Here is a 41,152-nt window from a genome sequence, read left to right on the forward strand (position 1 = left end):
GTGAAGGCACTGATCGACGTGGTGACCATGAAGCCACTGGTACACGTCTCCGGCATGTTCTCCCCGTGGCAGGGATGCGCAAGTTGGGTCTCGCCGCTCGCCTGGCACCCCACCAACCAGAACGCGGTGATCATGGTAGATCTGACCCGCGACCCCACCCCGCTCATCGAACTCACCAGCGAAGAGATCCGCGAGCGCCTCTACACCAAGAAAGAGGAGCTGGGAGATCTGGCCGGCATTCCGGTCAAACTGGTGCACATCAACAAGTGCCCGGTGCTGGCGCCGGCCGCCACCCTGAAGGCAGAGCGCGCCGACCAGCTTGGCATCGACCGGGAGCAGTGCCGCAAGAGCCTGGATCTGCTGCGCGCCCACCCCGAAGTGCGGGAAAAACTGGTGGAAGTATTCAATCAGGAGTTTGCTGGCAGCAGTGACGGCGATCCCGATACCCAGCTCTACGCCGGCTTCTTCGGTCACGGCGACAAGTCCACCATGGATCTGGTGCGCGCCACCCCGGCAGATCTGCTGGGCGAGCGGGAGTTCGCCTTTACCGATTCACGGCTGCCGGAGATGCTGTTTCGCTATCGCGCCCGCAACTGGCCGCACACGCTGAGCGAAGCGGAGCAGAAACGTTGGCGCCTGCACTGCAGCGACTACTTCAGCAACCGTCTACCTGACTATGTGCCGCGCCTCGAAGCGCTGGCCGAGCAGAATCAGGGTAACGAACGAAACTTTGCGATTCTTAAGAGTCTCTACCACTATCTGGAAGATTTATGAGTTGTGAGTGATTTCACACTAAATCCTCCTCGCCAATCCCCTTCTTCAAGTCATAATGACGAAGGGGATCTTCTCAAAAACCAATGTGTTGCATCCCTCTGTCTTGCCTCTATCAAACGGAAGCCATTTGCTGATGCCTCGTCACCACGCTCTGCTGGGATTACTGGCCCTGCTGCCGCTGGCAGCCAACGCCGCATACCGGTTCGATATGCCAGACTACCTTGCGCTGTTGCCAGAGCAGACCTATCACATCGTTGAGCACAGCTTCAGCACCCTGTACCAGCAGACCGACTTCACGCCTCAGGTCACCAACAGCTACTTCAATAACTCCAACCTCTACAAGTTTGTCGGGGTTCCGCTGGTCATCTCCGCCCAGTCCGGCTTTCAGCTGGAGGTGTTTGGTCAAGCCTATAACCGCGCGTCTCAGGCCTATATGCACCTGAGCGAAGATATGTCGCTTTACCGGGTGATGCGGGTCGATGTGATGGGTAACCCCAACGATCGGCTGGCTATCGGTTTTGGCTTTGGTATGCCAATCACCCCTAATCTCACCCTCAAGGCCATCACCTCGGGCAGCGATATCCCGGGCTATGGTTCAGCCAAATACGCGGCTGGCGTCGAGTGGCGTTACTGACACAGCCCCCTAAATAGCAAACAATTCAGGCTCCCGAAGGAGCCTGAATTGTTTGAGAGACGAGCCTTATCAAATGTAACGGATCACCCGCCCTTCGCCCCCTTGCAGGGTCACAGCCGTACCGACTGCCTGCCCATGCCAAAAATCGGTTCCCCCTTCCGGCAGCAGAAACTCCTGTGGTTGCCCCTCCCAGTTGAAGAGGCAGAGCAGAGTGCCGCCCTCGGGCAGGCTTACTTCGCCACAGGCAAAGTCCATCGATTCGAAACGGGCAGAGGGCGCCCGGGCAGCGCAAAGCGCCAGCAGCTTGCGCAGTTGCGCTGCCTGCTCCTCATCGAGATCTTGCAGTCGATCACCCGCCAGCATCATGCCGCCGCTCGCCACCAGCGCTGCCAGATGGAAGCTGTAATCCGCCTTGCTTGCCTGCTGGCTCGGTAGATCACGCAGACAGATGCAGTCGGGGTCGAGGGCCCAGAGCTTGTCATTCTGCCAGGCACGGCAGAAGGCCTCGCGGGCGATCTGGCGATAGCGGTAGCCATTGCGCTCCACATCATCACTCACCCGCATGCCGTGCACCAGCCCAATGCTCGGCCAGATGGGGGCGTTGCAACCAAGCAGGAAAGCGCCTTCACCAGCACCACGCAGGATGGCGGCCATACCACGCCGATAGGCTTCAACCCGGGTGGCAGCCGGATCGTGGAAACGGCCACCGTGGATGGCGCCCCAGAAGTTGGCATCGAGCTTGAAGTAGTGGATGCCCCACTGTTCGCGCAGGGTGCGGAACACCTGCTCAAGGTGCGCCTGCACCTCGGGGTGGGTGCCGTCCAGCACATACCAGGGAGTACAACGCCAGCCGCCATAGGTAACACGCTCGGAGGGGAGCGGCAGGCCGTCATCCCCCTTCACAAACCAGTCGGGATGATCCTGAAACACCTGCGAGCTTGGTTCGGCAATAAAGGCAGCGACCCAGAGAGCGGGCTCGCAGCCAGCCTGTTTGATCTCCGCAGCCAATGAAGCAACACCTTGCTCGAACTTGGCCGATGGAGTGAGCCAGTCGCCCATTTTGGCCTGATAGCCGTCGTCGATCTGCACATAGCGCAGGGCCGGGAAACGCTCGGCACGCACCTGCAGGTTCTCGCGAATATCGGCAGCGCTCACCTCGGCGTAGTAGTGATACCAGGAGCACCAACCGCTCGGGCGCTCACTCACCTTGCCGATCAGCGAGCCATGTTCGGCCTCGATCAGCTGTGCCAACTCGGCCAGCAGATCATCGCGCTCCGCTCCCTCGAGGCAGATCAGCGCCTCGCTCTGCCAGTGCTCAGCGGCCGCAAGTTTTCGCCCTTCGCAGTTCATCAGGATCTGCAAGCGACCATCAGGGTAGAGACGAAACTCCCCGCCAAAACGGTGACAGCTGGCAAAGGCGAGCAGCAGCCACCCCTTGTTATGCTCCACCAGCAACAGGTTGTGAATGGTGTGATAACCATTGTCATCGGTGATGCGATAGACGCTAGCATCGGGGCAACGGCCGACATGTTGCGGTGATTGCCAGCTACCCATGGTCTGGGCCAGCATCTGGAATCCTTCGCCATAGATGGCGCTATCTACCGGCAAGCCAAGCTTGCCGTCAAACAGCACCCAGCGGTCAACCGGAGTGACATCAGCGCCGGTGTTGTCGAGTCGCACCCGGCACAGAGGCCCTTCCCACTGACGGGTTTGCAGCAGATGGGGTGGCAACGCAGTATCGTTCGCCAGCTGGCGAACTCGGGACAAGAGGGATGTCATCACTACTCCTTGTAGTTCGAAAAGGGTTCTATCAGGCACTTTTCAAAAAATGCCAATCAAATCAGCTTCAAATGAACTGATTTCAGTTGTTATTGTTTTAATGCCGCGACCCGGCCTCTCTGGTAAACTGCGATTTTTCTTCCCAGTCGATGAGGTTCACGTGATCGCGCAACGCGCCTTGCTGTACTTTCGTGACTTTATGGTCATCGTCGCCTGCCTGCTGGCAGGCAAATCCGTGGCAGCCATCCTGCCATTTGCCTTTCCCGGCAGCATCATCGGCATGCTGCTGCTGTTCGTCCTGCTCTCCCTGCAACTGATCAAGCTGCACTGGGTCGAGCTGGGGGCAGGCTTGCTGCTGCGCCACATGGGCGTACTGTTCGTGCCGGTTGCGGTCGGACTGGTGGCCTGGCTTGAGCCCCTGCGCCAATCCTTCGGCGTCATCATGCTCTGCATCGTGCTCGGGATCGTGCTGATCCTCGCCACCGTCGGTCGGCTCTACCAGAGGATGAACAAATGATCTTCTGGCTCGCAATTCCCCTGACCCTGGCGCTCTATTTCGCCACCCGCGCCCTCTATCGACGCCTGCCCTGGCCCATCATCAATCCGGTGCTGGTGCCGACCGCGGTGATCATCGGCCTGCTGCTCTGGTTTGATCTACCCCTTGAGCAGTACGAGCGCGGCAGCAGCCCCATTACCATGCTGCTGGAACCCGCCGTGGTGGCGCTGGCGCTGCCGCTCTATCAGCAGGCGCGCCAGATCCAGGCCAAGCTCAAGCCCATCCTAATCTGTACCCTCGCCTCCGTCTTGATCTCGGTGTGCACAACCCTGCTGATCGGTCATTTTATGGGCACAGATCCGGCGCTGCTCGCCTCATTGGCGACCAAATCGATCACCACCCCGCTCGCCATGAGCGTCAGCCAGTCCATCGGCGGCATTCCCGCCATCGCGGCCGCCGTTGTTGTTGTTGTGGGAATTGTCGGCGCCCTGATCGGCTACCCGCTGCTCAAACTGTTCAAAGTGACCGACCCGGAAGCGCAAGGGCTCGCCATGGGGGCCTGTGCCCACGCCATCGGCACCGCCACCTCCGCCGAGAAGGGGATCACCCAGGGGGCCTTTGCATCGCTCGCCATGGTGGTGTGCGGGATCCTCACCGCGGCCGTCGCTCCCCTCCTCTTTGCCATCTATCACTGGCTCACCTGACCGATGATTAGCCACCCCGATAGCTCTGCAGCGCTGTCGGGGTGCGACCTGCCGCACAATTTGCACAAGACAAACGTTTCCATTACCATCCCCCTCCGTTTGCCCGTCAGGGCGTGAGCCTGCTCACACATTTACCCGAGCTTGCTCCCTACAATGGCCGCCCAATTGGCCTTTGAGGACACACTATGCATCCCCGTTTTGCCAAGCCATTCGATACCCTCTCTGCCCCGCTCAAAGCAGCCGTGCAGCCCATGCTGGATAGTGCCGACTTCAACGCCCGCTTCACACCGGAGCAAGTCGCCACCCTGAAAGCCGCCACAGGTCTCGATGATCGCGCCCTGCGCCTCGCCCTGTTGCCGCTGGCCGCCGCCTGCTCGGTCGCGCCCATCTCCAAATTTTATGTCGGTGCCATCGCCTATGGCCTGAGCGGCACCTGGTACTTCGGTGCCAACATGGAGTTTGCAGGGCAAGGTCTGTTCCACTCGGTCCACGCCGAGCAGTCCGCCATCTCCAACGCCTGGCTGGGTGGCGAGACCGGGATCTCTGAAATCACCGTCAACTACACCCCCTGCGGCCACTGCCGTCAGTTCATGAACGAGCTGAGCACCGCCAAGATCCTGAAAGTCTCTCTGCCCGATGACCTGAGCGCCCTGCAATCATTCCTGCCCCACTCGTTTGGCCCGGCAGATCTCGACATCACGGATGCGCTGATGAGCCCGCAGGATCACGCAGAGCTTGAGCTTCAAAGCGAAGACCCGCTGTGGCAAGCCGCGCTGGCCGCCGCCCGTCAAAGCTACGCCCCCTACAGTCAGGGCTATGCTGCAGTGGCGCTGCAATTTGCCGATGGCCGCATCTTCTCTGGCCGCTACGCCGAGAACGCCGCCTTCAACCCCAGCCTGCCACCGATGCAGATGGCCTGCGCCCATGCGGTGCTTAACGGCGAAGATCTCGCCACCATCCGCCGCGCCGTGCTGCTGGAGAACAAAAACGGCCAGATCAGCCAGCGTGACTCCGCCCAGTCCACCCTCAAGGCGCTGGGCTCGGTCGAGCTGGAGTATCAGGCGGTCTGATCCCGGCTTTGTGTCGATAAACGAAAGCCCCCGCACCTTGGTGCGGGGGCTTTTTACTTGGCCGTTTAACCGGGAGCTGCCCTTGATCTCACGGCTTGGCGCGGTTGATCACCCCGTCTAACCGGTTGCTGATCAGACCGGTTTTAGCCGCGCAGTGAAGTGGCGCAGCAGCGGCGGCTCGTAGTCGAAGGTGAGCCCGCGAATGTCGCTGGCCCGCGCTTTCACCGCGATCAGGCAGTCGGCCACATAGTCCATGTGATCCCGGGTGTAGACCCGGCGCGGAATGGTCAGACGCAGCAGCTCGAAGTCCGCCGCCTCCTGCTTGCCGGTGGCGGGATCGCGCCCGAGCAACAGGGAGCCAATCTCCACCCCGCGCACACCCCCTTCCAGATAGAGCTCGCAAGCGAGCGCATGGGCCGGGAACTGCTCGGCCGGAATATGGGGCAGCAGCTTTTTGGCATCGACAAACACCGCATGGCCGCCGGTGGGGGTCTGGATCGGGATACCCGCCTCGGCCAGCCGCTCGCCGAGATAAGCCACCTGACTAATGCGATAGGTGAGATACTCCTCATCCATCCCCTCGCGCAGGCCGATGGCGAGCGCCGCCATATCCCGTCCGGCGAGGCCGCCATAGGTGACAAACCCCTCCATTGCCACGCAGCGCACCTGCACCGCGCGAAACAGCTCGAGATCTTCCTTGAAACAGCAAAGCCCGCCGATATTGACCAGCCCGTCCTTCTTGGCCGACATGGTGAAGATGTCCCCCAGCGCAAACATCTGGCGCACTATCTCCTTGATGCTGCACTTGGCATAGGCCGGATCCCGCTCCTTGATAAACCAGGCGTTCTCGGCGAAGCGGGCGGCGTCGATCACCACCGGAATATGGTGACGACGGGCCAGCTCGGAGACTGCTTCCATATTGGCCATGGAGACCGGCTGACCGCCGGCGCTGTTGCAAGTGACCGTGATGATGATGCCGGCCACGTTGTCGGCCCCCATAGTCTCGATGGTGTCGCTCAGGCGAGGAAGATCAAAATCCCCCTTCCAGGCGTAGGGGGCCGTGGTATCGAGGGCTTTCGGGGTGAGCAGGTTGATGGCCCGCGCGCCAGCCAACTCCACATGGGCCTTGGTCGTGTCGAAGTGATAGTTGGAGATAAACACCGGCGCCTTGCCCTTGCAACGCTTGACCAGCTCGGGGAAGAGGATCTGCTCGGCCCCGCGCCCCTGGTGGGTGGGCATCACATGCTGATAGCCAAAGATCTCGCGCACCGTGCGCTCCAGCTCGACGAAGTTGCGGCTGCCCGCATAGGCCTCATCCCCCATCATGATGCCGGCCCACTGACGATCGGACATGGCACCGGTACCGCTGTCAGTCAGCAGATCGATATAGACATCCTCGGCCAGCAGCAGGAAGGGGTTCCAGCCAGCGGCCTCGAGGGCAGCACGACGCTCGGCACCAGTGGTCTGTTTGATGGGTTCGACCATCTTGATACGAAACGGCTCGGGTATACGACGCATAAAAGACTCCTCACCGGCGCTAGGCCAGTGTGTATGAAAGCGGGATTGGCAAAGAGGCCGGGGCGATCAGGGTCGTCCGGCTGACAAATTCAAACGGCGGGTGCCGCCAATCAGCGGTGAGGAAAGTCGAAGGTGAGAATGGGATCCCGAGTATACCAGTGGGCGAGCAGGCAAGCTGCCCGGGGCGTAGCTGTCATGATTGGCATCACTCCCCTCCATATCGGTTGTAGACAGTCGATGGCCAACAAGATCCGTTGATGGATGCTGCCAACGGGCAGCCTCGCCACGTTAACGGCTGGTTAATTTGCAAACAAGGAGTGCACTGACGGGCTGTGCGCCCGCTCACAAAGTAGGCATCTGCGCGACAAACCGGCAGTGAGGTTGATCCGTCCACGCCCCCGGTTCGTTATTCTCCCTACCCACACGCCACATCCCCCAACAGCCAGGGCCGGAAGCCATCATGCATCGCAAACTCCATCTGCCCGAAAAGATCTGCCCCGTCTGCCAGCGCCCCTTCAGCTGGCGGCGCAAGTGGGCACGCAGCTGGGAGGAGGTTCGCTACTGCAGCGAGCGCTGTCGCCACGCTCGTCATAGCAGCCAGCAACCTGAGGGGAATCGAGTGTGATGGAGCTACGCCTTCTTCTCGGCGATCAGCTGAACGCCGCTCACAGCTGGTTTCGTACCCCGGATCCGGCAATCTGCTATCTGATGGCGGAGCTGCGTCAGGAGACCGACTACTGCCGCCACCATCGCCAGAAGGTGCTGGCCTTCTTTGCCGCCATGCGCGCCTTCGCGGCAGCCCTCACCCAAGCGGGCCACTGCGTCTGTTACCTGACCCTCGATGAGAGCGCCCGCTGGCCCGACTTGCCCGGCTTGCTGGAGGCTCAGCTCGAAGCACATCAGGCCGACAGCTTCGCCTGGCAGAGCCCGGACGAGTGGCGCCTCGCCAACCAGTTGAAAAGCTGGGCCGCTGGCCTTGCCATCCCTGCTACCGAGGTAGATAGCGAACATTTTCTCACCCCCCGTGATGGCTGGCAGCGCTACCCCCACAGCCGGATGGAGTTCTTCTACCGCGCCCTGCGAAAGCAATATCAAGTGCTGCTCGATGAGCGCGGCCAACCTCTTGGCGGGCGCTGGAATTTTGATGACGAGAACCGAGCCAAACTGCCGGCGAGCCAGCCAATCCCGACTCCCCTCACCTTTGCCAACGAGGTGAGCGAGATTGACGCCATGCTGACCCGCCACGGGGTCAGCACCATCGGTAAGGCGGATGCCAGCAAGCTGCCGTGGCCCATCACAAGGCGCCAGAGTCGCGAGCTGCTGGCCCATTTTCTGGCCCACTGCCTACCCCACTTTGGCCGCTATCAGGATGCCCTGAGCGAGCGCGGCTGGAGCCTGTTTCACAGCCGACTGTCGTTTTCCCTCAACAGCAAGATGCTTCATCCGCTTGAGGTGATCCGCGCCGCCGAAGCCCACTGGCAGGCCAATCAGGCCACCATCACGTTGGCGCAGGTGGAGGGGTTTATTCGCCAGATCCTCGGCTGGCGCGAGTTTGTCCGTGCCCTCTACTGGGAGAAGATGCCCGACTATCAGCGCACCAATTTTCTCGGTGCCAACCGGCCGCTGCCCGGTTTCTTCTGGAATGGAGAAACCAGGATGGCCTGCGTGCGCCACGCCATCAACCAATCCCTTGAGCACGGTTACGCCCACCATATCCAGCGGCTGATGGTGACCGGCAACTTTGCCCTGCTGGCGGGGATCGATCCTGACGAGGTGGATCAGTGGTATCTCGGTATCTATGTGGATGCCATCGAATGGGTCGAGCTGCCCAACACCCGCGGCATGAGCCAGTTTGCCGATGGCGGCCTGATGGGCAGCAAGCCCTACGCCAGCAGCGGCGCCTATCTCGAGCGGATGGGCCACTACTGCAAGGGGTGCCACTATCAGGTGAAAGCCCGCCACGGCGAAGGGAGCTGCCCCTTCAACAGCCTCTACTGGCACTTTCTCTGGCGCAATCGGGACAAACTGGGCAGCAACCCTCGCCTCGCCCTCCCCTATGCCAACTGGGATGGCCAAGCCGCCGAACAGCAGCAGGCCATTCTGGCGACGGCGGAGCAGTACCTAATCCAGCTGGAGCAGCTGTAAGCGGGCCATGCCCCCTGACACATACCCCTGACAACAGCGCAGCGATTTACGCTGGCAATCAGGCGTGCCATCGCACCAAACACCAGCCTGTGACTGGCAGGCAGACGGAGATCCCAATCCTGCGCAGAGCGGTTGAATATCCTGTGGCGGCTGATTATGGTGGTGGCCACATCAAGGTTTCCATCAACCAAGCATCAGAAAAACGAGTCTAAGGAAAGACGATATGGAGATAGTGGTTCTCGGTGGCGGCGTAATTGGGGTAACCAGCGCCTGGTATCTGGCCAAAGCGGGTCACAAGGTGACCCTGCTGGAGCGACAAGGGGGCGTCGCCCTTGAAACCAGCCATGCCAACGCCGGCCAGATATCCCCGGGCTATGCAGCCCCCTGGGCGGCTCCCGGTATCCCGCTCAAGGCGGCCAAGTGGATGTTGCAAAAGCATGCTCCCTTCACCGTGCGCCCCACTGCCGACCCCTTCCAGCTGCGCTGGATGCTGAAGATGCTCGCCAACTGCACCCCGACCGCCTATGCCACCAACAAGGGGCGCATGGTGCGCTTGGCCGAATACAGCCGGGACTGTATGAAGGCACTGCGCGACGAGCTGAGCATCGATTACGAAGGGCGCCAGCTCGGCACCCTGCAGCTGTTTCGCAGCCAATCCCAGCTCGATGCCAGTCAGCGCGATATCGAGGTGCTGGAGGAATACGGCGTCCCCTACCAGTCGCTGGATGCCAGCGGCTGCGAAGCGGCAGAGCCTGCGCTGGCGCGGGTGCGCGGCAAAATCGTCGGCGGCCTGCGTCTGCCCGGCGACGAGACCGGCGACTGCTTCCGCTTCACCAAGGCCCTTGCCCTTGAAGCCGAGAAGCTCGGGGTCAAGTTCGTCTTCAACTGCGATATTGACGAGATTGAGCAAGCCCGCGGCCGCGCCGTGGCGGTGCGGGCGGGCGAGCAGCGCTATCGCGCCGATGCCATCGTCTGTGCGCTGGGCAGTTATGCCACCGGTTTTCTGCGGCCGCTGCTGCGCCCGCTCGGGCTGGAGCTGCCGGTCTATCCGGTCAAGGGCTACTCCCTCACCCTGCCGATGATCAACGCCGAGGCCGCGCCGCGCAGTACCGTGCTCGACGAGACCTACAAGGTGGCCATCACCCGTTTTGACGAGCGGATCCGGGTCGGCGGCATGGCGGAGCTGTCGGGCTACAACCTTGCACTCAACCCGAGGCGCCACGACACTCTGGCGATGGTGGTCGGCGATCTCTTTCCCGAAGGGGGCGATATCAGCAAGGCTGAATTCTGGACCGGCCTACGCCCCATGACGCCGGACGGCACCCCGCTGGTGGGGCCGAGCCCCATTCCCGGCCTCTGGCTCAATACCGGCCACGGCACCCTGGGCTGGACCATGGCGGCCGGTTCGGGTCAGCTGTTGTGCGATCTAATCAGCGGCAGCGAGCCCGCCATCAGCGACGAGGGGTTGACCCTGGCCCGTTACGCCTGAGCACCCACGCGGTCGGGCAGTTTCCCCCGCTTTATTGACAGGCCACCGCCATAAGCGGTGGCCTTTTCATCGTTCCTGCGCCTCGTTTTGTCCCTCGCTCCGCCGTTGCCGCTTATTGCAGCGAACGGCACAGAATATTGCGCAATTCGACTTGCGCCCGCCGCCACAATCCGTAATGTGGATAGACGCATTTTTCGCAGCGCATATTTTTTAAATGGCTTGTAAAGACCTTGTAAATGGCCTTCGCCAGCAGGGACGCAGGCGTGCAACACCCCTTTCATTAGCAGCAATCCAGGGTAGGACATTATGAAAAAAGTAGGTTTGGTCGGTTGGCGTGGCATGGTGGGATCGGTTCTGATGAGCCGGATGCAGGAAGAGCAGGATTTCGCCCATATTCAACCCACCTTCTTCACCACCTCCCAGGCCGGTGAGGCCGCCCCCAACTTCGGCGTCGATGCCGGTACTCTGCAGGATGCCTTCGATATCGAGGCACTGGCCAGGCAGGATATCATCATCACCGCCCAAGGCGGCGACTACACCAAGGATGTCTATCCGCGCCTGAAAGCCGCTGGGTGGCAGGGTTACTGGATTGACGCCGCCTCCGCCCTGCGGATGGAGAAAGACGCCGTCATCATTCTGGATCCGGTCAACGGCGACGTGATCGAGCAGGCTCTGAACAACGGCGTCAAGACCTTCGTTGGCGGCAACTGCACCGTCAGCCTGATGCTGCTGGCCCTCGGCGGCCTGTTCAAGGCCGATCTGGTGGAGTGGGTGAGCGTGGCCACCTATCAGGCTGCCTCCGGTGGCGGTGCCCGCCATATGCGCGAGCTGGTTACCCAGATGGGGATGCTGCGTGACGAAGTGGCCGTCGAGCTGGCAGATCCCGCCTCCGCCATTCTCGACATCGAGCGCAAGATCACCGAGAAGACCCGCTCCGGCACCCTGCCGGTGGACAACTTCGGCGTGCCGCTGGCCGGTGGCCTTATCCCCTGGATTGACACCAAACTCGACAACGGCCAGAGCCGCGAAGAGTGGAAGGGTCAGGCCGAGACCAACAAGATTTTGGGTATCGAAAACGCCGTCATTCCGGTGGATGGTCTCTGTGTGCGGATCGGCGCCCTGCGCTGCCACAGCCAGGCATTCACCATCAAGCTGAAAAAAGATGTGCCGCTGGCGGAGATCGAAGCGCTGCTGGCTGCCCATAACGACTGGGTGAAAGTGATCCCCAACGATCGCGACATCACCGCCCGCGAGCTGACTCCGGCTGCCGTCACCGGCACCCTCAGCATTCCGGTAGGCCGTCTGCGCAAACTCAACATGGGCCCTGAGTATCTGGCCGCCTTTACCGTGGGTGACCAGCTGCTGTGGGGCGCCGCCGAGCCGCTGCGCCGCATGCTGCGTATCCTGCTGGCGCGCTAATTCGCCACAGAAGCAGATACAAAAAGGGCGGGGAGTCACACTCCCCGCCCTTTTTCATTGCCTGTTTTCGTTACCCGTTTAGCGGGCTCACGGCCTTGCCATTACTTGAGCAGGATACGCTGACAGCCGCTGTAGATCTCGGCCCGTCCGGGGCGGCAAAAGCCCACCAGGGTGAGCCCCGTCTGCTCGGCCCGCTCGACCGCGAGCTCGGTGGCAGCCGAGATGGCGAGCAAGATCTCCACGCCGGCGCTGGCGCACTTTTGCACCATCTCGAAGCTGGCGCGGCTGGTCACCAGAATGGCGCCGTCACGACGGCCAGCGCGGCACAGATGGCCTACCAGCTTGTCCAGCGCAATATGGCGTCCCACATCCTCGCGGATGGCGAGAATGTTGCCCTCACCGTCCAGATGCACTGCCGCATGGGTGGCGCCGGTGCGCTGGCCCAGCAGCTGGAGCGGGCGCAGCGCGCTCAGCACCTTGTCGATATGCCCTACCGCCAGACGCTGGCTGTCGGGCAAGCTTGGCTGGGTGCGGATCACCTGCTCCAGACTCTCGCTGCCGCAGATGCCGCAACCGGTGCGCCCCGCCATGGTGCGCCGCTTCTCTTTGAGGCGATGGACGCAGCGATTGGCCAACGTGATATGCAGCTCAATCCCCTGACAGCCGTCAATCTGCTCGATGTCGTGGATATCGAGCAGGCTGTCGATGATCCCCTCGGATAGCGAGAAGCCGATGGCAAAATCCTCCAGATCGGAGGCCGAGCACATCATCACGCTGTGGGCTATGCCGTTGTAGACCAGCGCCACCGGCGTCTCCGAAGGGAGCTCCATCTCGCTGTCGCAGGTCAAGGTATCGGCGCGGTAGTGCACAACCTCGCGGTGGATGGCGCAACGGGCCAGCTCGTTCTGTTCTCTCTGCTCGCCCCACGCCTCAAGCTCTATGGCCTCTCTCATGGTGCGACCCCGTCAATGATCTCGGGATCTCTGGCCGAAATGCCGAGCCGCTTCATTTTGGAGAGCAAGGTCGTGCGCTTCATGCCAAGGCGGTTGGCCGCTCCCCGCTCGCCAGCGACTATGCCGTTGCAGTCACGCAGGGCGGCGATGATCGCCTCGCGCTCATCCTCCGGCCCCTCGGCAAAGAGCGGAGTGGCGGGCTCGTCATAAACCAGGGTCTCAATCTTGTGGTAGCCCTTGAGGGGCATCAGCTCCTCCGGCGAGAGGTTGAGCACATGGCCGCGGGTCATCACCACGGCGCGCTCGATGACGTTCTCCAGCTCGCGGATATTGCCGTACCACGGCAGCGACACCAGCATCTTCATCGCATCGGCGGGGATGGCGGTGATGGTGCGGCGCATCCGCTTGGCAATCTTTCTGACGAAGAAGTTGACCAAGAGCGGAATATCCTCGCGCCGCTCGCGCAGGGGCGGCAGCTCGATGGGAAAGACGTTGAGGCGGTAATAGAGGTCACTGCGAAAGCGCTTGTTCTTGACCATGGAGAGCAGATCGCAGTTGGTGGCGGCCACCAGCCGTACATCCACCGCGATGGGGTTGCTGTTGCCGACCCGCTCCAGCTCGTGCTCCTGCAATACCCGCAACAGTTTGGGCTGCAGATCCAGCGGCATATCCCCCACTTCGTCGAGGAACAGGGTCCCCTTGTGGGCCCGCTCGAAGCGGCCGATGCGCTGGGTCAGGGCACCGGTAAAGGCCCCCTTCTCGTGGCCAAACAGATCGCTCTCGATAAGGCCGGTCGGGATGGCGGCGCAGTTCACCTTCACCATCTCGTGATCGTGGCGGGCACTCAGGGCGTGAATGGCCTGGGCGATCAGCTCCTTGCCGGTGCCGGTCTCGCCGAGGATCAGCACGGTACTGTCGCTCTCGGCCACCAGCCGCACCTTCTCCAGCACGTTCGCCATCACAGCGCTCTGGTAGATGATGTGGGGGAACTCCCCCTGCATCTGCGGCTCGTTGATGCGAATGGTCTTCTCTTTGGCACCGTTGGTGTTGGAGATCTCCTGCTGCGCCTGCACGTTGTTCATGGCAATCGCCGTGCGCGCCGCCACCTGCTCCAGCAGGGAGATATCGATATCGGCGAAGAAGTTGGCCTCTGGATGGGAGAGGATCAGCACCCCCAGCAGATTGCCCTGATAGCGCAGCGGCAAAATACAGGAGCTGTCGGCATCGGGGGGCAGGATCTGGGAGGTAAAGCGGCAGCTCGACTGGCAGCCGTGGCCCTGCTCGCGGTAAACGAAGAAGGGCTCGCTGTGGCGCAGCGCCCCCTGCAGGCAGTTCTTCTCAAAACACGAATGATCGATGATCCCCGGCTGCTCGCTCTGCTGCTGGTTGACCAGATAGCTCTTGAAGCTGTCCGAGGTAGCGTTGTACTCGGCCAGACAGAGGCTGCTGATGCCAAAGTGGTGGTGCAGGATGGCAAACAGGCTCTTGGGCAGCTCGGCGATGCGCACCAGCTTGATCACCGCATTGGTCACATCCACCAGAATTTTGCAGCTGTCGCGCTCAAGGCGCAGGGAGTTGGCCTGCTCCAGAGTGCGCTCCTTGTCCTGCACGTTCTCCAGCGCAATGGCGATGATGGCGGCCAGCTGGGTCAGCTTGGCCAAGGTCTCCATGGTAAAGCTGTCGAGGCGGGTATTGATGAACTCGACCCCGCCCAGATGGCTGCGGGCGGTGGTGATGGGGAGCTGGCAGTAGGAACGAAGCCCCTCATAAATCCCTTCGGCAGCAAGGGGGGCGCAGCGGTTGGCAAAACGGGCGGCAGGCAGGATGATCGCCTGCTCGATGCCATCAGTGGGAGCGTGCAGGTCTGCCTTGCGGCAGACAAGGTGCTTTGGGCCGCTCTCTCCCATGTAACAGAAAGTGGCCTCCTCGCCGGAGCCCCGGTTGAGGATCAGGTTGACCCGGGTTACGCCGCCAAAGCCGGCATCTATCTTGTTGAGTTTGTGGATAAAGTCATCGAGCGTCACGGCCGACAGGAGGGATTTGGAGAGCAGGAGGAAACCGTCGTCCCAGATGGGAGAGATCTCGTCCAGGGGGATGGCACTCACAGTAAGCATTGCGGCCTCACGTTATATCAATTTCAGTCACCAGTCAGGCTGTCCATGCCATCGCATCGCGACACAAGCGTTTCACCAGAATTAATAGCCGCAGCGCACTATCCACGCTGCCAAAAGGAAGGCGGTGACGACACTTGTCGCATGTTGCAATTCCACCGTTGTTATTAACGAACGATAACAAAAAATAACATTGTTATCGGGTGATTATTATTGGAATGGCGACTCATCATAGATGAGCTCAAATTTCATTACAATCCGATTTAATATATCTGGTTGCCATATTCAGGCAATAATTACATCGCGGATTGAATAATGGATTGGTGGCCGCACAAGGGGCCATTGTCAACTGTCAGATCTCTCTGTCGTCTCCCCTTTGCTGTGCAATAAAGGCATCATTTGAAACACGATTCGGTGACCACTCACGAGGTGACAAGGCGGGTGTGGCAGCACTTCAAACCGCCCAGAATAAAGAGCGCGGAGAAGCCCTGAAAGGCGAGCAGCAGCCAGCTGGCGTTGTCGGCAAGCTCAACGGATACACACTGGTGAGTGAGGTAGACCAGCAGGGTGATCACCCCCAGCAGCAGGCAGTTGATCAAGGTGGTGGAGATAAACCCGATCAGCCAGGCACTGGAAATACTCAAGGCGGAAAATACACTGCCCATGGCGAGCCTTGCTGCCATAAAACAGCCGAAAAAACCGAAGCCGAGCAGAAATATCATCTCGTCGCGCCAAATATAGCAACCTATTCCCAGCAATATCGCCGCCAGATAGGTGCCAATATAGAAAATTCCGAATAAGCGACCAATTTCATGTTGCATCATTTATCCCCTGTTTTTGGGTAATAAAAGGGTGCCCGACTCGATAAATCCGAGTCGGGTTCCCTTATTTGTGCAGAACGTCCTTTTTTAGGGCGGGTCAGCCTTTGGCTGCGCTGCGCAATTTCGCCTTGAGCGCGCTGTATTCAGTCTGGACGTACACTTCCGCCTCAGGCTGATTGTCGATACGCTCGATCTTCACCGCGCAGTACTTGTACTCCGGCGTGTGGGAGACGGGATCGACGTGCTCGATGGTGAGCTCGTTGCAGGCCCCGATCCACCACTGGTAGGTCATGTAGACCACCCCGGCGTTGACCCGGTCGTTGTAGTTAGCACGGGTGATCACCTTGCCACGGCGCGACGAGATCCAGACCAGCGCCTGATCCTTCACCCCAAGCTTTTTGGCATCGCTCGGGTGGATCTGCACATAGCCCGGCTCATCGGCCAGGGTTTGCAGCGCCGAGCAGTTGCCGGTCATGGAGCGGCAGGAGTAGTGGCCCACCTCGCGCACGGTGGAGAGCACCAGCGGGTACTCCGCACAGGGCTGCTCCAGCGGCGGCCGCCACTCGGAGGCAATCAGCTGACCCTTGCCGCTCGGGGTAGTGAACACATTCCCCTCGAACAGAGTGCTGGTGCCCGGGTGATCCTCGGTCGGGCAAGGCCACTGCACGCTCTTGAGATCGGCCATCTTGTCGTAGCTGACCCCGGCATAGAGCGGACAGAGCGCACGCATCTCGTCCCAGATCTCTTCGGTGTTGTGGTACTCCATGGGATAACCCATGGCGGTCGCCATCAGCGAGAAGATCGCCCAGTCCGGTTTCACGTTCTCGGGGGGCGTCACCGCCTTGTAGAAACGCTGGAAGCCGCGATCTGCGGAGCTGTAGACCCCTTCATGCTCGCCCCAACTGGTGGCGGGCAGAATGACGTCGGCCATCTCGGCGGTCTGGGTCATGAAGATATCCTGCACGATCACCAGCTCCATCCCCGCCAGAGTACGGCGGAACTGACCCAAGTCAGCTTCGGTCTGGGCCGGATCTTCACCGAAGATGTAGAAGGCCTTGCACTTGCCCTCCTCCACCTTGTGGCCAAGCTCGGTCAAGCGGTAGCCGGGTTTCTGGGAGAGCGACTCCACGCCCCACGCCTTGGCGAACTTGGCGCTGATGGCAGGATCGGCCACCGACTGATAACCCGGGAACTGGTGGGGCAGCATCCCCATGTCACAGGTGCCCTGCACGTTGTTCTGACCGCGAACAGGCCCGCAACCGGTGCCACGGCGACCGAAGTTGCCGGTCAGCAGCGCCAGACCCGCGAGCCCCTTGACCACGTCCACCGCCTGACCGTACTGGGTCACCCCCATGCCCCACAGGATCATGGAAGCAGGCGATTCGGCGTAGGTGCGAATGGCGGCGCGGATATCGGCGGCTTTCAGGCCAGTGATCCCCTCGACATATTCCGGGGTGTACTTGGCCACCGTCGCCTTGAAGGTCTCGAACCCTTCGGTGTAGTTGGCGACAAAGGCCTTGTTGTAGAGCCCTTCATTGATCAACACGTTGGCGAAAGCGTTAACCAGCGCCATGTTGGAACCGTTTTTGAGCGGCAGCCACTGATCGGCGATACGGGCGGTCTCCACCATACGGGGATCACACACAATCACCTTGGCCCCGTTTGCCTTCGCCTTGAGGATATGGCGGGCGACGATGGGGTGAGAGTCAGCAGCGTTGTAACCAAACACCAGCAGGCACTTGGTCTCTTGAATTTCGGGAATGGCGTTGCTCATGGCGCCGTTACCTACAGTTGTCTCCAGACCGGAGACTGAGGGTGCGTGTCACACCCTCGCGCAGTGGTCGACGTTGTTCGTCCCAATCACCGCACGGGCAAATTTCTGCATCACATAGTTGGCTTCATTGCCGGGGCCACGGGCAGAGCCGGTGGTCATGATGGCGTCCGGGCCATATTTCGCCTTGATGGCAGAGAGACGGCTGCTGGCGAACTCGATCGCCTCATCCCAGGAGACAGCCTCGAACTTGCCACCGCGCTCGCGGCGGATCATCGGGCTCTTGAGACGGGGGGTCAGCAGGTTGGTGTCGTTCAAAAAATCCCAACCGTAATAGCCCTTGAGGCAGAGCTGCCCCTCGTTGGTCCGGCCGTTGGCGCCTTCGGCCCCCACCACCTTGTCGTTTTCAACCAGCAGGTTGATTTTGCAACCGGTGCCGCAATAGGGGCACACGGTAATGACTTTTTTCATGACTCACACTCTTGTTTGTTAACGAAAAACGGCTCGGCAAGCCCGCTCACACCCGCGCCGGCATCGCCAGCAGTGCCTCGGCACTGGCCAGCTGTTTCTGCCGGTTCAGGTTTTCAAGATGCTCCGGCGTGACCAGCCGCAGCGCCTGGGTCGGACACACCTCGACACAGGCCGGGCCCGCCTCGCGGTGACGGCAGAGATCGCACTTCAGCGCCTGCGCCTTGGTCTGCGGACGCTTGAAGAGCGAATCGGCAGTCGGGGGCACCTCTTTGAGCACCACCGCCATGGCGCCGTAAGGGCAGGCCACCACGCAGGACTTGCAGCCGATGCAGCGCTCCTGCAACACCTTGACGCAACCATCCTCGCTGACGATGGCATTGTTCGGGCAGGCCATGGCGCACGGCTTGTCTTCACACTGGCGACAGAGCACCGGCGTGGTCACCTTGCTGCCCACGATCACCTTCAGGCGCGGCTGAAAATAGCTGTCCTTGGAGACCAGATGTCCATCCTCGATGGCAAGATGCAGGCCGCCCTCCCGCTCAAGGGTCCCGCTGCAAGACCCTGACTGGTGTGAAACGGCGCAGGCCACCTCACAGGTACGACACCCAATACAGAGACTGGGATCTGCAATCACGAAGCTGTTCATAGAGAGGGATCCTAAATGGTTCGTTACACCGGGCCGCCCGCCGACAGGCAAAGAGGCGGCCAGCCCCCCACAAAGCATTTATCAGACCAAAACGGGCCAAGGTTGCGATAAAAAATCACAAGCAACTGAAAATAAAGAAGTAATCAGAAATAGAAGCGCGCTAATTGCCACGCCTGACGAGGGTGACGACGGGGTGGGAAGTGTGATCGACACGACAAAAGTGACGAGCTCGACACCGGCTGACAGGCCCTATTGCACAAGGGAAATCACTCTCGATTTTTTGAGCCAACACTAATTTCTAGTTTCTTCCCCTTTTGTTTCTTCCAATAACAGTTAACATGTCTCACTTGGAGACCAACATACTTACTAATCATCCACACAAGTCATAAAATTATTTTCTTGGTTAAATTAGAGGACTTTTTAATGAGGGATTATTTTCCAGTAGAGCACGTTAAAGAAACACTCTCAGCAATAAAAGATGGTTTTCTTTTTGAAAAACTTTCTCAAGAGCTACTGACACATATAATGGGTTATAATTTTGTACCTTCAGGTGGTATACACGATAGAGGTATTGATGGATTAGACTATTGTTCAGAAGCATATCAAAACTCTCGTTCCATTTATCAAATGAGCATAGACAAGGTACCAGATCAAAAAATAAGACGTACTATCCTGACATTAAAGAAAAACAACCTTGATTATCAAACACTATATTACATTACTAACCAATCAGTTGTAGACAAGGATTTACTGATTGATAAATACTTCGAAGAAGAAAAAATTAACCTTAGAATATTCGACCTATCTTGGCTAGCTAATAATATTAATAAAAACCAAGCAACACAAGCATGTATGAAAAGCTTCACTTTACGGTATAGTTTTTCGGATGCTAGGCCACAAAACGCTTTTCATGTTACTGATTATATATCACGCCCCGACCTTTATGTATTTTTGACACAACAAATTGGTGGTACTGATGAAATAGAGAGAACCAATGAAAAGCTAATTGAAAGCCTGATTTTATATTCATTGAGAGATACTGATCCAGATAAAAAAATATTTTTATCCGCCGATGAAATCCTTAATTCCGTAAGAACTCTCATTGATTTTAACATGGAAAGAATTGAATCAAAAATAAATAAACGGCTAAAATCTTTATGTAGTAAAGAACGTCGAAGAATAAATCACCACACAACAATAAATAAGTATTGCTTACCTTACAACACTAGACTTGAAATATTATCTGATAATATAAGGGATGAAGCTCTATATTCAGCATTTATGGCTGAAGCAGAGAGTGTCGTAGAGAAAAACCTAAAAAATGGTAATTTAAGTGGCATCACTGACGTTGCAGGGCTATTAAAAACAATATTAGAAAAAATATTTTACCACCAAGGTCTAGAGTTTTCTGATTTTTTACTTAATGATGGGTTGAAGGATTCTTTTGAATTAAGCCTTTCAAGTACAGTAGAGGAAATTGTCAGAGACAAAAATTATAAAGGCATTAAGGATGATAGGTTAGTAAATGCTATTATTATCTCAATTAGAGACCTTATGTACAATGGCAGCGTTGAGAGCAAAGGATATCTCCGTGCGCTATCAAAGACATATCAAATGCTATTCCTACTTAAGTGTGAGCCAAAGGTTATCGACTTTTTCCAGTCTATGGCTGGTCACATGCACATTTTTGTATGTACTTCAATATTGGTTCCTGCTCTTTCAGAAATATTTTTAGAACCACAAAATAAACGATATTGGAGTCTATTGAAGGCTGCGACCGCACGCGGAGTAAGATTAATAGTAAATGACAGCATTATCAGTGAATTGGACTTTCATATTAAACGCTCCATTCATATTTTTAGAAATGAGTATGAAAAACAACTTCAATTCTACATTGATGATGCACCAGAGTTGATTGACCAAATATTGGTAAGAGCATATGTACACTCACTAAAAGAGGGTAGAAAAATAAGTTATTATGATTTTATTTCAAATTTTATTACAGTCGGCGGCTCTGATACTCAACAAGAAATTATTGACTTTTTACAGAATGAATTTGGTATTGAATTTGTAACTCATAGTGAAATTGATGCTCCTATTGACCATGAAGATTTTGAAGTTTTATATGAGGCTTTAAAGATAGCTAAAAAATCAGAAGATAAGGCAAGAACTGATGCATCACTAATTCTAACAATTTATGCAATGCGCGATAAATTTGGTGAAAGAAAATCATCTCTAGAGGGTTACAAGACATGGTGGCTATCCTCAGATACTGTTACACATAGAACCATATCTAAGCTATTTAAAGAAAAATATCCTGTCAGCTGTTATATGCGACCTGATTTCTTATACAACTATATTAGTTTTACACCATCAAAAGACTCGGTGAATAATATTTATCGAAATACATTCCCAAATTTACTTGGAGTTCAGATATCTCATCACATACCATCTGAAATTTCTAGTAATATAAGAAAGGCTATAAATGAGCACGAAGTGCAAAGTGGCAGCCGAAATGGAGCAAAGATAAGGAATCTAGTGGACCAATTGAAAACAAATCACAACATTAACTATAGAGATGAATTGAGTTCATTTTTTTCACAGAACTAGTCATCTGATTACCAATTTGATTTAAACATAGCGGCGGCCTACTGTGAAGGTGGTCTCCGCTATATAAAAACCATGTTTATTTTTAGTGCCGTAACACCTCTGCTCTTACGCATTTAATTAGCGGTGCTACGTTTATATCCTCTCTCATTTTACTTGATAGCGGCTGCTTTTATGGCGGCCACTTTACGTTTCCGTCATCCCTTCCCTCTTACATATCAAATAGAGGCTCTATTGCCACCTAATTCGGCCTCTTTACCCACAGTACTATTCATTTATTGGTCAGCATTTTATCATCTATTTTCCAGCCGCTTCGATAAAAATAGCGACCAAAAAAAAGATCCACAGATAAAACAATCAGTTCCCCGCTTCCCCGCCATATATTTCAATCACCGGATAATTAATTCTCTTACTCAAATTGAACTTTTGATTATTTATAACTGAGCATAGTCCCGCAGAGTGTGTGTCATTATAAGCTTAATGACAGATGAACAGACTGTGTTCCATGACAAGCAGATCACTATTCCGTTAGCGCCCTTTCCCATCGCAATCCATTAATTCTCTCCCGATTAAATATCACGACTCTCTTGGTAGGTCGGGCAGCTGTGCGTTGGCAAACGTGTAAACATCAAACTGACAAGATGAACTCATGAACTGTGATAAACAACAAGCCACTCCCGGCGTCATGCTGGCGGCGATTGGCGTAGTCTATGGCGATATCGGCACCAGCCCGCTCTATACCTTGCGCGAGTGCCTGTCAGGTCAATTCGGGTTCGGCGTCGAGCCGGCCTCCATTCTCGGCTTTCTCTCGCTGATCTTCTGGCTGCTGATCCTGGTGGTGTCGGTCAAGTACCTCTCCTTTGTGATGCGGGCCGACAACGCCGGCGAGGGTGGCATTCTCACCCTGATGTCGCTGGCGACCCGCAACGCCTCCACCCGCTGGACGCCGCTGCTGATCATCCTCGGCCTGATTGGCGGCAGCTTTTTCTATGGCGAGGTGGTGATCACCCCGGCGATGTCGGTGATGTCGGCCATCGAGGGTCTGAGCATTCTCACCCCCGCCCTCGACCCCTATATTGTCACCCTCTCGGTGCTGGTGCTGACCCTGCTGTTTGCCATCCAGAAACATGGCACCGCCATGGTGGGCAAGCTGTTTGCCCCCATCATGCTGATCTGGTTTATGACGCTGGCGGTGCTGGGGCTGCGCGGCATCATCCACAATCCCGAGGTGCTGGGTGCGCTCAACCCTATCTGGGCGGTGCGCTTTTTTGCCCAGTACCAGACCACCTCCTTCTTTGCCCTCGGCGCCGTGGTGCTGGCCATCACCGGGGTGGAGGCGCTCTACGCGGATATGGGCCACTTTGGCAAAAATCCCATTCGCCTCGCCTGGTTTATCGTGGTGCTGCCCTCGCTGGTGCTCAACTACTTCGGTCAGGGGGCGCTGCTGCTGAGTAACCCCGCCGCTATTGCCAACCCCTTCTTCCTGCTCGCGCCGAAATGGGCGCTGGTGCCGCTGCTGCTGCTGGCGACCATGGCGACGGTGATCGCCTCGCAGGCGGTGATCTCCGGGGTCTTTTCGCTGACCCGGCAGGCGGTGCGCCTCGGTTATCTCTCCCCCATTCGCATCGTTCATACCTCCGAGCAGGAGTCCGGCCAGATCTATATTCCGGTCATCAACTGGATGCTCTATATCTCGGTGGTGATCGTCATCATGAGCTTCGAGCACTCCAGCAATCTGGCGGCGGCCTACGGCATCGCGGTGACCGGCACCATGGTGCTCACCTCCATCCTCTCCTGCTCGGTGGCCAAGAACAGCTGGCACTGGAACAAGTATCTGGTGGCCATCCTGTTTGCCGCGCTGCTCTGTATCGACGTGCCGCTCTTTGCCGCCAACCTCGCCAAGATCTTCTCCGGCGGCTGGCTGCCGCTCACCCTGGGCGCGGTAATGTTCACCGTGATGACCAGCTGGAAGAGCGAGCGTCTCCAGCTTATTCGTCGCCTGAACGAGCACGGCAACTCCCTTGAGCCGATGATCGCCTCGCTGGAGAAATCCCCGCCGACCCGGGTGGCCGGTACTGCTGTCTATATGTCGCGGGTGGTCAATGTGATCCCCCATGCGCTGCTCCATAACCTCAAGCACAACAAGGTGCTGCACGAGCGGATCATCCTGCTCACCCTGCGGGTGGAGGATGTCCCCTACGTCCACAATGTGCGCCGGGTCTGCATCGAGCAGCTCTCCCCCACCTTCTGGCGGGTGGTAGCAAGCTACGGCTGGCGCGAGACCCCGAACGTGGAGGAGATCTTCCACCGCTGCAACGCCGAGGGGCTGAGCTGCCGGATGATGGAGACCTCGTTCTTTATGGCCCACGAGTCGCTCATCATGAAAGACCGCCCCTGGTATCTCTATCTGCGCGGCAAGCTCTTTATGCTGCTGCAGCGCAACGCCCTGCGCGCGCCGGATCAGTTCGAGATCCCGCCCAACCGGGTTATCGAACTTGGATCCCAGGTGGATATCTGATGGCGGGTTGATGGCCTCTTGATGGCATAAAAAACGTCAGCAAATAGAGAGGGAGGCATTGGCCTCCCTCTCTATTTGCATATTCATTTTACTTATTGAACTTGAGGGAATATAAACCCAGCGAAAATTCTATTCTTATATAAAGAACACGTTAAAGTGACATTACGATTTCGCATCTACCTCAGCCATTAGCTGAACACAAAGCACATCCCACATCACACCCTCTGATGATCCATCCTTGGCGAATAACCAACGACTAGAGCTAAAAGGAAATGGGACAACAGGCTTCCCAATCGCATATTTATTATCAAAAAAGCCACTTGGGATTTTTGTGTATTTATTTTTATTCTCGCAATCAAACACATATTTCGTTTTAATTGCAATAAATTTATGCCCCTCCACTTCATCTTCTTTTTTTAGTGCTTTAACCACCTCTAACTGACGCACATTTTTATTGCCTTTATAGAACCATGAGTCAGGTTTGACAAAATATGTATCCATCGAGTCATTTGAGCTTGCCAAGCTATACCCTTTCGGTAAAGGCTCATCTTTCTTTACACCAGCACAACCTGATAAAAATACAGCCAGCAATCCAATGAAAAATGATTTAGATGTCATTTCTGTACTCCTGCTTCATATAAATCTTGCTGACTAACACTACCTTGCAGGGAGCAGAGTATTTCTACCGTTTGATTATCTGCCTTCTCAATTATAAATACTTTTTCTGTTGTTTTCTCTGCAGGAGATATACCTGTAACAGCAGAGTTATTCTTCACCCAGTTTGAGCCTGCATTTTTTATCATTGGATTAAAAACATAATTCTCATTGTCCAACTTTTGCAAACTCAATGTCTTCGACATAAGAGCGACCACAGTTTCGATAGGTTGGGTTGATGTAAATCCCCAGTAATAAAACTGTCCTCTCACATCCATCGGCGTATATTCTTTATACGCATCAAAGTCTGTGTAGGTTACAACAAAACCGGATACCTCTATTCCTTCCGGTGTTGTGTAATGCAAGTCAAGCTTTACCTTTTTATCTTTCTTTAAATTTGATGAGTATAATCTTTCAGGAATTGTTTTTAACAGTGGGTTATTAGCCGCAGCAGTAAAAAAGGAGGCATCACAATTTGAAAAATGTGTTATTCCTGATTCTGCAGCCAGACCGTTGAAACTTATCACCGACAAAACCGTAGCTATGGAAGCTTTCATTTTTTTGATCATTTTTATCAACTTCAGTTGTTTCTTATTATGGCTGCTTTAAATAAAATCCTTTAATTATTAAAGCATCGCCCTACGTGCATCACTTATGCTCAAAAGTTACACAAAACAAAGCGATTGGCACTCATAAGAATCCTATCCAAATTATTCAGATATGAAAATATCTTTCTTGTCCATTCCAACTATCAACAATTTTGTTATTTATCCCAATGTCACAAGTCATTTTATGCATGAACCAAGTCTCGCTGTTTCAGCAATAAGGAGCCAATCAACAGCTCTAACTTCAATAAATTTCTGTGATCACTGCCAACACTCTCTGTCGATACCTTCGTCACAAGTGACGAACGTCACAGTTCGACAGCCATACCAGCCCTTTCAACCAATCCCATGAAGATTTTTATTTATTTAAAAACAGCAACTTAAAACCAATTTCGCTGCAAAAACCATTCTGGCCCGTATCTTGCCAACCTGCCCCTACTTTCTCCGTTCGCGACACGACAAGGTAGGCTATGAACCGCTTCGTTATCGCTGACCCCAAGCTTTGTATCGGCTGTGGCACCTGTATGGCGGCCTGCAGCGAGGTACACAAGGCGCAAGGTTTGCAGCAAGCCCCCCGTTTAACCGTTATGCGACACGAGCAGGCGACCATGCCGGTTCAGTGCCGTCACTGTGACGATGCCCCCTGCATCAAGGTGTGCCCGGTCGAGGCAATTCGCCAGACCGGCGATTGCGTGCAACTCAACGAGTCGCTCTGCATCGGCTGCAATCTCTGCGCCGTGGCCTGCCCCTTTGGCGCCATCCAGAGCGGCGGCAGCCGTCCGGTGGCCGTGGCCACCAGTTACGACACCTATATCCCCTGCTCCATCCGCTCCAGCAACCCCTCCACCTCTGCCGGCCTGCACTGCTTTGGCGAGGATCTGCTGAGCTGGGAGCCGGGGGTGCGCAGCATCGCGGTCAAGTGCGACCTGTGCGAGTTTCGCGCCGATGGCCCGGCCTGTGTCGGTGCCTGCCCCTCCCAGGCACTGAAGCTGGTCAATGACGGCGACACCGAACGCGCCGCCCGTATCCGTCGCCAGCAAGCGGCCGACACCAACCCGCAAGGGGCCTCCGCCTTCTCGGCGCCTGCCACAGCGCTCCCTGCATCCGATTTATCCACCACAGAGGGAGCCCGCTGATGTTGTCCCCCCTTGTTATGGCCACGCTCCTGCTCTTTTTGCTGGGCGCTGCCGCCGGTTTGCTCCTGCAAAAGTTGCCCGCACTGGCCAACCGCCTCAATAGCGGCTTTGCCCTGTTGGGCTCGCTCGCGGGTCTGGTCGCCGCCATCCAGATCTTTGCCCAAGGCACCCCCGTCGACGGCCAGCTCTGGCTGCTGGGCTCGGTGCACCTCGACATGCTGGCCGCGCTGATGCTGCTGGTGATTAGCACCGTCGGCGTCGCCGTCGCCCTCTACTCCTTTGCCTATATCCGCGAATATCAGGGCAAGGGGGATGTGGCCATCGGCGCGCTGATGAACCTCTTCCTCTTTGCCATGGTGGGCATGGTGCTGGCCGACAATGCGCTCGGTTTCTTGCTCTGCTACGAGCTGGTGACCCTCACCACCTACTGGCTGGTCAAGACCAACCCGGATGCTGCCAAACAGAGCCGGCTTTACTTGGTGATGAACCATATAGGCATGGCACTGGTGCTGATCGCCTTCTGGCTGCTCTGCCGTGAAAGCGGTTCGCTGGAGTTCGCCGCACTGCGCGAGCACCATCTGGCGGGCGCATTGGCCTCTCTGGTGTTCCTGCTCAGCTTTTGCGGTTTTGGCCTGCGCGCCGGTTTCGTGCCGCTGCACGGCTGGCTGCCGGTGGCCGAGCCCGTTGCGCCCTCCCATATCTCGGCGCTGATGTCCGGTGTGATGGTGAAGCTGGGTCTCTTTGGCATCTTGCGGGTCAGCATCGATTTTCTCGGCGCCAGCCAGCTCTGGTGGGGCTATGTGGTGCTGATCTTCGGAGCCTGTTCGGCAGTGCTCGGGGTGCTGTTTGCGCTGGCCGAGCACGATCTCAAGCGGCTGCTCGCCTACCACACGGTGGAGAACATCGGCATCATCCTGATGGGGATGGGGATCGGCATGATCGGCATCGCCAACCAGCAACCGGCACTGGTGGTGCTGGGGCTGCTGGGTGCGCTTTATCACCTGCTCAACCACGCCATCTTCAAGAGCCTGCTCTTTATGGGCACCGGCTCTGTGATGTTCCGCCTGCACACCCGGGATATGGACAAGATGGGGGGCCTGGCCAAGCTGATGCCCTGGACTGCGCTGGCGTTCCTCATCGGTGCCATGGCCATCTCGGCGCTGCCGCCGCTCAACGGCTTTGTCAGCGAGTGGTTTATCTACCAATCCCTGCTCTCCATGACCAAACTCGGCACCTCTGTCGTCGCGCCGCTCGCGGTAGTAATGCTAGCGGTAACCGGCGCCATGGCGGTGATGTGTTTCGTCAAGGTGTACGGCATCTGCTTCTGCGGCGCACCGCGCAGCGAACACGCGAGCCACGCCCGCGAAGTGCCGGGCACCATGGTGGCAGGCACCCTGCTGCTGGCCGCGGTCTGTCTGGTGCTGGGTCTGGGCGCCCCCTGGATTGCCCCCCATATCGCCAGCTATGGCCAAGCCTTGGTTGCCAGCCAAATGAGTGTCGCCACCGGCGCCACCCTGCTGCCACTCGATAGCAGCCAGGCGATCCTCTCCCCACCCGTTATCGCCATCACCTTGCTGGGTCTGTTCCTCATCCCGTTGCTGGTACTGGCCATCTTCAAGGGGCCCAAGCTGGGTCGTCGTCACGCTGGCACCCCGTGGGCTTGTGGTTACGCCTATGAGGAGCGCATGAGCCTCACCTCTGGCGGTGTCACCCACACCTTGCGCCAACTCTGCGCGCCGCTCTATCGCAAGCAGCCGCAGCTCGATCTGGCCAGCGCCCTGCACGGGGTGAGCGATACCTGCGGCAACACCGGCAAGCTGCTGCTCTCTTTAATAAATGGCGTTGTGCTGGCGCTCTTTATCCTGATGGCTGTAGGAGTCTGATATGCCTGTTCTTGAAATGCCGAGCTGGGGCATGGTTGCCCTCGCCCTGACCCAGGCCATCGCCATGCTGGCGCTGGCACCGCTCGCCACCGGTTTCACCCGGGTGCTGCGGGCCAAGATGCACTCCCGTCAGGGGCCGGGCCTGCTGCAGGATTACCGGGATATCGCCAAGCTCCTGCGCCGTCAGGAGGTAACCCCCGAGCCTGCCGGCATCATCTTCAACCTGATGCCTGCGCTGCTCATCGCCGCCCTCTTGCTGGTAGGGATGGCGCTGCCAACCCTGACTCACGAGTCCCCCTTCCCCATCGCCGGGGATCTCATCACCGATATCTATCTGTTCGCCATCTTCCGCTTCTTCTTCTCCCTCTCGGGGCTCGACAGCGGCAGCATGTTTGCAGGTATTGGTGCCCGCCGCGAGCTGACCCTCGGCATTCTGGTGGAGCCCATTCTGGTGCTCGCCTGCTTCATCATGGCGATGATGGTGGGCAGCTCGGATCTGGGCAACATCAGCAGCTATGTGGCGACCCAGCCACTGGCCGCGCCCATCGCCACCCTGCTGGCCGGTGCCGCCTGCGCCTTCGCGGTGTTTGTCGAGATGGGCAAGCTGCCCTTTGACTGCGCCGAAGCCGAGCAGGAGCTGCAAGAGGGGCCGCTCACCGAGTATTCCGGTGCGGGCCTGGCCCTGCTCAAGCTCTCCATCGGCCTCAAGCAACTGGTAGTGGTGCAGCTCTTTCTGGTCATTTTCCTGCCCTTCGGCAAGGCGGCCAACTGGAGTCTGCCCGCGCTCATCGGTGCGGCGCTGATCCTCGCCTGCAAGCTGCTGGTGGCCTTTTTATTGGCTGGCATCATCGAAAACGCCATGGCCCGTACCCAGTTCGTGCGCACCCACAAGCTCACCCGCTACGGCTTGGGGCTGGCTCTGCTGGCGCTGCTCGCCTATCTGGTCGGGGTCTGAATCATGCCCGCCAGCACAGAAACTTTTTCCGATTTCATCATTTGTGAATGCTCATTCCCGAACATTAAAGTGAGAACTGCATGACCATCGCCATTTCGGATCGCATCGGCTGCGACTACATCCAGCAGGTGCGAGCACAACTGCCCCACGCCATCGTCGACGAGGAGTGGCAAACCGCCGATCAGGCCACCATCACCGTCAAGCCCACCAGTCTGGTCGAGACCGCCAGCCTGATCTTCCATCAGCTGGGGGGCTGGCTTCCCCTCTCCTTTGCCAATGACGAGCGCAGCCTCAACGGCCACTTCGCCGTCTACCACGTCTTCTCCATGGAGGGCGACACCAAGTGCTGGATCACCGTCAAGGTGCTGGTGGATGCCGATACCCAGGAGTACCCCTCCATCACCCCGACCATTCCGGCGGCGGTGTGGGGCGAGCGGGAGATCCGCGACATGTACGGCCTGCGCGCCATCGGCCTGCCGGACGAACGCCGTCTGGTACTGCCGGACGACTGGCCGGAGGATATCCACCCGCTACGCAAGGACGCCATGGATTATCGCCAGCGCCCGATGCCCACCACTGACACCGAGACCTACCCCTTCGTCAACGAACTCGGCAGTGATGCCAACCGCATCGTGCCGGTCGGCCCGCTGCACATCACCTCGGATGAACCGGGGCACTTTCGTCTGTTCGTCGATGGCGAAGACATCATCGATGCCGACTACCGCCTCTTCTATGTCCATCGCGGCATGGAGAAGCTGGCCGAAACCCGCATGGGTTACAACGAAGTGGCGTTTCTGACCGACCGGGTCTGCGGCATCTGCGGTTTTACCCACAGCGTCGCCTACACCACCTCGGTAGAGAACGCTATGGGCATTCCGGTGCCGGAGCGGGCCAAGATGATCCGCGCCGTGCTGCTGGAGGTGGAGCGCCTGCACAGCCATATCCTCAACATCGGCCTGTCGAGCCACTTCACCGGTTTCGACACCGGCTTTATGCAGTTCTTCCGGGTGCGGGAAAAATCCATGACCCTGGCCGAGCTGCTGACCGGCGCCCGCAAGACCTACGGCCTCAACCTGATTGGCGGAGTGCGCCGCGACATATTCAAGGAAGATCGCATCAAGGGGGCCCAGCTGGTGCGCGAGCTGCGTGATGAGCTCAAACCCCTGGTGGCCATGCTGCTGGATACCGCCAACATCTCCTCCCGCCTCATCGGTATCGGCAAGCTCGACCCGCAGATTGCCCGCGATTTCAGCTGCGTCGGCCCCATGGTGCGGGCGAGTGGCTTCAAGCGCGACGTGCGCCGGGTCCACGACTTTGCCGGCTACCGCGAGCTGCCGATGGAGATCCAGACCAAGGCGGGTTGCGACGTGCAATCCCGGGTGCTGGTGCGCATCCACGAGCTCTACGACTCCCTCGACATGATTGAGTTCGGCCTGGAGCACCTGCCGGAAGGGCCGCTGTTGACCGAAGGGTTCACCTACCAGCCGGGCAAGTTTGCGCTGGGCTTTACCGAAGCGCCCCGCGGCGAGAACGTCCACTGGAGCATGACTGGCGACAACCAGAAGCTGTTCCGCTGGCGCTGCCGCGCCGCCACCTACGCCAACTGGCCTGCCCTGCGCTACATGCTGCGCGGCAATACCGTGGCGGATGCGCCGCTCATCATCGGCAGTCTGGATCCCTGCTACTCCTGTACCGACCGGGTCACCCTGGTCGACCCCAGGAAGGGCAAATCCACCGTGGTCTCCTACAAGGAGATCGAGCGCTACGGCATCGATCGCAAAAACTCTCCGCTGAAATAAGGGGTCATCATGATCAAGCTGTTCAAGACCATCCTCAAGGCTGGCACCCCGACCGCCAAGTACCCCTTCGCCCCTTACGAGGTGAACCGGGATTTTCGCGGCAAACCGAAATATCAGGCGGATCAGTGTATCGCCTGCGCCGCCTGCACCAAGGCCTGCCCGGCCAACGCGCTGGTGATGGAAGTGGACATGGAGACCGGCGAACGGCGCTGGGAGATCTCCATGGCGCGCTGCATCTTCTGCGGCCGCTGCGAGGAGGTCTGCCCGACCCGCGCCATCGCCCTCTCCCCCGAGTTCGAGCTGGCGGTGACCAACAAGGCGGATCTCTATGAGGAGGCCCGCTTCGCGCTGGCCCCCTGCACCCTGTGCGGCACCTACTTTGCCCCGAGCAAGCTGGTGGCGCTGGTGGAGGATACCCTCAAGCAGGCGGGCACACCGCTGGCGACCCCGGAGCGGCTGCACCACTGCCCCGACTGCAAACGAAAACAGAGCATGCTGAGCCAGCCTGACTCGGCCCTGATCACACCGATAGCCACACCGATGGCCACACAACAGGAGTGGATGTGATGAGCAAGATCAAAGGCATAGAACCGGTTGTCGGCCATGCCCATACCCGCGCCGTGCCGCTGGCACAGGATCCCGAGATCACCAAACTCAAGAAGACCCTGCTCAAGGACATTCGCCGCTCGGCCTATGTCTACCGGGTCGATTGCGGCGGCTGCAACGCCTGCGAGATCGAGATCTTCGCTACCATCACCCCGCTGTTCGATGCCGAGCGTTTCGGCATCAAGGTGGTTGCCTCCCCCCGCCACGCCGACATCCTGCTCTTTACCGGCGCAGTGACCCGGGCGATGCGGGTACCGGCCCTGCGCGCCTACGAGGCGGCGCCCGATCCCAAGATCTGCATCGCCTACGGCGCCTGCGGCTGTGACGGCGGCATCTTCCACGACCTCTACTGCGTCTGGGGCGGCACCGACAAAATCGTGCCAGTGGATGTCTATATCCCGGGCTGCCCTCCGACACCGGCGGCTACCATTTATGGCTTTGCCGTGGCGCTCGGTCTGCTTGAGCAGAAACTCAAAGCCACCAGCCACGAGGTGCAACCGGGTGAGCGGGTCGAACTGCGCCACACCGGCATCCCCAATGAAATCCGGGTGATGATCGAGCGCGAAGCGCGCCGCATGGCCGGTTATCGTCAGGGGCGGATCATCGCCGACGAGTTCATGGCCCTGCTCGAAGGGGCGACCCAGCAGGATGTGGATCTGCGCATCCAGAGCTACCTCGATCAGCACGACGATCCCCGCCTAGCTGAGATCGTCAACAACCTCGCAAACGCCTGCCTCAACCGGGCGGCCGGCAAGGGAGAGGCGGTGCATGGCTGACGAGGTTTTCTTCTATCGCCTCTCGCGCAAGTTCGTCGACGAGCAGTTCGACGTGCCGGAAGAGGCCAAGGAGGTGATGTACTACAGCCTCGCCATCGGCCACCACCTCGGCATCGTCGATTGCCTGCGAGCAGACCTGGTCTGCTCGCTGACCGGTTATCGCGACTGGGTGGCCAAGCTGCCACAGGGGAGCGAAGCGCGCCGCAAGATGGAGGGGTTTCTCACCTTTGGCGAGATCACCATCTATCGCGAGCACTGCCATATGCTGGCCTGCGCCTTCGACCGACTGCGCAAAGCCGACAATCTGCTCGATGAGCAGGAGCTGGGCTGGACCAACATCTTTATGGATCAGCTCACCGCCCTCTTTAACGACCCCCATATGTACCTGATGGTAAGGAGCCGCTGATGGGCTGCAATCTCGTGTTGACCGTAGGCAATGCCATGATGGGGGACGACGGTGCCGGCCCCTATCTTGCCGACAAACTGCAAGCCGCCCCCCTGCCCGGCTGGATCCATATCGACGGCGGCATCGCGCCGGAAAATGTGGTCTACAAGGTGCGGGAGCTGCAACCTGAGCGGGTGGTGCTGGTAGATGCCGCCGAGATCGGCCAGAAGGCGGGTACCCTGCAGGTGATCCCCCCCGAGACCATCGCCGAGATGTTTATCTTCTCGACCCACAATATGCCGCTCAATTTCCTGATCGACGAACTCAAGACCTTTATCCCCGAGGTGATCTTTGTCGGGGTACAACCGGCCATCGTGGCGTTCTCCTTCCCGATGACCGAGATGGTGAGCGAGGCGATGGATTATCTTTATCAGCATCTTGATGCCGCCAGTGACACCAGTCTGTTAATAGATAAACTGGATCAGTGGAATATTGCCAACGCCAAGCGGTGATTATTTATCGAGTTGTTAACGACCGTTATTGACCGACGGTTACGGCAATGTGATCGAGGCCCGATGTTAAATTAAAAACATCGGGCTAATTGTGCTGGACTTGATATAAAACAAGGTTCTTTGATTTTTTCAAAAAATCGCTAACTCTCGCTTTTTTATGACAAAAAAAGCGTTGCCAGTCACAGAAATTTGCCACAAAATGGCGACCGTTACGGAAGTTGATGGGGTCTGGTGGCCTCCTCGGTCTTCAAAACCGATGTGAGCCGAGAAGGCTTTGGCAGGTTCGATTCCTGCCTCTTCCGCCAAATTCATCTATTGAACAAATACTCTCTCGCTTAATTTTTCGGCCTGGATGTTATTTCCATTGTTTGTTCAATATGTTTGAAGTAATACCTTAAAAAAGGTGCTTGCCGCTTGCCAATATAATCCGAACTCAGGTTATCTCGCTGGCCAAAAATTAATTTATCAGCATCGATGCAGCATTAATTTATACCCGCATCATTGATGCATCCAGTTTGCACTCATCCGCAAATCGCCAGCAGTGCCATAACCCGTCAGCTCGGCCTCTCTATCGGCAAACCGGTGCGCATCCCGAACCCACGCACTGCACTGGTAATCCCATGCCGAACTCGTCTCACGCGCCAGCCATCCCCCATCGCCAGCCCGCATCAGGTACGGCTGCCGACGATTCACAGCCAGATTCTCAGCAACAGCCCGGCCAGCAACAAACGCGCCGCTTGCCGCAAGTAGAACAGCTGCTGCAGCAACCCTTTCTCGCCGGTTTTATCGAAGCGCTGAGCCGCCCGCTGGTGACTCAGGCGGTGCGCGACACCCTGAGCGAGCTACGCCAGAGCGAAGATTTTCGCCAGCATGGCGTTGCCCCCGAGCAGATCGAGGCACTGATTGCCAAGCGCTGCCGGCAGCAGTTGCGCCAGCGTCAGACCCGGGTGATCAACGCCACCGGCACCCTGGTGCATACCAATCTGGGGCGTTCGCCGCTCTGTAGCGAACTGTGGGACGAGGTGCGCGACCTCAACACCGGCTACAACAATCTGGAGCTGGATCTCGCCACCGGCAAACGCGGCGGGCGCAAGGGGCTGATCTCTCCCCTGCTCCGTTGCCTCACCCAGGCCGAAGATTCGCTGGTGGTCAACAACAACGCCGCTTCCCTCTTCCTGTTGCTGCAGGAGGTGGCCAAGGGGCGCGAGGTGATCGTCTCGCGCGGCGAGCAGATCCAGATTGGCGGTGGCTTTCGCATCCCCGACATTCTGGCGCTCTCCGGCGCCAAACTGGTGGAGGTGGGCACCACCAATATCACTACCGCCAAAGATTACCTCGATGCCATCACCGATCAGACCGCGCTGGTGCTGATGGTGCACAGATCCAATTTCGCCATTCGCGGCTTTACCGAATCCCCCGATATCGGCGAGGTGGCCCGCGCCCTGCCCGAACACGTGGTGCTGGCGGTGGATCAGGGCTCCGGCTTGACCACCGAAGAGTTTGCACCGGATGAAACCTCGGTGCGCCAGTACATCAAGGCGGGGGCGGATCTGGTCTGCTACTCAGGCGACAAGCTCTTGGGGGGCCCGCAATCGGGCATCATCAGTGGCCGCAGCGACCTTATCAAGCGGCTGGAAAAACACCCCATGATGCGCACCTTCCGCCCGAGCCGCATCGTCTACTCCCTGCTCGAACGCCTGCTCATTCACAAGCTCAACAAATCTCCCGTCGGCGAGGGCATTGCCCAGCGCACCTTGAGCAACCCGGCCGCCATGCAGGCGAGAGCCTCCCGGCTGATGGCCGCCCTGCCCGGCTGCTTTGTGCCGGTCCCCGCCCAGCTGGTGGTAGGTGGCGGCACCTTGCCGGACGAGTTCTACCCGGCCCCTGCGCTCGAATGTACCGACCCGCGCCCGGCCCAGCAGCTGCTTGATGCTCTGCGCGAACTCCCCGTCCCGGTCATCGCCACGGTGCGCCAGCAGAAGGTGCTGCTCAATATGGCCACCCTGCTGCCGACCGAGATGGAACTGCTGATCGCCCAACTCAGGGAGTTGCTGCTGCCCGCCCCGTTCAATGCAACAAATGCAACCGAGGAGCCCTGATCCCATGACCCCCTATCGCGCCGTTATCGGTCTTGCCGGCCACGTGGATCACGGCAAGACCCTGCTGATCAAGGCCCTCACCGGCATCACCACGGCTCGCGCCCATGAGCAGGCCATCGGCATGACTCAGGATCTCGGCTTTGCCCACTTCGACGACGGTCAGGGCAACACCATAGGCGTCATCGACGTGCCCGGCCACGAGCGCTATATCCGCAACATGGTGGCGGGGCTCTGGAGTCTGGATCTGGTGCTGCTGGTGATTGCCGCCGACGAGGGGTGGATGCCGATGACCGGCGATCACCTGCGCCTGCTCAAGGCGATGGGGGTGCCGCGTCTCTTGGTCTGCATCAACAAGTGCGATCTGGTCAGCTCCGACGAGCTTTTGCTGTTGGAAGAGAGCCTGCTGGAGCGGGTAATGGACGAGAGCGGCATGGTGCCCGATATCGTCAGCGTCAGCGCCAAAACCGGCGCCAATATGGCTGCCCTGCACGCCGCTATCGTACGTCAGCTGGCCGATCTGCCAGCCTCACAAGCTGCCCGCGAGCAGGGCGCACCGCGCCTCTATGTAGACCGGGTCTTTACCGCCAATGGTACCGGCACTGTGCTCACCGGCACCTTGCAACAGGGCCGCCTCAAGGTGGGGGACAAGCTGCGCCTCTACCCCGCCGATCGGGAGGTGCAGGTGCGCTCCCTGCAGGCCTATCACCAGAGCGTCGACGAGATCGGCGCCGTCTGCCGGGTAGCGGTGGGCCTGAAAAAAGTGCCCCACAAGGAGGTGGCACGTGGTCACTGTCTTACCAGCACTGTCGGCCAGTGCGAGGCGGCAACCCACCTTATCGTGCGGCTCTGCGAGGTCGGCGGCAGCATTCGGGAGCAGCGCAACCGCGAGGTGGAGGTGGCCCTCGGCAGCTGGCATGGCCGGGCGCGCTTTGTGCCAATAAAAGAGACCCGGCTGGCGCGGCTGATCTTTACCAGCCCTATCCCCTGCTTCTTCGGACAGCCGCTCGCCATCATTCGCCACGGCAGCAGCGAACTGCTGCACGGCGCCCGCATCGTCTGGTGCGGCGACATCCATCCCGCCAGACGCAAGACGCTGCACACCCTGCTGGGTGAGCTACCTGATGACTTGGAGCGCTACAACCCGGCCACCCTGCAGCTGGGGCTCAACGGCTATGTGCTGGCCAGCCGCTTTGACCAGCGGCCAGAGCAGGTCACCCCCCTCGGTAACTGGCTGCTGGATAACTGCTGGCTGGCCCAAAGCCGCGACCAGCTGCTCGCTACCCTGGCCAGCGAACCGCTTAGCGCCGCCGAGCTGGCAACCCGCTTTGGCATCGCCCTGCCGGTCATTCAGGCCCTGCTCCAGCAGCTCAAAAGCGAGCAGCTTGTTCGCCTGCACCATGACAAGTGGCAGCAGGGCAGCGGAGAGTCGGAAGATGATCTGGGGGAAGAGGCGCAGCTGGTGCTCAAGGTGGTGCGAGATCAAGGCAAGGAGGGGTACGAGCCAGGTAAACTGGGCCCCGGCGGAGTGGAGCTGGATCCCTTTATCACCCGCAAGCTGCCCGCAGCCCTGCAGCAGGGCTTGCAACAAAAAGGTGCCCTGCAAAAGCAGCTGCGCAATCTGGCGCGACTCAAGTATCTGGTGCAGCTCGATGGCCCCATCTACTACGACGCCGAGCTTTACAACCAGATGGTCGCCGCTGTGCTGGCGGGCCAGCAGGTGGGAGATCTGATCGACATGGCATCCCTCAAGGAGATCACCGGCTTGTCGCGCAAATACGCCATTCCGTTCTGCCTGCGCATGGAGATGGATGGCTGGGTGCGGCGCGAGGAGAACGAGCGCCGGGTGCTGCGTCTGCCAGCCACTCAAGATGAGATGGAGCCGGCATGAGCGCCACCATTGCCCCCTCTGGCTCTGCCAATCCTGTGGCCAACCGGCTGCGCCGTGAATTTCATATCGACGGCATCGTACAGGGGGTCGGCTTTCGCCCCTTCGTCTATGGGCTGGCACTGCGCCACGGCCTTGCCGGCTATGTGCTGAACGATGCCAACGGCGTCACCATCGGCGCCGAAGGATCGCCTGAACAGCTCGCCAGCTTTGCCCGCGAACTGCGGGAACTGGCGCCGCCACTTAGCCGCATCGATCATTTCAGCGAGCGGGAACTGCCCCTCACTCATGATCCCGACTTTGATGGCCAATTTCATGGCCAGTTTCGAATTAAAGCGAGTCAGCAGCAGAGCGCGGCCACGGTCGCCATCTCGCCGGATCAGGGGATGTGCGAGGCGTGCGCCCGGGACGTGGCCAATCCAAGCGATCGCCACCACCACTACCCCTTTACCAACTGCACCCACTGCGGCCCGCGCTACACCATCATCCGCAGCCTCCCCTATGACAGACCCCATACCGCCATGGCAGGCTTTGCCATGTGCCCGCGCTGCGCGGCGGCCTATGAAAACCCGCTGGACAGACGCTACCACGCCCAGCCGGTGAGCTGCCCCGAGTGCGGGCCCTATCTCAGCTGGCTCAGCGGCAATGGAAATGCGCTGGCCGAACGCAAAGAGGCCCTGCACGCCGCCGCCCGCGCCCTGCAAGCGGGCAAGCTTATCGCGGTCAAAGGCATGGGGGGTTATCACCTGATGTGTGATGCCCGCAATGAACAGAGTGTTGCCAGATTACGAATGCTCAAGCGGCGCGCGCGCAAGCCTCTGGCGGTGATGATAGGCTCCCTTGCCGAGGCCAAATTGCATGTCACCGGCAGCAAAGACGAGTGGCAACTGCTCGCCTCTCAGGCCAGACCCATCACCTTGCTGCGCAAGCGCAAAAACGATGATCGACCGTCAGAATCCCAACTGACAACTGCGCCGCTGGCCGAGGGGATTGCCCCCGGCATCCCCTACCTTGGCGTCATGCTCCCCTATACCCCGCTCCATCAGCTGCTGCTGGACGCCTGCGCCATGCCGCTGGTGGCCACCAGCGCCAATGGTCGCGGCAGCCCGATCCTTATCGAGTGCGAGGCGGTGGTCAGGGAACTCGGCAGCGAGATTGACGGCATCCTGGATCACAACCGCCCCATTCTGCACCCCTGCGACGACAGTCTGGTGCAGTGGGCAGGCGGGCGACGCCAGACGTTGCGCCTCGCCCGTGGCTATGCCCCCTGCACTCCCAGCTTGCAAGAGGCGGTCAAGGCGCCGCTCTTGGCTGTCGGGGCGCAACAGAAGAACCAGCTGGCGCTCGCCTTCGGTCGCCAGCGCATCTACAGCCCCTATATCGGCGATCTGCACAGCCTGCCGATGCAGGTGCACTTCGAGCAGACCCTAGCGACCTTTCGCGATCTCTACGATCTCAAGCCAGAACTGCTGGTCTCGGATCGCCACCCCGGCTACCTCAGCCATCAGTGGGCCAAGGGCTATTGCCGCGATCAGGGTGCGACCCACCTCGAGGTGCAGCACCATCACGCCCACCTGCTGGCAGTGATGGCCGAGCACAACATCACAGGCCCGGTGCTGGGTGTTGCCTTCGATGGCACCGGCCTTGGCGATGACGGCACCCTCTGGGGCGGCGAGCTGCTGATCGCAGACGTTCAGGGATTTGAGCGGGTTGCCCACCTTGCCCCCTTCAAGCTGATCGGCGGCGAGGCGGCCATCCGCGAGCCGGTACGTCAGCTGCTGGGGCTGCTGTTTGAATCGCACAGCCCTGAGCAGATCAGCGCCCTCGATATTCCTTTGATCAAGCAACTGCCCGCTGAGCGGATCAGCAATCTGCATCAGCTCTGGCAGCTGGGTCGCAACACCCCCTACACCAGCTCCATCGGTCGGCTGTTCGATGCGGTGGCGGCGCTCTTGGGAGTGATCGACACCCCCGATTACGAGGGCGAAGCGGGACTCCTGCTGGAGGCAGCCGCCTTGCAGTTGGCCCCCGATGAAGCGCCCTTCCCCCTTGCCTTTGATCTCAGCCAATCAGCGGAAGGGCCGCTGCAGATCGAGTGGGCCGAGCTCATCAATACCCTTGTCAGCGAGCGGCGCCAAGGCACCTCCACCGCCAGCCTGGCCGCCGGTTTTATCCGCGCCATCAGCAATCTGGTCATCGCCCTTGCCGAACGCTTCCCCGGCTATCCGGTGGCGCTAGGGGGGGGCGTCTTTCAAAACCGGGTGCTGATGGATCAGCTTGTTCCCACTCTCGAAGCCGCTGGCAGGCAGGTATTGACCAGCGAAACCCTGCCGCTCAATGACGGTGGCATCGCCGCCGGTCAGCTCTGGTTTGCCATCCACCATATTGCCACGCACCAGCCTGCCACAGCCGGTTGTGCCACCTTGTCGGAGTCCTGAAATCCATGTGTCTATCCATCCCCTCTCAGGTGGTGCAGCTGCACCCCGAAGATAACTGCGTCACCGTCGATACCTTGGGGGTGCAGCGGCGCGTCAGCTGCATGCTGCTCGAAGAGCCTCTCAACATTGGCGACTATGTGCTGCTCCACATCGGCTTTGTGATGAGCAAGATTGACGAAGAGGAGGCGCAGGCCAGCCTCGAGAGCTTCCGCCAGATGGTGGCCCTGATGCCCAAACAGGATATCTTGCCATGCTGACCTTAAATGACCTGTTTCAGGGCTTTCGCCAGCCCGAGGTGATCCGTGCCCTCGCCGCCCAAATTACAGAACTGGCCAAGGATCTGCCCGAGCCGCTGCGGGTGATGGAGGTGTGTGGCGGCCATACCCACACCATCATGAAGTACGGCCTGCACCAGCTGCTGCCCGCCTGCATCGAGTTTGTCCACGGCCCCGGCTGCCCGGTCTGCATCATGCCAAAAGAGCGCATCGATCAGGCCATCGAGCTGGCTAGCCAGCCCAGCGTCATTCTGGTCACCCTGGGGGACATGATCCGGGTACCGGGCTCCAAAGGCACGTTGGCCCAGCAGCGGGCCAAGGGGAGCGATATCCGTCCGGTCTATGACCCCCTCGATGCCCTGCGTATCGCCCGTGAGAACCCCGAGAAAACCGTGGTTTTCTTCGCCATCGGTTTCGAGACCTCCACCCCCATGACCGCCGCCTTGCTGGCTGCGGCTGAAGCTGAGGGGATTGAGAACCTGCTGTTTCATATCAACCATGTGCTGGTGCCCCCCGCCATTCATGCGGTGATGGCCGACGGGGTGGCCAAGGTGAACGCCTTTATCGGCCCCTCCCACGTCAGCGTCATCACCGGCGCCGATATCTACCTGCCCATCGTCGATCGCTATCAGGTGCCGGTGGTGGTGAGCGGCTTCGAGCCGGTGGACGTGATGGAGGCACTCTTGATGATGGTGCGCCAGAAGGTGGAGGGTCGCTACGCGCTGGAGGTGCAATACAGCCGCGCCGTCACCGCCAGCGGCAATAAAGCCGCCCAGCGGCTGGTCGAGCGCTTTTTCGAGACCCGCGAGCACTTTCGCTGGCGAGGTCTTGGCGATATCAACGATTCCGCCCTGCGCCTGCGCGATGCCTTCGCCAAACGCGATGCAGAACGTCACTTCGCGCTCAATCAGACTCCCATCGATGACCACAAGGCGTGCCAGTGCGCCGATATCCTGCGCGGCCTGGCCAAACCGAACCAGTGCAAAGTCTTTGGCCGGGGCTGCACCCCGACCCAGCCCATGGGCAGCTGCATGGTCAGCTCCGAAGGGGCCTGCAATGCCTACTACCGATATATGGGGATCCAATGAGAGAAATTCAGTTAAGCCACGGCGGCGGCGGTGTAGAAATGAACCAGCTGATCAACCAGCTCTTCTTTCGCCACTTTGGCAACGAGATCCTGCTGCGCGGTGAAGATGCCTGTCTCTTATACACATCTGA

The 41,152-nt window shown here is 58.5% G+C and carries 34 protein-coding genes and 1 tRNA gene (1 of these 35 cut by a window edge); 25 read left to right on the top strand and 10 right to left on the bottom strand.

The genetic code is table 11. From position 1 onward, the window contains the following. Both sbcB and AACR93_RS11795 read left to right on the top strand, forming a co-directional pair. Positions 1-774, top strand: partial view of an exodeoxyribonuclease I gene (gene sbcB, locus AACR93_RS11790; RefSeq protein WP_043850941.1) — the 3' portion only. The gene continues 654 nt to the left of window position 1, outside the view; the window shows 774 of its 1,428 coding nt (coding positions 655-1,428); its start codon lies off the left edge, out of view; the stop codon is at positions 772-774. Positions 775-907: 133 nt separating this feature from the next. Then, the gene (locus AACR93_RS11795) at positions 908-1,408 is read left to right on the top strand and encodes a hypothetical protein (protein WP_043850942.1); all 501 of its coding nucleotides are present in this window, start codon (positions 908-910) and stop codon (positions 1,406-1,408) included. Between the two features lie 69 nt (positions 1,409-1,477). Here the strand turns inward: AACR93_RS11795 and AACR93_RS11800 are convergent, their stop codons facing one another. Beyond that, positions 1,478-3,187: a glycoside hydrolase family 36 protein gene (locus tag AACR93_RS11800; protein WP_043850902.1), complete on the bottom strand. Its 1,710-nt coding sequence runs from the start codon at positions 3,185-3,187 to the stop codon at positions 1,478-1,480. Positions 3,188-3,347: 160 nt separating this feature from the next. On the opposite strand from AACR93_RS11800, the gene AACR93_RS11805 reads away from it, so the two are divergent. The 3 genes from AACR93_RS11805 to cdd all read left to right on the top strand — a co-directional run bounded on the left by AACR93_RS11805 (position 3,348) and on the right by cdd (position 5,457). Continuing rightward, a complete protein-coding gene (locus tag AACR93_RS11805) occupies positions 3,348-3,704 on the top strand; it encodes a CidA/LrgA family protein (protein WP_005333279.1) in 357 nt (118 codons plus the stop codon). After that, a complete protein-coding gene (locus AACR93_RS11810; RefSeq protein ID WP_043850903.1) occupies positions 3,701-4,387 on the top strand; it encodes an LrgB family protein in 687 nt (228 codons plus the stop codon). Before AACR93_RS11805 ends, AACR93_RS11810 begins: the two co-directional genes overlap by 4 nt. Before the next feature lie 185 nt (positions 4,388-4,572). Next, positions 4,573-5,457 carry a cytidine deaminase gene (gene cdd / locus AACR93_RS11815; protein WP_043850904.1) on the top strand — a complete coding sequence of 295 codons (885 nt, stop codon included), beginning with the start codon at positions 4,573-4,575 and terminating at the stop codon, positions 5,455-5,457. A 132-nt stretch (positions 5,458-5,589) separates the two neighbouring features. On the opposite strand, the gene AACR93_RS11820 is transcribed toward cdd, so the two are convergent. Then, positions 5,590-6,975, bottom strand: coding sequence for a tryptophanase (locus AACR93_RS11820; protein WP_043850905.1), 1,386 nt, complete (start codon positions 6,973-6,975; stop codon positions 5,590-5,592). A 460-nt stretch (positions 6,976-7,435) separates the two neighbouring features. Between AACR93_RS11820 and AACR93_RS11825 the strand changes: the two genes are divergently transcribed. From AACR93_RS11825 to AACR93_RS11835, 3 genes are all read left to right on the top strand, one after another. Beyond that, on the top strand, positions 7,436-7,600 hold the full coding sequence (locus AACR93_RS11825; protein WP_082044104.1) for a DUF2256 domain-containing protein: 165 nt from the start codon (positions 7,436-7,438) through the stop codon (positions 7,598-7,600). After that, a complete protein-coding gene (locus AACR93_RS11830) occupies positions 7,600-9,120 on the top strand; it encodes a cryptochrome/photolyase family protein (protein WP_043850906.1) in 1,521 nt (506 codons plus the stop codon). The genes AACR93_RS11825 and AACR93_RS11830 overlap by 1 nt, the downstream gene beginning before the upstream one ends. Before the next feature lie 193 nt (positions 9,121-9,313). Beyond that, positions 9,314-10,609 carry a D-amino acid dehydrogenase gene (locus tag AACR93_RS11835; RefSeq protein WP_269429849.1) on the top strand — a complete coding sequence of 432 codons (1,296 nt, stop codon included), beginning with the start codon at positions 9,314-9,316 and terminating at the stop codon, positions 10,607-10,609. Here AACR93_RS11835 and AACR93_RS11840 read toward each other — a convergent pair. Continuing rightward, entirely contained in the window at positions 10,600-10,890 is a 291-nt protein-coding gene (locus AACR93_RS11840; protein ID WP_043850908.1) for a hypothetical protein, read from the bottom strand. The genes AACR93_RS11835 and AACR93_RS11840 overlap by 10 nt on opposite strands. A gap of 25 nt (positions 10,891-10,915) precedes the next feature. Between AACR93_RS11840 and asd the strand changes: the two genes are divergently transcribed. Next, positions 10,916-12,028 carry an aspartate-semialdehyde dehydrogenase gene (gene asd, locus AACR93_RS11845; RefSeq protein WP_043850909.1) on the top strand — a complete coding sequence of 371 codons (1,113 nt, stop codon included), beginning with the start codon at positions 10,916-10,918 and terminating at the stop codon, positions 12,026-12,028. A 101-nt stretch (positions 12,029-12,129) separates the two neighbouring features. On the opposite strand, the gene fdhD is transcribed toward asd, so the two are convergent. The 5 genes from fdhD to AACR93_RS11870 all read right to left on the bottom strand — a co-directional run bounded on the left by fdhD (position 12,130) and on the right by AACR93_RS11870 (position 18,801). Beyond that, positions 12,130-12,981 (bottom strand): formate dehydrogenase accessory sulfurtransferase FdhD, encoded by an 852-nt coding sequence (gene fdhD, locus AACR93_RS11850; protein WP_043850910.1) that lies wholly within the window; start codon positions 12,979-12,981, stop codon positions 12,130-12,132. Next, the gene (locus AACR93_RS11855; RefSeq protein ID WP_043850911.1) at positions 12,978-15,095 is read right to left on the bottom strand and encodes a sigma 54-interacting transcriptional regulator; all 2,118 of its coding nucleotides are present in this window, start codon (positions 15,093-15,095) and stop codon (positions 12,978-12,980) included. Before AACR93_RS11855 ends, fdhD begins: the two co-directional genes overlap by 4 nt. A 419-nt stretch (positions 15,096-15,514) precedes the next feature. After that, a complete protein-coding gene (locus AACR93_RS11860; RefSeq protein ID WP_231499713.1) occupies positions 15,515-15,757 on the bottom strand; it encodes a hypothetical protein in 243 nt (80 codons plus the stop codon). 253 nt (positions 15,758-16,010) lie between these two features. Then, positions 16,011-18,155: a formate dehydrogenase subunit alpha gene (fdhF, locus tag AACR93_RS11865; RefSeq protein ID WP_081376060.1), complete on the bottom strand. Its 2,145-nt coding sequence runs from the start codon at positions 18,153-18,155 to the stop codon at positions 16,011-16,013. 46 nt (positions 18,156-18,201) lie between these two features. Next, the gene (locus AACR93_RS11870) at positions 18,202-18,801 is read right to left on the bottom strand and encodes a 4Fe-4S dicluster domain-containing protein (protein WP_043850912.1); all 600 of its coding nucleotides are present in this window, start codon (positions 18,799-18,801) and stop codon (positions 18,202-18,204) included. Between the two features lie 423 nt (positions 18,802-19,224). On the opposite strand from AACR93_RS11870, the gene AACR93_RS11875 reads away from it, so the two are divergent. Next, positions 19,225-21,411, top strand: a complete 2,187-nt coding sequence (locus AACR93_RS11875) for a hypothetical protein (RefSeq protein WP_156152949.1) — start codon at positions 19,225-19,227, stop codon at positions 21,409-21,411. 646 nt (positions 21,412-22,057) lie between these two features. Then, the gene (gene kup / locus AACR93_RS11880; RefSeq protein ID WP_043850913.1) at positions 22,058-23,926 is read left to right on the top strand and encodes a low affinity potassium transporter Kup; all 1,869 of its coding nucleotides are present in this window, start codon (positions 22,058-22,060) and stop codon (positions 23,924-23,926) included. Positions 23,927-24,088: 162 nt separating this feature from the next. On the opposite strand, the gene AACR93_RS11885 is transcribed toward kup, so the two are convergent. Beyond that, positions 24,089-24,544: a surface-adhesin E family protein gene (locus AACR93_RS11885; RefSeq protein ID WP_052497071.1), complete on the bottom strand. Its 456-nt coding sequence runs from the start codon at positions 24,542-24,544 to the stop codon at positions 24,089-24,091. Beyond that, complete coding sequence (locus tag AACR93_RS11890; protein WP_156152950.1) at positions 24,541-25,137, bottom strand: hypothetical protein; 597 nt, start codon at positions 25,135-25,137, stop codon at positions 24,541-24,543. Before AACR93_RS11890 ends, AACR93_RS11885 begins: the two co-directional genes overlap by 4 nt. 518 nt (positions 25,138-25,655) lie before the next feature. On the opposite strand from AACR93_RS11890, the gene AACR93_RS11895 reads away from it, so the two are divergent. From AACR93_RS11895 to hypD, 14 genes are all read left to right on the top strand, one after another. After that, entirely contained in the window at positions 25,656-26,321 is a 666-nt protein-coding gene (locus AACR93_RS11895; RefSeq protein WP_043850915.1) for a 4Fe-4S dicluster domain-containing protein, read from the top strand. Further along, complete coding sequence (gene hyfB, locus AACR93_RS11900; protein ID WP_043850916.1) at positions 26,321-28,204, top strand: hydrogenase 4 subunit B; 1,884 nt, start codon at positions 26,321-26,323, stop codon at positions 28,202-28,204. The genes AACR93_RS11895 and hyfB overlap by 1 nt, the downstream gene beginning before the upstream one ends. 1 nt (position 28,205) lies before the next feature. After that, positions 28,206-29,159, top strand: a complete 954-nt coding sequence (locus AACR93_RS11905) for a respiratory chain complex I subunit 1 family protein (protein ID WP_043850917.1) — start codon at positions 28,206-28,208, stop codon at positions 29,157-29,159. Between the two features lie 80 nt (positions 29,160-29,239). Next, complete coding sequence (locus tag AACR93_RS11910) at positions 29,240-30,958, top strand: hydrogenase large subunit (RefSeq protein ID WP_043850918.1); 1,719 nt, start codon at positions 29,240-29,242, stop codon at positions 30,956-30,958. A gap of 9 nt (positions 30,959-30,967) precedes the next feature. Next, the gene (locus tag AACR93_RS11915) at positions 30,968-31,525 is read left to right on the top strand and encodes a formate hydrogenlyase complex iron-sulfur subunit (protein WP_043850919.1); all 558 of its coding nucleotides are present in this window, start codon (positions 30,968-30,970) and stop codon (positions 31,523-31,525) included. Next, positions 31,525-32,340 carry an NADH-quinone oxidoreductase subunit B family protein gene (locus tag AACR93_RS11920; RefSeq protein WP_005301886.1) on the top strand — a complete coding sequence of 272 codons (816 nt, stop codon included), beginning with the start codon at positions 31,525-31,527 and terminating at the stop codon, positions 32,338-32,340. The genes AACR93_RS11915 and AACR93_RS11920 overlap by 1 nt, the downstream gene beginning before the upstream one ends. After that, the gene (locus AACR93_RS11925; RefSeq protein ID WP_043850920.1) at positions 32,333-32,746 is read left to right on the top strand and encodes a formate hydrogenlyase maturation HycH family protein; all 414 of its coding nucleotides are present in this window, start codon (positions 32,333-32,335) and stop codon (positions 32,744-32,746) included. The genes AACR93_RS11920 and AACR93_RS11925 overlap by 8 nt, the downstream gene beginning before the upstream one ends. After that, on the top strand, positions 32,746-33,237 hold the full coding sequence (gene hycI, locus AACR93_RS11930; protein ID WP_043850921.1) for a hydrogenase maturation peptidase HycI: 492 nt from the start codon (positions 32,746-32,748) through the stop codon (positions 33,235-33,237). The genes AACR93_RS11925 and hycI overlap by 1 nt, the downstream gene beginning before the upstream one ends. Positions 33,238-33,450: 213 nt before the next feature. Beyond that, positions 33,451-33,542, top strand: a tRNA-Sec gene (locus AACR93_RS11935). 315 nt (positions 33,543-33,857) lie between these two features. Then, positions 33,858-35,336, top strand: coding sequence for an L-seryl-tRNA(Sec) selenium transferase (gene selA / locus AACR93_RS11940; RefSeq protein WP_043850922.1), 1,479 nt, complete (start codon positions 33,858-33,860; stop codon positions 35,334-35,336). Positions 35,337-35,340: 4 nt separating this feature from the next. Then, complete coding sequence (gene selB, locus AACR93_RS11945; protein ID WP_043850923.1) at positions 35,341-37,224, top strand: selenocysteine-specific translation elongation factor; 1,884 nt, start codon at positions 35,341-35,343, stop codon at positions 37,222-37,224. Then, positions 37,221-39,659 (top strand): carbamoyltransferase HypF, encoded by a 2,439-nt coding sequence (hypF, locus tag AACR93_RS11950; RefSeq protein WP_043850924.1) that lies wholly within the window; start codon positions 37,221-37,223, stop codon positions 39,657-39,659. The genes selB and hypF overlap by 4 nt, the downstream gene beginning before the upstream one ends. Before the next feature lie 5 nt (positions 39,660-39,664). Next, a complete protein-coding gene (locus tag AACR93_RS11955) occupies positions 39,665-39,916 on the top strand; it encodes a HypC/HybG/HupF family hydrogenase formation chaperone (RefSeq protein ID WP_043819819.1) in 252 nt (83 codons plus the stop codon). After that, on the top strand, positions 39,910-41,022 hold the full coding sequence (gene hypD, locus AACR93_RS11960; RefSeq protein WP_043850925.1) for a hydrogenase formation protein HypD: 1,113 nt from the start codon (positions 39,910-39,912) through the stop codon (positions 41,020-41,022). Before AACR93_RS11955 ends, hypD begins: the two co-directional genes overlap by 7 nt. Positions 41,023-41,152: the final 130 nt, after the last annotated feature.

It is taken from the genome of Aeromonas sp. L_1B5_3 (assembly GCF_963866575.1).
Classification (GTDB): domain Bacteria; phylum Pseudomonadota; class Gammaproteobacteria; order Enterobacterales; family Aeromonadaceae; genus Aeromonas; species Aeromonas jandaei.

Bases quoted from the DNA above. Each gene is read 5' to 3' on its own strand.
- selA (WP_043850922.1), top strand. From the start codon at position 33,858: ATGCCGAACTCGTCTCACGCGCCAGCCATCCCCCATCGCCAGCCCGCA.
- AACR93_RS11910 (WP_043850918.1), top strand. From the start codon at position 29,240: ATGACCATCGCCATTTCGGATCGCATCGGCTGCGACTACATCCAGCAG.
- AACR93_RS11830 (WP_043850906.1), top strand. From the start codon at position 7,600: ATGGAGCTACGCCTTCTTCTCGGCGATCAGCTGAACGCCGCTCACAGC.
- AACR93_RS11800 (WP_043850902.1), bottom strand. From the start codon at position 3,187: ATGACATCCCTCTTGTCCCGAGTTCGCCAGCTGGCGAACGATACTGCG.
- selB (WP_043850923.1), top strand. From the start codon at position 35,341: ATGACCCCCTATCGCGCCGTTATCGGTCTTGCCGGCCACGTGGATCAC.
- asd (WP_043850909.1), top strand. From the start codon at position 10,916: ATGAAAAAAGTAGGTTTGGTCGGTTGGCGTGGCATGGTGGGATCGGTT.
- AACR93_RS11925 (WP_043850920.1), top strand. From the start codon at position 32,333: ATGGCTGACGAGGTTTTCTTCTATCGCCTCTCGCGCAAGTTCGTCGAC.
- kup (WP_043850913.1), top strand. From the start codon at position 22,058: ATGAACTGTGATAAACAACAAGCCACTCCCGGCGTCATGCTGGCGGCG.
- AACR93_RS11820 (WP_043850905.1), bottom strand. From the start codon at position 6,975: ATGCGTCGTATACCCGAGCCGTTTCGTATCAAGATGGTCGAACCCATC.
- AACR93_RS11905 (WP_043850917.1), top strand. From the start codon at position 28,206: ATGCCTGTTCTTGAAATGCCGAGCTGGGGCATGGTTGCCCTCGCCCTG.
- hypF (WP_043850924.1), top strand. From the start codon at position 37,221: ATGAGCGCCACCATTGCCCCCTCTGGCTCTGCCAATCCTGTGGCCAAC.
- AACR93_RS11890 (WP_156152950.1), bottom strand. From the start codon at position 25,137: ATGAAAGCTTCCATAGCTACGGTTTTGTCGGTGATAAGTTTCAACGGT.
- AACR93_RS11895 (WP_043850915.1), top strand. From the start codon at position 25,656: ATGAACCGCTTCGTTATCGCTGACCCCAAGCTTTGTATCGGCTGTGGC.
- AACR93_RS11915 (WP_043850919.1), top strand. From the start codon at position 30,968: ATGATCAAGCTGTTCAAGACCATCCTCAAGGCTGGCACCCCGACCGCC.
- cdd (WP_043850904.1), top strand. From the start codon at position 4,573: ATGCATCCCCGTTTTGCCAAGCCATTCGATACCCTCTCTGCCCCGCTC.
- AACR93_RS11855 (WP_043850911.1), bottom strand. From the start codon at position 15,095: ATGCTTACTGTGAGTGCCATCCCCCTGGACGAGATCTCTCCCATCTGG.
- AACR93_RS11885 (WP_052497071.1), bottom strand. From the start codon at position 24,544: ATGACATCTAAATCATTTTTCATTGGATTGCTGGCTGTATTTTTATCA.
- hyfB (WP_043850916.1), top strand. From the start codon at position 26,321: ATGTTGTCCCCCCTTGTTATGGCCACGCTCCTGCTCTTTTTGCTGGGC.
- AACR93_RS11875 (WP_156152949.1), top strand. From the start codon at position 19,225: ATGAGGGATTATTTTCCAGTAGAGCACGTTAAAGAAACACTCTCAGCA.
- AACR93_RS11870 (WP_043850912.1), bottom strand. From the start codon at position 18,801: ATGAACAGCTTCGTGATTGCAGATCCCAGTCTCTGTATTGGGTGTCGT.
- AACR93_RS11795 (WP_043850942.1), top strand. From the start codon at position 908: ATGCCTCGTCACCACGCTCTGCTGGGATTACTGGCCCTGCTGCCGCTG.
- hycI (WP_043850921.1), top strand. From the start codon at position 32,746: ATGGGCTGCAATCTCGTGTTGACCGTAGGCAATGCCATGATGGGGGAC.
- AACR93_RS11840 (WP_043850908.1), bottom strand. From the start codon at position 10,890: ATGAAAGGGGTGTTGCACGCCTGCGTCCCTGCTGGCGAAGGCCATTTA.
- AACR93_RS11955 (WP_043819819.1), top strand. From the start codon at position 39,665: ATGTGTCTATCCATCCCCTCTCAGGTGGTGCAGCTGCACCCCGAAGAT.
- AACR93_RS11825 (WP_082044104.1), top strand. From the start codon at position 7,436: ATGCATCGCAAACTCCATCTGCCCGAAAAGATCTGCCCCGTCTGCCAG.
- hypD (WP_043850925.1), top strand. From the start codon at position 39,910: ATGCTGACCTTAAATGACCTGTTTCAGGGCTTTCGCCAGCCCGAGGTG.
- AACR93_RS11810 (WP_043850903.1), top strand. From the start codon at position 3,701: ATGATCTTCTGGCTCGCAATTCCCCTGACCCTGGCGCTCTATTTCGCC.
- AACR93_RS11860 (WP_231499713.1), bottom strand. From the start codon at position 15,757: ATGGGCAGTGTATTTTCCGCCTTGAGTATTTCCAGTGCCTGGCTGATC.
- fdhD (WP_043850910.1), bottom strand. From the start codon at position 12,981: ATGAGAGAGGCCATAGAGCTTGAGGCGTGGGGCGAGCAGAGAGAACAG.
- AACR93_RS11920 (WP_005301886.1), top strand. From the start codon at position 31,525: ATGAGCAAGATCAAAGGCATAGAACCGGTTGTCGGCCATGCCCATACC.